Here is a 57,671-nt window from a genome sequence, read left to right as displayed (position 1 = left end):
AGTTGTAGTACGCCTTGATGGCCGAGCGCTCGGCGGTGGAGAGCCGGTTCACGTAGAACTTCGAGCCGTTGAGCCCCTGCTCCTCGTCGGTCCACCAGGCGAAGCGGACGTGCTTCGTCATGGTGGGGTTCTTCTGCGCCAGCACGAGCGCGTTCTCCAGCAGGCTCGCGGAGCCGGAGCCGTTGTCGTTGATGCCGGGTCCGGCGGAGACGCCGTCCAGGTGGGCGCCGAACATGACCGTCTGGTCCGCGGGGCCGCCGGGCCAGTCGGCGATCAGGTTGTTCGACGGGTAGGTGCAGGTGGTGCAGTTCTGCTCGGTGACGGTGTAGCCCGCCGCCTGGAGCTTGGACTTCACATAGGCCACCGACTGGGTGTGACCGGCGCTGCCGGCACGGCGGTTGCCGCCGTTCGCCGAGGCGATGGAGCCGAACTGGGAGAGGTGTGCCCGGACGTTCGCCACGTCGATGTTGGGCGGGTCGGTGCCCGGTTGGGTGCCGCCCACGTTGAGCGCGTAGTCGACGGTGTGCGACAGGCTCGCGCCCTGGCCCTTGACGACGACGGTGGCGGCACCGGGCACCGCGTTGGCCGATGCGGTCAGCGTCAGAGTGGAGGACTGCCCTGACTGCACGGTGGCGGGCGAGAACGCGGCGGTGACCCCGGACGGCAGCCCGGTGGCGCTCAGCGTGACCTGCTGGGCCTGCCCGGTGGTGGTGCCGGTGGTCACCGTGGTACTGACCGACGCACCCTGCTGGACGGTGCCCGAGGCCGGGTTGAGCGCCATCGAGAAGTCGTCGTTCTGGCCCGACGGCGTACAGGTCGGGTCACCGGTCTGCGCGGGCACGCTGATCGCGTCCCATGCGGCCTTCGTCTTCGTGAACAGACCGCATGTGGCGTCGAGCGACTTGGCCGAACTGAGCGTCGCCGTACGGTACTTCTTGTACGACATGCTGCTGGTCTTGAGCAGCATGCCCCCGTAGAAGATCTTGCCGGCCTGCTGGACACCCACGCCGGTCAGCGTGGAGCCGTTGCAGGTACTGCTGTTGGGCTTGCCGCCGCCGGGGCTGGTGCCCTCGGCGAGCAGGTAGAACCAGTGGTTGAGCGGTCCCGCCGCCGCGTGCACCTCGGTGCCGGGGATGGCGGAGCTGTAGCAGGCGGGGTCGTTGTTGACGGCCGGCGGGTTGTACATGTTGCGGATCGGACCGCGGCCCTGGAGGTTGATCATTTCACCGACGGTGTAGTCCGGTGTGTCGTACGGCGCGGGTTCGTTGACGTACGCCTCGGTGAGCGCGCCGAAGATGTCACCGGTGGCCTCGCCGAGACCGGCCTCCTGACCGCTGGTGCCGCCCGGGGTGTTGGTGTCGATGGCATGCCCGTACTCGTGGGCCACCACGTCTATGCCGGCAATCCACTCGTTCGCGGTGTTGCGGCCGATGGTGACCTGACTGCCGTCCCAGTAGGCGTTGAGTTCGCCCAGGCCGACCTTGCCGGGGAAGGAACGGCCGTTGCCGCTGACGCCGTTGCGCCCCAGCCAGGTCTTGAGCATGTCCCACTGCTTCTGCGCGGCGAACATCAGGTCCACGCAACCGGTCTCCTTGGAGGTGGGGTTGCCGGTGCCCCAGGAGTCGGAGGCCTTGGAGAAGACCTGGCCGGTGCTGTAGTCGGCGCAGCTCAGCCCGGGACGGTTCGCGTCGCGCAGCGAGTACGTGCCGCCCGACGCGGTGGTGTCGATGGAGAGCGGACCGGGGCCGTTCCACTTGCTGTTCCCGGTGCCCGCCACCACCTCGTCGTGGGTGTCGAGGACCTTGCCGGTGCGCGCGTCCACGTAAACATGCAGCTTGCTGGGAGCCTTCTCGCTGCGGCCCGTCACCACCGTCTCCCAGGCCAGCGCCTGCCGCCCGCCGGTGATCTTCACCACCAGCCGGCTGTCGACGACCTTGTCGACCCGGGCCAGTCTGGTACGGGTGACCGCCTCGGCGCGCTGGGCGCTGATCCGCGGGTCGGTGGCCACGTCCACCTGTCGCGCGGTGGCGGACTGCACGGCGCGGATCTCGCCCTTGCCGTCGGCCAGCACCACCGCGTCACCGCCGACGACGGGCAGGCCGCGGTAGCTGCGCTCGTAGGCGACCGAGTAGAGGCCCTTCAGCCAGGGGGTGACCTGGCGCCGTTCGTACTGCTCCTGCGGTGCGTTGACGAGCGAGTCGAGGCCGCTGTTGACGGCTCTGTCGGCGGCGGCGACCGCGCGGGCGGCGGGGTCGGCGGCGGCAGTGGCAGATGCGGGTGTGGCCGTGGCCGTCTGCGTCATGGCGGCGGTGAGGCCGGCGGTGAGTGCCAGGGTGGCCGTGACGGCGGTGAAGGCCGTACGTCTGGCTATGTGTTTGGTTGTGTGCCTGGCTGTGTGTGGGGGCGTGCGTCTGATGGGGTGCACGAGGTTTCACTCCAGGGGTGGGGGGCGGACAGGGCGGCCGTGCGCTGCCGAGTATGGGCGTGGACATGGCAGAAGAACCCATATCTGCTGGGCATAAGGCGCGAGTTATGGGGCGGCCGGCACCTTGATGTGTACGCTGCGGAAATGCAGCTGGAACTGAGGCATCTGCTGGCGATCCGCCGGATCGCGGAAGCAGGCAGCCTGGGTATGGCAGCGCGCCGCCTCGGCATCTCCCAGCCCGCCCTCTCGGCCCAACTCCGCCGCATTGAACGGGTCGTCGGCGGAGAGTTGTTCCTGCGCGGACCGCGCGGCATGGAACCCACCCAGCTCGGCCAGTTCGTGCTGGCCAAGGCCCGGCGGGTACTCGACGAGATGGACAGCCTGGGCGCCGAGGCACGCGGCCTGGTACCCGGCGGCCCGCTGCGCCTGGGCTGCACCCTGCTGGTCCTGGTCGATGAACTCCTGGACCGTACGGACACGGTGATGGTGGGTCAGGAACTCTCCGTGGACGTCGGATTCTCGGTGACCACACTGGTCCGCGCCCTCACGGCCGGGCAGTACGAAGCCATCCTGTACGGCGAGGTCAACGACCACCGGGTGGCCCTGCCCGACACCTCCGACGCCCGTACCGTCGTACCCTGCGAGCCGTTCTGCGTCCGGCTCTCCGCCGGCCACCCGCTGGCATCGCGGGACACCGTCGACCTGGCCGACCTGGCGGACGAGCAGTGGCTAGCCCAGGCGGAGGACGACGACGGCGGCCCCGAAGCACTCATCGCGGCCTGCGCGCAGGCGGGGTTCACACCTCGGTCACGCCACCGGACCACCGACCGCAAGATCGGCCACGAACTGGTCGCCGCCGGCCGGGCGGTCGCGCTCACCCAGCCCACAGCGGGCGCCGCACCCGGCACGGTACTGCGCCCCCTGGCCGGCACCCCGATCACCGGCCGCATCCGCCTGGCCTGGAACCGCGCCACGGTCACCCCAGCCCAGGCGAACCTCCTCCACCGGGCCGCCGCCCTGTCGTACCTGGCTCTGCTGGACACGAATCCGTTCCACCGGGAGTGGTGGGATGCGCATCCGGGGTTGCATCCGGGGGTGGATTGAGCGGGGGGAGACGACACGAAACTGAGGCAGCGAAATAAACACCCGAACCCCCGGGTCAAACGCCTTCCGCCACCACCACCGGTTCCGGCTCATCCTCCTTCACGAAGATGCCCAGAGCGTCCGTGAGATGAGCACGACCGTGGCCGCGATGGCGAGGACCACGCGGCGTTTCCGGTCTCCCGACGCGCCGCGTCAGCGACAGTCTCACGTAACGTCGCGCGTGGTGGAAGTGCGCCCGGCCCCCTCGAAGTGCGGGAGAAGCGGGGCTCGTCCCGGATGAGGGCGCGCTCACACGGTCGCACCGGCTCGGGAAGTGGGGGTGACGAGGGAGTCGGGCGCGCTTGGCGGCCACGGCTTCGGGATCGGCGGGGCGGCCGGTGCCCCTCTCGAAGTCGGCGATCAGTTCGTCCAGGTTGTCGCGCTCGGTCTGCCGCTGCGCGGCCTTCTCCAGGTAGGGGGCATGCCTCGCTTGTCGCCCCGCTCACGAATAGCCTGCAGGGTGCCGGCAGCAAAGGAGACGGAGACGCCAGTGCTGGGACCGTCGCGGGGCAGAAAGCCGGGGCCATCGTCAGCCGTCCTCCGAGTGTGGCACTCAGGGCGCTTCTGATGGATCTCCGCGGGTGAAGGAGCGGCGTTCGGTGCGAGTGCGTGCCGGGCGTCGCGACGCCGCGGAGATCCATCAGAAGCGCCCTGGTCCCGGCAGGATCAACGTGCCCTCAACGAGGCCGAACACCGCATCCTCACCACAGACGACACCGAACCCCTACACCTGCAAAGGGCTGGCGTGACGGTGGAGAGCATCAGCGCGTGGCGGCAACCCCTACGCGGGCTAGTTGCGGTTGTCCAGGATCATGTGGATCGGAGCGCATCCGCCTGTCATCGGGACCCTCCGGCCCAGAATGTAACTCGCCCGGTTGATCGGTTGTCGGCAAGACGACCGTTGAGAGGCGACCGGCCGCGCGGACATACGGGCGGCCGGACTGGTGTCGCCCACCGTCACAGGCTTAGCATCACGCACTGGTGCAGCACCGGTTCCAGGCGCAATTGAGTGTTGTCGCGGTCGAGAACCTGAAGGGCGTCGAGGCAGTCGACGATCCATCGCGCCTCGTCCTCGTCCTCGATCTGGAGTGCCACGGCGGTCACCGCGCCCTCCAGATCGAACGGGCCGTCCTTGAACTCGTCGTCGAGGGCCCGGTATCCAGCGGCAAGCAGTGGGTCCGCGTACACGCCGGTCGCCTCGGCGAAGGCGCGAGCCTCGGCCCGGTCCGTGCGGAGATCTGCGAGGCGGCGCAACACCTCGTCGGGGTCGCCCAGTTCGCTGTGCAGGCGGTGGGCCCGGTCGATCAGGAGCGGCCAGCCGCCGGTGAGATCCTGGAGACGGTCCAGACGGTCCCCCGTGTGGAACATATTGACGCGCTGGGACCAGCCGCGCAGGCTCCGCCGGTCATGGCGGCGCAGCACCACCGGGGCGGCCGAGGTGGGTTCGGTTCCGGTCAGCAAGGTGCGCCACAGGGCCAGCTGGGTGGGGTCGGTGACAAGGACGACCGCGCGGGTGACCCCCGGGGTGGCCGGGAGCAGCGTATCGGCCTGGTCGACGGCGCCCCTGCATGCCTCCGGTCGCACCGAGTCCCGGTAGTTGACGAAGTCACTGATGACGACACGCCGTTCTCGGGGCCGTCCACCAACGAGTTCCTGCTTGTAGACGCTGGGCTTGCCGACGGGCGGCAGCATCCAGCCGTCGATCGGTCCGGCGATCGTACGCAAGGTGGGGGCAACGTCCTTGACTCCGGTGGCGGGCGTACCGAGGACGACTCTGGTCCGGTTGGACCGCTCGCCCAGAAGGTCGTCGAGCTGGGTGTTGGTCAGCGGAGCCAGTCGGCCGTCGGGCAGCTCGGGGCGCCCCTCCTGCACGATGCTCTCCTGGAGTTCGCAGTCGTGTTCAGCCCTGAGCAGGCGGGCCTCCACCTCGTGGGAGGTACCGATCATGCGCAGGGCGTTGGGGCCGCGCAGGTGCCAGCCCAGGCCGTCGTGGTTGGGCGCGAGGATGCCGAGGCCGACCATCTCGGAGAGGTAGGCGCGGAAACCCTCGGTGTCGAGCTGTTCGAACCCCTTGCGCCAGTACGTCTCGCACTCGTCCCGCAGTTCGGTGTCGCTCAGCCGCACTTCCAGACCGCGGTGGCGGGCGTGGTACGCCAGCACGTTGGCGATCACGTCATAGCGGTGGTCGAGGCTCAGCGTGTCCTTGAAGGCCGCCGAGATGCTGTCCCTGAGCGCGGCGTCCGACTCCACGACCTCGATGTCGGTCACCTCCACCTTGTAGGAGGGTCCCTCGGCGCCGCGTCGCGCCCGCTTCCGATGCATCAACTCGACCAGCCGGTGCCCGAACATCTGGAGCAGGAACGGCTGGTAGGAGCAGTAGCCGAGCACCCGGTTGACGAGGTCCAGGTCCTGGAACTCGAACCCGAGCGCCCGCATCGGCTCGACCAGGAGCTCGGCTGCGGACTGTGGAGCCAGCGGGCCGATCACCTTCGGGGTCTGCGCGAGGTGGCCGAAAGGGCCGTTGCTCGCGAGCTTGGAGAAGCGCTGCACGGAGTGCAATCCGGCGAAGACGACCTTGGCGCGGTCCTTGGTGTCGGACCCGAGGCCCTTGAGCTTCTTGGTCTGGTCGAAGCGCGGGGCGTCCGCCTCGAAGAACTGGTCGCACTCATCGAGCAGGATCAGCAGACAGCGGCGCGAGTCCCCGTCCAGCCAGCTCCTGATGCCGGCGCGCACCCGGTCGGAGATCTCCTGCCGTTTCCCGCGCCCGTGCGGCCGACCGTCGAGTACTTGGGCCTCGGTCAGCTCCCTCTCCAGGACGCTCCACAGCCTCTCCGGTCCGAACGAGCTGCCCTTGCCGATGTTCTCCTGGTCGAGGTTGACGTACACCACCTGGTTGTAGCCGAGGCGTTGCTCCGTGAACCGTTCCCCGGCATCGGCGAGCAGTGCCGATTTACCCAGACCCCGGCCGCCGTAGATGACTTGGGTGCCGCGCGGGTCGCGGATGCTCTTGCCTTCGGCGTCGCGGCCGTAGAACATCTCACCGCCGATCCGACCGCGCTTCTCCCTGGTGTATGGGTTGACGCCGGAGAAGGGCAGCAGGGTCTGGGTGGCGGTGCCCACCTGGCGGTTGCCGTGGGCCGCGAGATAGGCGAGGGCCGCGTCGTCCGCGACCAGCAGCGGCTGCAACCGGCCGGAGCCGACAGCGAGTTCGACGCGGGCTTCACGGCTCATCGTGCCGAAGTAGACGACAAGGAGGCTTGCTCCGCTGGTGTCTCGCTCCGCCCAACTCATGACGACCGCGGCGGATGGCCTGCCCCAGACCATCATCACCCGCAGGTTGCCGCCCTGCTCCCTGATCTGCGAGCCGAACGCGGGCGCCTTGGCCCTGCCGTTGATCTCCACTCCGGTCGCTTCGAAGAGACGGTAATCCCGCCGGTGCTGTGACCGGTCGTCGAGCGGCCTGGCGCTCTTGGCGTCGTAACCGAGGAGCTTGAGGAGCGGTGGCAGCTGCAGTTTCGGTGCTACCTGGAGCCGGTCCTTCCGCTCGGTGGCGGCCAGCGTGAGCCAATCGTCGAGGGCATCGGCCGCGAGTGCCGCCTCGTCGGTCGAGAGGCCACCGTAGTCAAGAACGGGAAGCGTCGGATGCTTGCCGCCGGACCGGACCAGGCCGACGAGGTCGTGGTCAATGCCTCCCGGCAGACCGTCGGGCACGGCCGGGAAGAAGTCCGTCAGATGGGACTCGCCTCCCTCGATCTCCGGGACTTCCTCGCCGATCTCAAGGAAATAGACGAGGTCGGCGGCGGTCGCCAGGTCGTTCGTCTCCAGGCGTCGCAGTACCTGGGCACGCTCATCCGCGGTGGGGTCCAAGGCGTCGAGCCGGGCCCGGATCCGGTCGGCCGCCTCCCGTCGGAAGGCGGGCAGGGCGCTCTGTACCGTGTCGAGCGCTCGTCGCACGTCCAACAGGTCATGCCGGTCGGCGTCTTCGAGGTGCCGATGGGCGTCCTCCAGCAGTTCCTGAAGGCCCAGGTCCTGGTCCTCCGTCACGGCCCCGTCTGCCTGCGCGCGGTGCAGCTCGGCGACGAGTTCCCGGTGTACCGTCCGCAGCTCCGTACGCCGGAGGTCTTCCCGGTCGTCGATCAGAGTGTCCGCGGGCGGGGTGAACTCTCCGGCCTAAGCGGCGGGTAGCATGCCTCGGCGCGCCAGGCCGACGATGTCACGGGCCGCGGTGAAGGCGTCGTGGGAGAGCCGCTCGTCAAGGGCGTCGCCCCAGTCACGGTCGACAGCGGTCAGCAGCTCGTCGAGCATCGGCCGCTCGTCACGGGAGTCGCGTACCTTCAGCAGTTCCGCGTCCAGCACGAGTTCGGGGTCGTTCGGACCTCCGGAGCGCCGGGTCACGGTGTCACCGGCCAGCATCGCGAACAACTCGTCCATCGACGCACGCGCCGCCCAGGCCGTTGCTGCAGCGAGGGCGTCCGTGCGTCGCGCCGACTGCTCCAGCTCTCCCAGCGCCGCCTCCCTGGCGTCCAGAAGGGACTGGCGCAGAGAGGAGATCTCCTTGGCCGCGCGGTTGCCGTCGGAACGGTCGCCGCGACGGGTGCTGTCGACCGCCAGGGACCACTCCTTGACCAGGCCGACGGCTCGCTCCACGAGATGCACCAGATCCTGTCGCCCGGAGCCCTGGAGTGGCTTGCCGCTCGACGAGCGGTATTTGCGGTCCATGCGGTCGATCTCGTTGTTGACTTCGGCCAGTTTCGACAGCCGCTCGGCCTGCTCCCGCACCTGCTGTATCGCGCCACGGTTGTCGTCTGCGACGGTCATGAGCAGGGTTCCGAGCATCCCGTCGGCGGGGGCCAGCCAGCGCTTGGCAATCTCCGTCGCCCGTGCGAACCGCAGTCTCTGCGGCGCGAGAAGGTCACGGCTCTGCTCGCGCAGCTCCCGCAGACGGACCTCTGTCTCGGAGACGTCGGCGACTAGCGGGGAAGCCATCATCAGGGCACCGCTGAGGGCACGGTCCGCGACGGCGGCCGCCGCCTCCGCGAGCCGGTCAGGAAGTCGGGGCACCAGCACCTTGAGCTGAGCGCCTGCCGAGTGGTCGCCCGTGATCAGTGCTGTGCGCAACAGGGCGGGCAGAAGCAGGAGGAGGAGTTCGCTGCCCTCGGTGTCCTGGCCGGCGTATCCGCCGTACTCCTGGAGCAGGTCCGCCGTCAGCCGGGCGCTCTGGCTGTCCCCGGACGTGAGCATCGCGGCGGCACCGGCCAGGCGAAGCGCCGTCACCTGGGGCTCGGGGTGGCCGACGGCCCTCGCCAGATGGTGGGCGAGGCCGAAGCGCCGATCCACGACCAGCCGTGCCAACGCCCGCTCGGCCACAGCCTCGTCGGAGTCGTCACCCGCGGCCGGGGCCGGCTCGCTGACGGGCGCCTCCTCGATGGGAGAGACCGCGAGTGCGGTGGGCGCCAGGACGTGCGCAGCCGATTGTGTGAGGGGTGCCGGGTCGCTGCCGGTGGGGGGCGTGGGCTGTGGGTCTCGGGCGTGGGCCGGCTCGGACGCCGTGGGGGGTTCCGGCTCAGAGGTGCGCTGGGGCGTGGCCTCCTCGGTGACGTGGCCGGCGGTCTCCTCGGTCTGCTCGGCCGACTGTACGGCCCTGCCCTTCACGGTCGCCTCGAAACCGGCGGGTTCGCGGCAGACGTCCTCCCGCTGGTCCAAGGTCAGTTCAGGGGCGACGAGCACCGCCATGGCACACGCGGGCAGCACGTGCACGATCTGCCCCTGCAGCGTCAGGATCTCTGCCGCGGCATCCTCCTTTCGCCCCAGCCTGATGATCCGGGCCAAGGAGGCGAGCGCGGCGCTTTCCTCGCGTTGCGGTTCTTCCCACACCGGTGTTTCCAGCAGGCGGAGCGCCGCGCCGCGCACTGCCTCGGCGGCCTCAGCGGCAGAGGGGGAGCTGTCCGGGCGGCAGACGACATCGAGCAGTTCCCGCAGCAGCTTCCGTGCCTGCAGGTCACGCTTGTACGCCACCCGGTGCTCGCGTGCGGCACGCGTCATGTCCTCCAGACGGCGAGGCACCCCCTCGATCCCGGCCGCGCGCAGCACGGCGTCCACGCCGTCGAAGATGGCGCTCAGCCCGGCCAGCGGTGCCAGATCCTCGTCCTGCGGGGGACGGCCGTCCACAACCGCAACGGTCGCCCTCTCCACCGCTTGCCGAGCCTTCGCAAGATCCGACTCCAGCTGCCGACAGGCCGCCTCTGGATCCGTCCCCTGCTCGATCCGGGCACTTTCGAACGCCGTAGCGATCATTTTGGGGAAGGCACCGGGGCCCGGTACAGCGGTCTCCGGAGCGGGCTTGTTCCTGTCCGGCGGGTCGGCAGTGGCAGCGTGCCGGGGCTTTCCACCGCCCGTGAGCGGTGGCTCGTCGTCTTCCGTCGCTCCGGGATCGAAGTCCGGGTTGGCCTCCACGACCGACCGCGCCTCGGCACCGACAGCGGCGAGCCGAGCCGTCTCCTGGTCGTCGGCCTTCACCCCGAACCAGTCCTGGTCGGCCGCCCAGGCGAGGATGTGGGCGTCGGCAACGGACGCATGGCACCACGCGAACACAGTGGCCCGGACCAGCGTCGGGCCCCACCGGGCAACGGGGTCGGGAACTGTCTCACCGGCCTGGGCGAGAACGAAATTGCCCACCTGATTCATCACGGTGACCGTGAGTTCCTTGATCCGGCAGGTGCAGGTGTGCTGCCGCGAATCGCGTTGCAGCCTGGCGAGAACGTCCCGGCACAGGGCATTGCTCACCCGTCGAGGGGCCGCAATGCGGATGCCCAGACTGACGAGCAGTTCCTGCCGGTCCCTGGGCGGCAGGGAGTTGAAGGCCAGTTCCACCATGTCGGCCGTGAGGTCGTTCAGGGCGGCGACGGCTGGGGACTCCAAGGTGTTCAGCGCGGCGGCCAAGCCTTCGAGGTCCTCGGCCGAGACGCTCGGCGGGGACCACGGCTGCCCCGTGACGACCTGGTAGCGATCCTGCATGTACACGTACTCCGATTCTGTGGGCAGGGTTTTCCGAGGGCGACGAGAAGAAGGGAACGTGTCCGGAGCGTTGGCTTCGCGGAAGCCGCGAAGGGTCAGCGGCCACGCGTGTAATCGGTGACGAACGTGTAGCCGTACGGCAGTTCCCAGCCGTCCGCCTTGCCGAGTCCGCGGCAGTGCTCCCGAAAGGCAGCTCGCTGGACCTCGCTGGGCGAGCATCCCGGCCGCAGGCGTCGCAGATGGCCAGGGACGAACTGGACGCTGCGCAGTCCCCCGCCGACCGGTTCGCCATCGCCCCACGGACGTATCACCCGGGGCTGGGCGGGACGGTATCCGATGAGGGGGATCGTCCGCTGCCCGTCGCGCGGCGGGAAGTGCGGTTGGCCCCAGGCGTCTCGGCTGCCGAGGGCCGGCTCAAGAATTTGTTCCGCGAGCAGTTCCGCGACCGCTCCTTCGAGGGCGGCGGCCTGTGACCGAGCAGGCCGACGCCCGTAGACCGCACTCGGCAGGACCGATCGGTCCATCAGTGCGTGGCCGTCCAAAGTGAGCAGACCGCAGCGGCGCACGGTGCGCATCACCAGCTGACGGGGGCCGAGCCCTATAGCGCTGTCGCCGTGGCGGTCACTGCCCGGGGCATCCTCCCTGGTGAGGACACGAGGGTCGTAGCAGTGCCGGGTCTCACGGTCGCCGACCTGCACCGGTTCCTTGAGCCGCATGGTGGCCAGGTGGATCACCGTGCTGCCGCGGGGCCTACGCAGCTCAAGCATCAGGCCAGGGAAGAAGTCCCGGGGCCAGGTGATTCCGGTCAACCGACCCGGAACGTCGCCGAGTTCGGCGGTCACGTCCTGGACTGTCTCCTTTTCGTCCAACACCTGGCCGACGTGGTCGAGTTCGAGTGGCACCGTGGGGCGCACGCCGTGGGACTGGCGGAATTCCTCTCCTAAGTGCTGAGGCAGGGGGAACCAGCCGTCGATGAGGTGGGCCAGGCGCAGAGATGCTCGCCAGACGGTTTCCTTCGCGTCGTTCCGCAGGAGTTCACCGGTACCGAGGGACGCGTCGTCGGCGAGGGGGAGATCGACCGGATCCAGTTCCTCTTCCGGCTCCGACGGCGCGGGCAACGTGGATGTCCACCCGCGTCCGGCCGGGTCCAGAGGATCTCCGGGTGCTTCCGCGGCACCGGGATGATGGGAGCGCCACACGCCGCCGCCCTCGAAGGCGTCGTCGAGCGTGATCCGGGAGCCGTTCTCGAACAGTCCCTGGTCGCTGTCGCCTTGGACGACATCGGCGAGCGCCATGTTCGCCCTGCACACCGCCGCGGCGTACCCCACTCCCTTGACCAGTTCCGTGGCCCCCGGTAACCCGCGAAGCCTCGGCCCGACGGCCGTGTACACGGTGGCCGGAGCGGTGAGGCCGTAGCGCCGCCTCGCCGGGGTGGCCGCGCGTTCCACCGCTGCCGCGAGGGACCTGAGGTCATCACCGCCCAGCGGTCCGGTGTCCCGCCAGCAGTCCGCCAGCGAGGTCCGGGTCATGGCGTAGTGACCCCATGTGCGCAAGGCGGCGCTGGAGTTGAGCACGCCCCGCACCGTGTCGAGGAGGCCGAGCAGTCCCGGCCGCAGGTCGTCATCGTGCGTGCCACCCGCCAGTGCAGCGAGAGACACCGGGACGAACGGGCTGAGCAGCTGCTCCCGTGCCGTCGTCAGAAGGTGTTCCGCGTAGGCCGTCAGGTCGTCGCGCCGAGCCGCTTCCGGGGACGGATAGCAGACGTCGACGACGACATGCCCGTCTTCGTTGATCCAGCGCCGACGCGTCCGTAGGCGGTGGAGCTGAGCCGATGACAGGCTCAGAGCCGGGCCAAAGGCATGGAGATCCGGGACCAGGAGCTCCCTTCGCCGTGGCGCGGGGGTGTCTCCCGGCTTCCCGGGGCCCTCGGCGCCCGCAGGCGCCCCCGACACCCAGGCAGGCATGTCACCGAGGGAACCTGTCTCTTGGTGAGCGCCCTCCCGATAGACGATCTCGGCGAACAACGGTTCCGACCCGGTGGCGACGCACACCATTGCACCGACCGGAAGCACGGGGGCGCGTTCGCCGAAGGTGATCACGGGGAAGTCGTCGGGGCGGAGAGGGCTGCCGCCGTAGCCGTCGCCGCCGAGGTCGTACCCGAAGTACACGGCGTTGAAGGCCACGGCGGTGTGCACGGGCGCCGGGCGGGCCGCAACAACCGCTTCGAGGAAGCGTTGCAACCGATCCCGTTCTTCGTCAGGTACGGCGTCATGGCCTTTCACCATGGCAGAGGTCAACAGCGCCTCGTCACCGTAGGGATCAGGCACCTGCGCCCTGCCGCCAGACGTCAATACCGCGTCCGGCCCACCACGTTCGTCAACCGTTGCTGACACAGCTGATACATACGGGTCCCCACCCATGACACCTCCGCCGCGCTTGAGGCCGGTGCGGTCTGACGTGCGATAGTTCCCGCAGAGTATGCCGACCCGGAACATTCCGGGAGCACTTTCGTCACATTGCGATGGCAGGCAGTGGCTCACAGCGAACCCCATGCTGTCGAGGCCGACCCGAACCCTCCCGAACAGGCGAACGAGCCAACGCCTATGCAAGCCCTAATCCATCTGACGTTGCATCAGAATCAGCGTCGCGCGAGAGTCACGAATCACCAGGGACTGACGCTGGCCGCGAGCCACGGGACCCGCACTCCGCATCCCCCCTCGATAAAGCCGCGGGTCAGCACCATCGCGCAACAGGCCGGGAAGCCCAGCCCGCTACACCCCATGACGGACCGGAAACAGGTCGAACGATGCGTCGCCTCGGAGTAAGTGCAGGTCAGTGGACCTTTTCGACGGGCTCCAGAATCGCCACGCACTCCACATAATGCGTCATCGGAAAGAAGCCAGTCGGCGCGAGGCCGGGTTGCACGGGACGCATCCCTGTGCCTGCCTGCCGCCAAGGACGTCTCGCAAGCCGAGCTGGCAAAGGCGGTGCACTTGGGGAGCGGCGCGACTGGAGCGATGACCACCGGCGCCACCGACTGATCGAGAGCAGCGGCGCCGTACAGCAGACGTACGACCTTTGGCTGTACGGCGCCGCTGCCTTGTCCGTTCGGCCCGCAACCCGAGCGGCACCCGTGCGCCGCCTGCCGTCGAGTGTCATCACTCTCCGGCACCAGACACACCACCGCACCCACGGATCAACACCTGGTGATGAGTTTTCGCGCCCGCACCCGTCTCACCTACGACGGAACACGAACAGGCGGAAGGATGACGCGATGGGTGCGGACATGCGGCTGGAGGAGCTGGGCGTGAGCGGGCTGGGCGTGAGCGGGCTGGGCGACGTCGACGAGCCTGCGTTCTCGGGGCTGGCGGAGCGGCACCGGCGGGAGCTGCACGTGCACTGCTACCGGATGCTCGGCTCGTTCGAGGACGCCGAGGACACGGTGCAGGAGACGTTCCTCCGTGCATGGAGGCGGCGGGAGACCTTCGAGGGGCGGTCGACGTTCCGGGCCTGGCTGTACCGGATCGCCACCAACGCCTGCCTGGACCTGCTGGCCAAGTGCCGCCCGGAGCCTGCGACCGGCGGCGAGGTGCTGTGGCTCCAGCCCTACCCGGACCGGTTGCTCGACGAGCTGCCCGCGGGCGACGCGGACGAGCCGGAGACCGTCGCCGTCGCGCGGGAGACGATCGAGCTGGCGTACGTGGTCGCGGTCCAGCACCTCGCGCCGCGCCCGCGGGCCGTGCTGATCCTGCGGGACGTGCTGGCCTGGCCGGCCAAGGACGTCGCGGAGCTTCTCGGGGACTCCGTCAACTCCGTGAACAGCGCGTTGCAGCGGGCCCGCGCCGGCATGCGGGAGCACCTGCCCGCCGAGCGGCAGGACTGGACCGGCGGCGAACAGGACGCCGGGACGCGCGAGCTGGTACGCCGCTTCACCGACGCCAGCGTGGCCACGGACGTCGACCGGCTCGCCGCACTGCTGCGCGACGACGTCCGCTGCTCGATGCCGCCCACGCCAGGCCTGAACATCGGCCGCGACGCGGTCGTGAACGACTGGGTCGAGAGCGGCTTCCAGGGCATGAAGGGCCTGCGCGCCGTCCTGACCTCCGTGAACCGGCAACCCGCCGCCGCCTTCTATCTCTGGCGGAAGCAGGAGGGCGCGTACCTGCCGCTGACGATCGACGTCCTGCGCGTCACCGGCGGGGCGATCACCGAGATCGTCACCTTCCACGACGACCAGTTCCCGCGGCTCGGGCTGCCGGAGCGCCTGCCGGCGGACGGCGCGGAGTAGTCCTGGTACGGACGCTCGCGCTGCGCGGTGGCGCGCGGGCGGCGCCGGGTCCTGGGTCCGCAGCACCGGCCTCCGCACGTCAAGACACCCGTAAGCCAGTTGACGATTGATGGAGGAACGGCATGAACAGCATGATGAACGACACTGCGGCCGTCGCAGGCCCGGCATCGGGCCGTACCAGCCACACCCCCCGACTCCGCAGACTCGTCGGCACCGGCTTCGTCGCCACGCTCGCCGCGGTCGTGGCCACCACCCTCGCCGCCGCGCTTGCGCAGGCCCTTGGCGTCGACTTCGAGGTCCCCGATGGTGGCGAGACGATCCCGTTGTCCGGATTCGCCGTGGTGACCGGCTTCTTCTCGGTCGTGGGCATCGTCATCGCCGTCGCTCTTCGTCGCTGGAGCGCTCGCCCCGCCCATCGATTCGTATGGGCGGCGGTGCCGCTGACCGCGATCTCGTTGGTCCCGCCCTTCCTCTCCGGGGCGAACACCGCCACGGTCACCGCCCTCATCGGCCTGCACCTCGTCCCTGCGGCGGTGATGATCCCCACCCTGGCGCGGAGCCTCCGCACCCGGACCGATTGACGATCCCGCAACGGGGGAACGCGACAACGCGCGGCGAAAGGGCGTGGGTGAACGCACTTACGGGGGATCATTCAACACCCCGGGAACAGGGACGCCGATCGATACAGCGACCCACGACGACGGGCGCACTCTCCACTGCTTCCGAAGCTTCCACGCCTCACCGTTCGAAGCCTCCGTGGCCCCGGTCAGGACCATGACCACCCCGTCCGTACGACCGGCCCGGGACGGCCGGATACAGTGCGCGCGACGGCAGCCTGGTTGCTCAAGGAGGGGAAGCGTGACCGACACCGACGAAACCCGATCCGCCGACGGTGCGACGCAGGCGACCGAGCGGAGCCGACTACACCGCCTGATGCGCTACCTCCCCCTGATCGCCCCCGTCCTCCTCTGGACCGTGCCCTGCTGGCTCCTGCTGCACACCGGCCAGCACTGGCCGCTGCCTGTCACGCTCGCCGTCACCGCCCTGTTCGTCCTCGGCCTGATCGTTATGCCGCTCGCGATGGTGCGCGGCCACGGCCGACGCCAGCAGGACTGGGCGGCGATCGTCGGAGACACCCTGCTGGGCGCGAGCTGGACCCTGTTCACCTGGTCCGTCGTGCTCGGCGTCCCGCTACGGCTCGCCCTGACCGTGACCGGCGTCGGCGACGGCCAGGACCGGGCCCGGATCGCCACTTGGGCGGTCCTCGGCGCAGTCGCCGTACTGCTCACCTGGGGGTACGCCGAGGCCCGCCGGGTACCACGGGTGCGCCGCCTGGACGTGCAACTTCCGCGCCTGGGGGCCGGGTTGGACGGCACGCGCGTCGTCCTCATCACCGACACCCACTACGGCCCGCTCGACCGCGCCCGCTGGTCGGCGCGGGTCTGCGAGACGGTCAACACGCTGAATGCCGACCTGGTCTGCCACGCGGGAGACATCGCGGACGGCACGGCCGAACGCCGCCGCGCCCAGGCCACTCCCCTGGGCACCGTGCAGGCCACCCGGGCCCGGGTCTACGTCACCGGCAACCACGAGTACTACAGCGAGGCCCAGGGCTGGGTCGACCTGATGGACGAGCTGGGCTGGGAGCCGCTGCGCAACCGTCATCTGCTGGTCGAACGCGGTGGCGACGCCCTCGTGGTCGCCGGCGTGGACGACGTCACGGCCGAGTCCTCCGGCCTCGCGGGCCACGGCGCCGACCTCGCCGGAGCCCTGCACGGCGCCGACCCGGACCACCCCGTCCTGCTCCTGGCGCACCAGCCCAAGTTCATCGACCGGGCGGCGGCCGGCGGCGTCGACCTCCAGCTCTCCGGCCACACCCACGGCGGCCAGATCTGGCCCTTCCACCACCTGGTCCGCATCGACCAGCCCGCCCTCGCCGGCCTCAGCCGCCACGGCACCCGCACCCTCCTCTACACCAGCCGTGGCACCGGCTTCTGGGGCCCGCCCTTCCGCGTCTTCGCGCCGAGCGAGATCACCCTGCTCGTACTCCGCTCCCCGCAGCGGCCCCCCACGCCGTAGCGCCGGGCGGGTCGGCGGTCCCGCCCGGAGATGCCACGGTGCTCCGGCACCCCGCGTCATTCCGAAGGAATGCGGAACTCGAATGTGGGACGGTCCCACGGCACGGCGGGCGGATTCGCGCGCGCGATCCCGTTCCGCACCGCACCGACCCGGTGGTAGAAGTCCTCGGCGGGAAGATGTGACACGACCTTGACCCGGTCGACCCCGGCGGCACGGGCCTCGGACTGCATGTGCCCGACGAGCAGCCGTCCAATTCCACGCCCCTGCGCTTCGTCCGCGACGAACAACAGGTCCAGCTCCGGTGGAGCGAGGACGAGTGAGTAGAACCCGATGACCCGGCCTTCACCCTCGCCGCCACCGGCACCGACGGCCACGAAGGCACGGTGGGCTTCGATGTAATCCGGACCGACCCGGTAGCCCGCCACTGCCGCTGCGTACTTGCCCGCGTAGGCACCTGAGCCCCGCACAAGCCGCGTAAGCCGCTTGGCATCCCGCGCGACTGCCCTCCGTATCGTGATCGGCCGACTGATCGGGGAAGTACGTGAACTCATCGGAAGAGTATTTCGCACCGGGAAGTCCCTTCCTGCGACGGGTCGACTGCTCGGACGGACGTCACTGTCCGCAGCTGAAGCGCCAAATGAGCATCAACACGCCGCACAAAGCCTCATTGCAGCGTCAAGACATAGCCCGCAACACCCACACCGCACACAAGACGCACGCCCAAAACCCCAGCTCAGGCCCCCTTCGCGACCGGCTCTAAAATCGCTACGCACTCCACATGGTGCGTCATAGGAAAGGTGTCGGCTGGCGCGAGGCTGGAGAAAGATGCAGGTCGGATCAGGTTTCTCCGCCCTCTCGACAGGCTCGCGAGCGCCTTGAGCGTCAAACGAGCGTCACGGCCGCCAAAAACGCCACCTCAGACACACGTCGCCGGCTTCAGAGGGGCAGATCATCAGGGAGCACCCAAAAGACCTGGTGCCGGCCCAATGGGCGCACCGCGCGGAAGTCGCGACGGTCGAGGGTGAGGACGGCGTCAGTGTCATAGTCGGCAGCGAGAGCCACGTTCACGGCATCCGCCAGACCCAGGTCGAGGTCGAGGTAGCGAGCGCGCACGGACTGAGCGACCCCAAGTGGTCTTCCGTGATCTCGGGGACGGCGACGCGGCCACGGCGCATCCAGTTTCGAATGTCATCGACCGCACTGAGCGCCGCTTCGCGACCGAGTTCGCGAGTGGCGACGTGATCGATCTCGGCAAGCAGCAAGGGCGACATCACCAGCGGCCCAGCCGCCCAGCCGCCCAGCGGCCCAGCGGCCCAGCGGCCCAGCGGCCCAGCGGCCCAGCGGCCACGATGGCTTCGTTCGACGCCTGGTGTCCCGGGGGGCCTGGGTCTGACAGGCAGGGTGAATGCCAGAACGAGCGTCGCCAAGCCATCGACGCCCTCGGCAACGCACTCGGTGTGACCGACGACGACCCTGGCGCCCCACCCGCCACAGCCATCGTCCGCTGACGTAGCGTCAAACGTCGCAGAGCCCTCATCGGCATCACCGTCGATGAGGGCTCCGTCGCATTGCTACCAGACTTCGGTAACCCCATCTGAATTTACGGAGAAATGGTCGGAGTATTCCACCCAGCACACTCGGCTACGAATCGCGCAATCTGCCGACGCTTCGGATAATTGGAACGAATCCTAGAGAGGCGTTCCGCATAGACGTCCGCGACATCGGCACCTTCGTCGAACAACAGGCGGATATCTCCATGATGCCAGATTTCCTCGACTCCTCGAAGGGTCGTCTTAATCCCCTGAAACTCGCCCCTTGAGTATCCACCGCCGGCATGCAACAGGTCATCGCAGGAATCCCAAAAGTTTCCCACGCTTGATCTGATCCTCCACTCCCGATCGCTTGCAGGTAGCTCTTGCGACGCCACCAGAATAGCTACGCCAGCAGCTGTCGATTGAAAATAGGTCGGGGTGGACGAGTCCTCCAGAGAACCGATCTCGCTTCGCCAGCTCCTCAGCGAAGTTAGCTTCTCTGCACCTCCAGGAACCCCTGGAGCACTGCACCCGGCGACGATGTCGTCGATCTCTGCCAGGCGCGAGGCCCCAGCAACCTCAAGGATTGGCCTCATCCTGGCGAGAGACAGCCCTCCTGTAAGGCTCCACAGGTCCATCAGCGGACACCCCCTTTTGACTTCCTCGGATTCAACGTGCGCCGCTACATAAGCGGCAAACTGCTGATCTAACCGAGCGCAGCCGACCATCAGGCGGATCCGGGCCAGGCTGCGTGAGGAGTTCGTGCCCTGCGAGGCACGAAGGCCCTCGCGGTGCTGCGGACGGTCAATCCGATCGTACGCGGCTGGGCCGCCTATTACCGGACGGCGTCCCGCCCTGAACCAGGACGGGACGCTGCGTGATGGCGCCGAGGTCGCCGAGCTGTCCGGCATGGTCGACCTGGACGGCTACCCCGCCGACACTCGCATCGTCGTGCGCCGCGAACGACCGCGCCCCGGGGCCCAACTGTCTTGGTCGACCAGGACGAGGGCCTGCGGCATCAGGTGTTCCTCACCACCGCACCGAACTGTGGTGGCGGTTCCGCCCAGTTCCCCGAAGTCCGTCACCGCGGGCATGCCACCGTCGAAGACCACATCCGGTGCGGCAAGACCACCGGCTTCTACCGCTTCCCCTCCCGCGGCTTCAACATCAACGCTGTATGGCTCGAACTCAGCCTCACAGCGATCGATCTGCTGACGTGGATGCGCGTCCTGCTGCTGGAAGGCGAACTCGCGGCTACCGAGCCGAAGAAACTCCGCTACCGGGCTGCTGCACGTCGCCGCACGCCTCACCCTCGGTGACCGCCGTCTGCGATTGCGGATATCAGCGACCTGGCCTTGGAGAAACGAACTCACCACAGCATTCCACCGCCTCGCCGCACTGCCCCGTCCGGCCGACTGACCGGCAAACCCCTGACCACCACGACCCGAAGGACCCCGGCTCAGCCTGGGACCCAGAGGACTCAGGCAAGTCGGCCAACGGCGACAACGACGAACCGCCCATCCTGCGCCACCCCGCCGCTGGCCTTGCCGTCAGTTGTCTATCTCTCGGAGGGAATCTGTCGCAGCAATTCATCAGATAGAAATTGCATGAATCCCTCGAAATCTTGCGCGATCACCTGCGCCCCAGGCTCTTCCACCTCATAGACATCACCGATGAGGGATCCGCCTTCCAGTCGAACAATCTCTCCGGTCTGACGGTCGACGGCAATCAATGCGCCGCCACCGTCAGAGCCAAACACCGCGATAGTTCGGTTGGGCACGCTACGCACCTGCGTTGGCTGTGCTCCGCCAACCCCCTCAACCACGCACTCGGCCCCGTCGACAAAGAGCCCTGGACCGACATCAGGCAAGGAAATTTGAGCAACGTGCGAATAGAACTCGATCAAGTCCCTCGCGCCCGCGTCAGTCAGAACGGCTGCAAGCGCGTCGCGACCGTCGCCATAAGTGGCTCTTGACACATAATGCTCGCCTGGCGGATACCCATGCCGACTCTCGAACCCCGCGACAAACCGTGAGGCCAGGCACGACATTTCGTCGATCCAGCTATCAACGTTCGGCCCAAAAATAGTCACCGTATCTCCTATCGATCTACCCAGCGAAGTCCTCGATTTGAGCTCGCGAGGGATTCGGATTCATGTCATTAAACCATTTCCATTGGTTGGTTATTTCTTGATGGACGTTGGCTCCACGGGACTTCATTCTGCTGCCGGGCACTTCACGCATGTTCGATGGCGCATCAAAGTCAAAGTCACCAAACTCTCGGTGGTTTCGATACTCCTGCGGGATGGCATGGTGGGCGTCCCAAAGGACGCCTGGAACCTCCCTCGGTAGTTGCCGATGTCAATGGTGGGAGCTTCAGGCGCCTTACCCGTAGCACAAATGTTGCTGTTGTGTACAAGGACCGGTGTCTGCCCAGCCAGCACACAGTACGTGTGCTCGCCCGGCGGGCGCACCTGCATTTCTGCTGGTCAGCGAATTCTGGCCTGTTCGTGGGTGTGCGTGGAAGCGCCCTGGCGTACGCCCGTGTTGCCGTCAGACGGCTCCGCGCGTGAGGGCGGTGGAGTGGGCTTTGGCCGGTGTCCTGCCGGGGTTGGGGTCGGGCATGGCCAGGGGGCCGTACACTGGCCCGGCAAATCGGGCAGGTCGTGATCCTGCCCGGAATTTGAACGAGTGGCCCCCTGGCCTTGCCCGACGCGGGCCCCGGCCCGGGGAGGTGGGTAAAGCCCACGGAGCCGACCGACCCCACCTTCGGGCCCCCGCCCCGGCCAACTCCCCGCCGTTGCCTCGCCGTCGGCCTGGCGCTCGCCGTGCTGGCCCGTCCGGCTTCTCTGCGCTTCCGATCGTCCGCTGTGCTGCCTTTGCGCGGCCTGGTCGCTGGCCGGCCCGCGGTGGCGGAGCCGAGAGCGGGCCGGGTGGGCGGCCGTGCCGCGCGCGACCCGCGTCAGCGGGTCGCCTTGAACACGCCGTCCGCGAAGACGAGCTGCCCCGCAACGTCGCCCGGAACGTCAAGACCACCACGCACCAGCCCAGGCGCTTCCGGCCCATCACCGCGGCCGAGGCCCGCCAGTTCCTCGACGCCGCCCACACCGACCGGCTCCACGCACTCTACGAACTCGCCCTCCGCACCGGCCTCCGCAAAGGCGAACTCCTCGGCCTCCACTGGGAAGAACTCGACCTCACCACCGGAACGGCCAGCGTCCGGCGCTCGCTCCAGCGCACCCGCACCGGCGGCCTCACGCACCTGCCCACCAAGACCCGCGCGTCCGAACGCCGCATCGCCCTCCCCACCGAATGCCTCCGCTCCCTCAAGAAGCACCAGGAACGCCAGCACAAAGAGCGAGAGACAGCAGGATCAGCCTGGACAGACAGCGGCCTCGTCTTCACCACACCGACCGGACGGCCTCTCGACCCGGCCAACCTCACACGCCGCTTCCGCAGCTTCCTCAACCGGGCCGGACTCCGCCGCATCCGCTTCCATGACCTCCGCCACTCGACCGCCACCCTGCTCCTGGAACAGGGAGTCGACCTCGTCGTGATCAAGGAACTCCTCGGCCACGCCCACATCGGCGTCACCGCCGGCGTCTACGCCCACGTACGCCTCCGCCTCCATCGCCACGCCATCGACACGCTCGGCACCGCCCTCAGCCAGGGCGACGACGACCCGACGACCCACCCACCGCAGCCGTCGTCCGCTGACGTTGCCGTCAGCGTTTGCCGTCAAACACACAAGGCCCCCTCCGCATTGCGCCTGCGAAGGGGGCCTTCAAATGCCAACTGGGTCATTCAGTTGATTCCCGTGAATCAACTGAACGATTCCTGCTTAACAAGTCGCTCCAAGAAATCCTGAAACGAATCTGCGACTCGCCTGGGAATACGATCCTCATCGATGTATGCCACAGACGGTTCACCCGAAGGGCCACACTCTGAATAGTCGAGCATCACAGTGTCGTGACCAGCGGAAGGTGTATCGCAAATCACCACCCCGATAGGCGGATACTCCCACTCTGAAATCAGGTACGAGCTACCCCTGCCAGACAATGAGTCAATTCCCCAGGATCCACCGATCCCTCGGATCCCGCTGATCTCGAAGTGATCGTCGGCCCACGACGTCGGAAAAGTCGTAGGGCAGCAGCGCCGCCTCGGGGTCCCGCCGTTTCGGTGGAGCAACACCTCAACGTAGCTGCTGGGCAGATGCACGCCAAGATCTTCCTCGGCTCGGCGGATCATGTTTTCGTCGAGGGGAGGTCCAGTGTAGTAGTCACTATCCTCGAATAGCTCCGCCATCAGAAACCTCCCGTATGCCCAGTGTCGGCATGGATCTGCCTGTCAATGAGCTGCATGAGCCCACGATCTTGATGATGGTGCCATGTATAGCCAGCTGGAGTTTCACTCAACCCAGCCGCCTGATTGGCTAGTCTGAAGTCTCTAGGGCGACTGCCGGTGAGCTGAATCCGTACGTCCGGAACCTGCGGGTGACGCCATGCGGAGAAGTCAGGGAAACCATCTCCATCGAATGGAACACCCGTCTTGGGATGAACGTCTCCCGCGAGCTTTCCATTTCGTACCTTCGGCACTCCTCCGTTGGCGCAATCGCAACTTCCCGGATGTCCGGGAACGGCTCCGCCGCAATTGTGGACGAGTACCGGCGTGGCGCCTGCCAGCACATAGTACGTGTGAAGGTCAGCGACGGTGAGATTGTGGACAGTGGCGTCCTCGGCCGTCCGGCGCTCGATCGCGGTGATCTGGACCTTGGTGCCGGCGCTGGTCTTGAGCCACTGGCCGGCCTTGAGGTCGGTGGCGTCGATCCATTCGCCCAGCTCGGGGACCCAGAAGGGGTGGCCGTCTGTTGCGGTGATGGTTGCCGTACCGGTGCCTTCGTCGCCGTCGATGTCGACCGTGATCTTTACCAGACGCTTGGATCCCTCGCCCTTGATCTCGGCGGTGACGGTCTTTACAGCCGTCTCACCGGTCTCCGGGTCGGTTGCCAGGACCTGGTCGCCGTTCTTCACTTCCTCGATCGGCTTGGTGCTGCCGTCCGCCATCAGCACTCGCGTTCCGGGTACGAAGCTGTTGGGGGAACACGATTTTCCACGCATGCCCTTGGCTACGAGGCGTAGCTTGCTCAACCCCGGACCCAGAGCACCCAGCGCCCGCCAGGTCGCCTCATCCCAGTCCCCCTCGGAGGCTGCATGGATTCCGATGATCGAATCGGAGACCGGGGTGATTTCCGGAAGGATGAATGCAACCGCATCCAGAATTTCAGTCCAGTGCTGCTCCCGCGGTGTCAGATCGACCATCTTCCCGCAGCTGAGGCAGGAGCGGGTGTACCAGCGTCTTCCGTCGTTGCCTTCGACGTACCTCTGCCAGTACCAGCCGTCGCGCTGTCGGCTCCAGGACTCGTTGTGGGTAACAGGGACGCCGGACTTCGAGTAGCTCGGTACGCATCGGTCGGTGTTGCCGCCGCAGACTCCGTCCGGCCGAAGGCCGGTGGGATCGGACAGGGTGACGGGGTTGTTGTTGGCGTAGGTGTATCCGTGGCTCTGCTGGGGATCGGTCAGATCCATGATCGGGTCGACACTGATGAACCGACCGATGGACGGGTCGTATTCACGGGCGCCGAGGTGGGTGAGACCGGTTGACGTGGTGTCGTCGGTGCCGCCGACAAAACCCTTCGTGCCAGGCCAGTCGGTCGGCTCGGTGCCGCGGGTGCCACCGAAGACCATGGAGCGGCGTTGAGAGAGCTTCTGGGTGGCGGCCTCGATGGCGAGTTGGGCCGTGCCGTGGTGGTCGGCGAGAGTGATCGAGACACTGCCGTCGTCCTTCTGGACGGCCTGGTGGCCGCCGCCGAGGTCGAAGTAGCGGGTGGCCTTGGGAGTGGTTGAACCCTTGGCCAGGGTGACTTCGGTGCTGCCGAGGTACAGGGTGGTCGCAGTGGGCGTGCGGCCGATGAGACGGTTGCCCTCGGTGTCGTACAGGTACTCGGTGACCTTGTCGGACCCACCCTCGACGGGTTGAGTCACCTTGGCGAGACGGCCCTCGGCGTCCCAGAGGAGTGACTGGGTGTCACCGCCGAGCGTGCGGGTGGTGGTGTTGCCGGTCTCGTCGTAGCCGTAGCTGTCCTGCGCCGTGCCCGTCGGGCCGGTGGTGGTCACCGTGGACAGGGTGTGTGGCTGGGGTGCACCCGGGTCCGGATAGTCGTAGGAACGCTTGATGTCCTGGGCTGTGTCGCCGACGGTGTTGTGGAGGGTTTCGGTGAGGCGGTTGCCGACCGCGTCGTAGCTGTAGGAGTTCCAGTACGGAGCAGGTCCGCCCAGAGCGCTGCTGCTCGGGGCGGTGGCACACCCGGTGGTGTTCTGGGTCCATGCTTCGGTCAGGCGGCGCAGGTAGTCGTAGGTGAAGCACTGGTTGTCGGTGCCGGAGCGGGAGACGTCGGCCACCGACAGGACGTTGCCCGCCTCGTCGTAGCGGTAGGTGTTGCTCTGGTCGACGCCGGCGATTTCCTGGCGGTCGACGCGCGAGGTGGCCAGTCGCTGGGTGCCCCACTCGTAGGAGTTGGTGGCCCAGGTCTTCTTGCTACCGCTGTTTTCCAATTCGTACTGGAGCGGCTTGCCGGTGAGGCTGTAGCTGGTGGTGGCCTTGAGTCCCTGGCTGCCGTCGAGAATTGTGGGACGCAGCGTGGCGTCGTCGTAAGTGAAGACCGCGGTCGCGGCGGACAGGGCACCCGCGTTCGTGTAGCCGATGCCTTGTACGAGTCCGGACACGTTGTACGACATCGTCGTCAGATACGTGCCCTGGAGAGCACCCTCGGCGGACGGAATCGTGACGGACGTGCGCAGCGGCCGGTACTGCCGGTCGTACGCGACGACCTTGGACGTGTAGGCGTTGCCGCCTTCGTAGCGGCTCGACTCGGCCAGTTGCCCCTTCGCGCCGTTGATCGTGTCGTACACCCACTTCGAGCGCAGGGTGCCGGTGGACGAGCCTTCCCGTATCTCGGTTTTGCGGCCGAGGTTGTCGTAGCCGTACCAGAGCGCCGGGGTCTTCGCTCGGGAGTCCTTGGTGGACGTCAACTGACCTCGGTCGTCGTACTCGTTGTCCGTTCTGCCTCTGTCCGGATCGGTGACAACCTTCTTGCGTCCGAGAAGGTCGTACTCATACGTCCAGACGCTCTTGTCCGGGCCAGTGACCTTCTTCAATTCGCCACGCGGCGTGTAGTCGTAGAGTGTCGCGTCGAACGCGGCGCCCACAGTGCGCTGGTGGTGCTGGCGCAGTTCAGTCGTCTGATCGCGTGCGTCGGTCAGCGTGGTGGTGGCGGTGCCACCGACGGGCGGGATGACGGTGGTGCGGTCACCGCCGTAGATCGTCCTGGTGGTGGACAGCACGGGTCCGCCGTCGCCATTGCCGGCGATCTGCCGGGCCTCCGTCTGGCGTCCGAGACCGTCATGGGTGTAGTGGTTCTGCGTCTCGACACCGAGGGCGTCTTTCGGTTCGGACAGGACGGTGGCGGGGGCCCCCGCCGCGTGGTAGGTCACGAACTCTTTCGCGGTGAGGCCGCGTTCATCGTAAAAGGTGTCGGAGAGCAACCGTCCACCGTTAGGACCGGGTTCCTGGGTTTGGCGAGGGCGCTGGAAGCCGTCGTAGAGGGCATACGAGGTGCGCTGCACTCCCCGGTTGCCAAGGGTCTTGGTGCCCACCGCGACCGGTTCGTTGTCGGTGACGGAGTAAGTGAACTCGTAGGTGGGTGTCTGGCCGGTCAGCCGGTTGGCGAGCCAGATCTTGGACGAACGCCCCAACGCGTCGTAGCTGAAGGATATGACCTTGTCGTTGGTGTCGGTCTGTGTCAGCGGCAGGCCACGGAGGCCGTCGTGGGCAGTGCTGGAAGTCTGTGCCGTGGTCGCGTCGCCCGCCTTCGCCGGCGGAGTGGTGACCTTGGTAGTGGTGGGGAAGCCGGTGACGGGAGTGCGCACAGTCGTCGTCGTGCGGCCGTCGCCGCGTACTGCGCGCGTCGCCGTTCCGGTGGCAGAGACCGTCAGGTCGGCTGTGAGGTCGGTCTTCGTCAGTTCACGGCCATAGGCGTCGTAGGTGGCACCCGACTCCAGATAGACCGCCGAGGTGCCCTTGTACTCCTTCAGCACCGCACTCCCGGTCACATCCCCCTTTGTCGGGGTCGCGTCGTAGGCGCCGCCGTCGTAGGCCGTGCGCTCATCCGAGATCACGTCGTCGGGCCGGCTGACCGTGGCGTCACAGGACTTGGCGACGGCCTCGACGCGGGACGGCAGGGTGAGGATCGTGTCCGTGGCGGTGGCGGCGTACGTGGTGCGTGTGCACTGGTTGTCGGCGGAAGTGGAGTTGTCGCCGTAGTCGTCGACCTGGGTGATCCGCCCGGCCACCGTGTCGTGGGTGGTGGAGGCGGACGTGATGCGCCACTTGGCGCCGGCACCGTCGTCCAGGGAGGTGAACGTCTTGGTGTGTGCCGTGCCCGTGAAGTTGGCCGTTACCGCACCCCAGTCACGGTCCTTCTTCGCCGTCTGGTGATACCACGGTCGGTTGACTGTTTTGGACAGGACCTTCCCGTCCGGGCCGGAATAGCCGACGGTCTTGTAGGCGAAGCCGGCCGCCGCCTCGGCGTCGGTGATCGGGTCGCCCTCGCCCTCGCCCAGAGTGACCGTGACGCTCTTGGTTCCGCCGGTGGTGTCCTTGCGGTCGCCGTTCATGCCACGCAGGAAGTAGGTGTCCGCCTGCGACTTCATCGCCGAAGCGCCGCCCTGGCCGCCGGTCTGGACGCGCACCTGTCCGTACCCGCGCCACTGGGACCAGGTCTTGAACTTCTCCTTCGTCAGCCCGTCGTCATCATCGAAGTGCCATGCCGCGTCGCCCTTGTAGTCGTACGAGGTGACCTGGTCGGGTGCCCCGCCCGTTCGGTCGGTCGCAGTCACGGACTTGACGACGTACTTGTTGAACCAATGCAGTTCACGGTCGTCCGACGAGTTGATTCCGGTGTACTGAGGGAAGCAGCGGGTGGTGTTCGTCTGCGGAGTCGGGAGCGCGTTCCAGTCACAGGCCGCGGCCGAGTAGTTGACGTCGATCTGGCCACCCGATTCGTCGGCGACCGTGGACAGGCGGTCCTTGATGAAGGGGGCGTAGCCGTCGCCGGTCTTGTCCAGCCGGTTGGCGAGCTGGGTGTAGGCGAAGGTGGTCTTCGGCAGAGAGATGGCCGGGGTGGCGGTGGGCCCGGTGTGTCCGGTGCGCTGGACGGATTCGAGGAGGAGTTGGTAGTCGGTGTCGGCCATGCCCCAGCGGTGGGTCAGCTTCCACGAGTCGACGTCCTTGTACGCACTGCCGTTGTAGACCTGTGTGGTGACCTGGGTCAGCCGCTTGCGGGTGAAGAACGACGGCGAGAGACGTCCCTTGTCGCAGTCCTTGCCCGCATCGCAGTTCAGGTCCCACGGGGTGTCGTACCAGTAGGCCGCGTCCGTGGTGATGGACGAGCAGGTGGTCGAAGCGTTGGGCAGGCAGCGCTCACCGTTGGTGAAGTTGACCTTGCCCAGGGCCTTGGTGTCGTACATGGAGGAGGACTTCAGGCCGTACTCGATCCGGTCGAGCGTGCCGCCGCGGACATAGGAGGTGTTGTCCTTGGCCTCCAGATTGCGGCCGTAGGAGTTGGTCTCCTTGTCGTAGTAGTAGGCGATGGCGTTGCCGTGGACGTCGACGGCGTAGTCGAGGTTCCACCGCCATGCCTGCTGGCACCAGGAGGTGGCGAACGTGGCCTTGTTGCAGGGTTCGCCGGAGTTGTTGCCGTAGACGGGGACGGTCCACGTCGAGTCGGTGGTCTCCTTGCCGTCCGCCCAACCGGGCAGGCGGTTGTAGCCGAAGTAGTAGCGGGTGCCGCTCGGGTCGGTCAACCGCCAGTACTCGCCGTCGTCATCGCCGTTACCGCGGTCGGCCGACTTCAGACGGTCGATCTTGGTGCCGTCGTCCTTCTTGAGCTTCCAGGAGTTGGCGCCGTCGGGGACGAGTTCGCCGCCCTTGCCGTTGAAGGTGATGACCGCGTTGTCGTAGGCCCAGCACTGATCACCGGGTTTGTTCCCGTCCGCGTTCTTCACACCGTCGTCGGCGCACGGCTTGTAGCGGCGTTCGATGAAGCCGGGCCATAGGTTGAAGCCGTCACCCGCCCAGGACGCCTGATTGTTGGTACTTCCCGTACGCCCGTCGACCGAGCCCGACGAGTACGACAGCCCCACGCTCGGCTTCATACTCCCGGGCACATCGGGCACCGGCATGTCGTAGGACCAGGTGAAGTCACCTGTGTTGAGGCTGGTGTTCCACGCCGCCGACGCCGAAAGTGACGTGGCTGTGTAGTCCCCCTTGTCGCTCTCCGCTGCCGCGACTGCCGCCAGCACGGTGGGCGCGCCAGTCCTCAGAGCCACGCTCGGGATGGTCAGGGCCTGCTTCTCGGTGTCGTTGACACTCTCCACCGGCTTGCCGGTACGGCACTGTTGCCTCTCCGGTGTGGTGAGCGCGCATGCCGGCAGCTCCACCACCGTCAGACGGGAGGCATAGCCGCCTCCATACGCGCCTGCGAAGTCGGCGTAGTCAAGGTGAGCGCGCACGCGGCCGGCGCTGCTGACGGCCGCCTGGCCGTCCCGCGTCTTGGACCGAAGGGTAAGCAACAGGCCGTCGACGCCGGCCTTCTTCGCGGCCTTCTGGCCGAGGACACGAGCCTCGACGGCACCGCTCGCCGCCTTGGTACTGGCCTTCACACGAGTGTCGAGAGTAACGGGCACGCCTTCTGAACTGGCGGAGACGGCACCGCTCTTCGCACCGGCAGAGGGCAACTCCACCACCGAGGTCGCCGCCTTCGGCCATGCCGCTTCAGGAGCTGCCTTCGGGGTCCTTGGCCCCTTCATCAGCGTGCGCGGCTTGACCTTGGCGTCCACGCTCGGCACCGACTTCTCCGAACTGGGAAGGTCAGGACGGCCCTTCCCGTCGTCAGCCGCCACGGCCGACGGCGTCATGGCTTGGAGGAGCGTGCCGACCATCACGGCGGCCGAGGCCAGCGCGACACGTCGCCGCAGCGTCCTGAACCGCTTGCTCGATCTGCCGTTCATCCTGTCCTTCGTCCTTCGCTGAGTACGCCGACCGGCACGACCGGTTCGGAGCGGGGCGGAAGTTGAGTTGGCACACGCTGTGCGCTGTGACGGGCCCGCATTCCGGCCCCACACACCGGGAGAGTTAGTCGCCGCTGGGAACGTCTGTGGCCATGCCCGGCCTGCCGACCGCGAGTTCCGCGACCTGGGCAGCCGTCAATGCACCCTGGAACGCCCACACATCCGACACGGCACCCGGCCAGTACTCACCCCAGGTCCCGTCGGTCCTGGCGCGACCAAGGACCATCGAGCCCGGCGCCTTGAAGGCCAGCACGTCATCTGCCCAGGACAAGCGGTCCGTGCAGGCCGTGTCGTCGGACTCGCCGTCACCGTCGGCGTCCGCGCAGGCGACTTCTTCCAGCTCTCCGTTCACATAGAGGGAAAGCTGTTTCGCGAAGCCGTCGTAGACCAGTGCCAGATGGGTCCATTCGGCCGCACTGTAGAACTGACCGTTCTCCACCTGTCTGACCGTGGCATTTGCGCTGTCCGCACCGGCCATGGCGATCTGCCAGCGGCCGGGATCAGTGTCGGGGGTGGCACTTGGTACATAGCGGACCGCGAACGCGTTGTTCACCGCACCCGAAGCGCTGAGCAGCGCCACACCGGCCTTGGGTACCGCAGCCGCCTGAGCCCACGCCGTGACCGTGAAACTTGCGCCCGTGTCCACAGGTGGCACGGATGTCATCCCATAGTCGTCGACGCCGTCGAGCGTCACTCCTCCGTCGACCCACCCGGATCCGACCTCAGGTCCGCCGTACAGCGTCATGCCATTCCCGGCGGCCGACGCGTCCGGGGTCACGGGCGGTGTCCCCGAAGCGCCCTCGAACTTCCAGCGTCCCTTGACCAGCGCACGCTGCTTGAACAACTGCTGCACTTCAGCAGCCGACACCGGCCGGTCGAAGAGCCGGACGTCGTCGATCGATCCGGGAAAGTAGTTGGCGAGCTGCCCGTTGTACGAGCCGACGCCCAGATACATGGCCTGGTCCGCGTAGAACGCACCTGCCAGCTCCGTCCTGCCCGCCTCAGCACCATTCACGTACAGCGTCAGCATGTTGGTGACCGGGTCATGAACACCGACCAGATGCACCCACTCACCCACGTACGCCTTGGCCCCGTCAGGTTGCATGGCCCGCACCGGTTTCGCGTCCACGGCATCAGCGGAGTACTGATTGAACGCCCACCGGTCGTAAACCTGGGAGTAGTACAACTCGAAGCCGGGCGCGTACTGCCCCGCCTGCGCGGTGATGATCGCCGCACCGCCCGGCTTCTTGTCCAGCTTGGCCCACGCGGAGATGGTGAAACTGCGTGATGTGTTGACGTGAGGGGCTCGCAGCCGGCCAATCTTCCCGTAGGCGTCGGTGCCGTTGAACCGGGCGGCCTTGCCCGCTATACCGGGCACGCCCGTGGTCACGCCGCCGGAGTAGGTCGCCGCGACCACGCCGCCGTGGCCCACGATCTCGGTGGCACCGGCAGCCTCGTCCAGAGGGAACACGGCGACGGCAGGGCGGCCAGGGTCACCGACCGTCTGCTTGGCGTACAGCGTTCCGACCTCGCCCTGGACAAGCGGCTTATCGAACAGCTGCACCTCGTCGATGGCTCCGGGCAGGAAGTCCTTCAACGCACCGCTCGTGGAACCGGCCCCGATCTGCAGGCCACGACGCGCGTTCCAGCTGATGTTCTGTGTCGCCTCGCCCGCCAGTTGACCATTTACGAACAGTTGAAGCTTCTTGGTCACACCGTCGTAGGCGCCGGCCAGATGCGTCCATGCACCGGCCTGAACACCGCCTGGGGTACTGGCCATCGCCCGCACAATGGTCGCGCCGGGCTGGTCGTCGGCAAAGGTGTTGAACACCCAGCGGTCGTACGACGCCGAGTAGTACAGCTCGAAGCCCGCCGTGTGATTGCCGATCTGCGAGGCCACCATCGCCGCATGGTCAGGCTTCGAGTCCAGCTTGACCCAGGCGGAGACCGAGAAACCGCGCGTGGTGTCCACCACGGATAGATCAGTCGACGCATAGGCATCTGTACCGTTCAGCGAAAGCGCCTTCCCCAGCGTGCCGTCCACCCCGCTGGTCGCACCACCCTGCAGCGCAAGGGTGCGAGGCGGAGTCGAACCCTCCGCCTGGGCGGCGCCCGTCCCTTCGTCCAACTGCCATGTGGCACGCGCCGGCTGGCCCGTCTTCACCCGGAACTGGTACGTCCGCACCTCCGAGCCATTACCCGCCGCGTCGAAGGCTTGCGCCGTGACGAAGTTCAGCCCCGGCTTCGCCGGAAGAACCTTCACTGTCTTGGCCGCACCGCCCGACGTCGACACCTGATTCGCCGAAATCGGATCGCCGTTGAACCCCCAGCGATAGCGATTCACGTCCGTCGATGTCGACTTGAGCTCGAACGAACCGTAGATGCCCACGCCGTCGTACCACGGGTCATTCGGATCTTCTGGTGCCGAGGCCGGGTACTCACCGGACCCGATCGTCGGTGCCTTGGGAACCGACGTGTCGTAGACGAAGTAGCAGCCCGTCGGATCGCCCGCGTAGGACCACGGCGAGTACTGCGCTCCGTCGTACGAACGGGCATACCAGTGCACCGTCTTGTTGGCGGGGACAGAGGTGGGCAAGGAGATCGAGAACGTCGAGCCCGACTTCTTGGATGACGTCAGCGCCGGCTTCCACCGTGCGATGAGCCCCTTGCCGTCTCCGGCATCCCACTTGGCCTGGAACTGCACCGAGACGGTATCGCCGTCAGGGTCGGTGACACTGTTCGCGTAGATCTTGCCGAGGGTACGCACCCGTGCGGTGTCGGCGGGCTTCTTGCAGACGCCGCCGTACTCCATGGTCAACTGTGACATCTTGATCTGCGACGGCGGACGGTTGTACGTCACCCGCAGATACGCGTCGTCCGAGAACCGCTTCCACCCATAGGCGTCCGACTCGCTCGACGCCTGCATGCCGAACGTCATCGTGGACCATTTCTTGTCGGCGGCCTGCTGAACCGCCGACTTCACATTGAACTCCGCGTCCTTCGACGAGCAACCGTCGTAGCCGTACGCGAACGACTCCGTCTTCAGATGGTCGATCCAGAACCCGGACGCGTTCTGCGAGTTCCACGTCGTCGACGACGAGATGTCCTTCGTACGCCACAGTTGTACGCCCCTCGCGTCGCACGAAGCCGACCAGGTGTTACGCACCACGAACTCCGCCGACAGCACGGACTTCCCCGCGAACCTCGACACCGGGATCCGGTAGAACAGCCGCTTGGTGTCATTCGGCTTGCAGTACGACCAGTTGCAGTACCCCATGCCGGAATCCGGGTCGCCGTTGAACTTCCACTGCGGTGAAGTCGCCCAGTACTTCGACGCCATCGTCCACGCCGACGCCTTCGGCGAGTACCACTGCGGGTCGATGAACACCGGGTACACGGTGTCGTCGCCCTTCAGCACATCCGCGTCCGGCTTCAGGACCAACTCGTCCTGCCCGGCCGGCACGGTCACGGCGACGGGCGCCAGCTTCCCCGACTCCCCCGCACCCGGCTCTCCACCGCCGTCAGCAACGGCGGCTGCCGCAGCGGTCCGGGCGGACAACGTTTTCGCCTGCTCCGTGGACGTTCCCGGGCTGGAGTCCCACATCATCGGCTGCGGCGCCTCGAACACCGCACCGCCGGCACCCTTGTCGACGGCCTCCAGACCACCGGTGCTCGTCTTCAGCACATCCATGCCACCGGCGTCCAACTTCAGCCGCAGCTCGGCCAGCTCCTGGCTCGCAGCGGCCTCGGCCGACTTCACGACGAGCAACTGCGTGAACCCGTCTTCCTGCGCGCCCAGCCGAAGGTCGACGCCCGGGAGGACGTCCGGGTACGTCGCGGTGTCACCCTGCAACTGCGGCGCGGGAAGCCGGCCCGGCCAGGTCAGCGCCAGCTGCCTCCCCGCCTTCGTCATCCGCACCAGCGGCACGTCCCCACCGCCCGAGAACTCCAGGTCAACGGCCGTCACTTTCGGCGCGACCATGCCCGCTCCGGCCTTCGCCAGGCCGGTGTCGATCGCTTTCCACGCACCGTCCACACGCGCCCGCACGGGCCGCAGATGCTCCCTGGCCTCCAGATTCCCGTCCGGCGTCGCGAAGACTTCGCTGCTCTCCCCACGCAGGGAAGCGATCTCAACAGGCTCGCCCTCGCGCTTCGCCTGAGCCAGAGCCTCGGCTTCAGTCACCGCATCCGGGGCATCCGCACTGCCGGCGGTCGACGCCGCGGCGGGCGCTGCCTCACGAGGAGCAGCGGCCAAAGCGTCGCCCGGCATGAGCACGCTCAGCGTCACCACGGCGGACAACCCCAACCCGGCAACACGCAGACGTCTGCCCCCAGGCATGACACACCCTCCCCGCAGAGCCTCCCCAGACCCTGCCCCATCGTTACTGATCCTCTACAGATCGTGAACGAGACATTAAGCGGAGGTTCACGCGAAGGTCCAGGCCACCACAAACAGACATCACGGAACGTAAGAACGGAAACACCACAGAGGGCTTAGTGACATGCGCCACACGTAAATGGAGTTTGATGCTGGAATGCGAACGATTCCAGCCGTGCCGACCGAAATCGAAAGCACGCCTCCACTGAGGATCTGACACAACTCGCCACGATTTGCCGAATATGCGAGAAACGAGAGGCGCTGAACGCGCCGCAGGACGAGATATTCAGATCACGCCGACAACAGGCAGAGTCTCATCAGGAAACGACTCGACCTTGGGCCTGTGGACGCTCGCTTCAGCCAACGCGGGGTGTTTTAAAGTGAACTGACGGAGAATCAGACAACGCCTTTTAATCCGTGGGGAGCATCAGGCGCGTCGCAGATGCCGAGTGACAAAGGCTCCGAAAGCAGACTGTCCAATCCGCCAGGCCACTGCGGCAGTCGCTGCCAAGCCCGCCGCGCTCAGGAGGTCGAACAACACTGCCTGGATCCTTCCGTAGCGCGGACTGATCGAGCGAAGTTGGCGCGGGAGCGGGCGTGTCACGTTGATGACATGGGGCGGCCGCTACTCCCTCAGGCACGGCAGACACGGCAGGGAGACCCGGGCGGAGGAGGGGAAGAGCTGGGCCAGGGCTGGTGTTCACCCGGCTGTTGTGGCTGTTCAGGCGCCCAGCCCGGGAACTGCGCCGGTCGAGCCCAAGTTCGCACCGCTGTCACCTGCACGATCGCCCGTACCGTGCACCGATTGCGCTCCGCACGAGGACGCACACCAGGGACACACGCCCGGCCCACGCTCCAACCAGCCTCCGCGCCAGGGTCTTTGGCTACATGTCACCAATCGACCCACATCCCATGGAGTTTGCTACTTGGGATGTCATGGGCATTCTGTATGGGTCTGATCGTCGGCGTGGGTGCAGCCTTGGGGGGCCGATGGCAAGAGGGGACGCCTGGGCGCGGAAGGGCTCGACCGGACCGGTCGCGGATCTCGTCGCCCGGTTCGGCGAGGAGGTCCGGGCCAAGCTGCAAGGTCCCGCAGGGGCGGTCAGCAGTAGGGAGGACACCCTCACAGCGCCAGTGGAACAACTGCTGCGCGATATGGCCTCCAGGCAACGCCTCAAACTCATCGTCCACGGTCAGAGCCGTGTCAAAGAACTCGGGATCCGACCCGACTTCGCCATCGCCTGCGGCGGCAGGACCATAGGGCACGTCGAGCTGAAGCAGCCTGGCTCAGGGGCCGATCCGGAGAAGTGGTCGATCAAGACCCACGACCGAAAGCAGTGGGAGAAGATCAAGGCCCTCCACAACGTGCTGTACACCGACGGATACCAGTGGGCGGTCTACCGTTTCGGCGTACAGGTGGGTCCGACCGGAATCCTGGTCGGAGACCTTGATTCGGGTAGCCGGCAACTCGTCGTCGCGGACACCGGGTTCGAGCGTGCCCTCACGCACTTCTTCCTGCCGGCGCCCATCGTCCACGACAGCATCAACGAACTGGTCAAGCGCATCGCGGGAATCTGCGCCCTGCTGCGTGATGAGGTCACCGAACGCCTGATCTGCGAGGAGCACGGGGAGGCTGACGCTGCGTTCTCGATCCTGGCCGACAACTGGAAGGACCTGCTCTTCCCCGACGCTCGTCCGGAGGAGTTCGCGGACCAATACAGTCAGACGCTGACGTTTGCCATGCTGCTGGCTCGTCTTGAGCACATTGATCTGGGCAGGCTCACGCTCCCCGAGGTCGCGATCCGACTGGGCAAACGGCATTCCTTGATGGGCAAGGCGCTCGCGGTGCTGACGGACGACGCCCTCGACGATCTGCGGGGCATCATCGACCCGCTGATCGACGTCCTGTCGGCCGTCGATCCCGAGATGTTCAAGGACGAGACCGGAGACGCCTACCTCCACCTGTACGAGGGCTTTCTGAGCGCCTACGACCCGGCACTGCGACGGCGGACGGGTACGTACTACACAGCCGGCGAGGTCGTCCGCTTCATGATCGGCTTCACCGACGAGGTGCTGCGCGACCGGCTCGGCCAAGAGGACGGGTACGGAAGCGAGGACGTCACCGTCGTCGATCCGGCCATGGGCACCGGAACCTTCCTCATCAACATCATCGACCACGTCGCCAAGTCCCTGTCACTGAAGTACGGCAGGACGCTCAAGTCCGGACTTCTCCGGGAACTCTCGGGCCGACTGGTCGGGCTGGAGAAACAGACCGGACCGTACGCCGTCGCCGAACTCCGTGTACACCACGCCTTCCGGTCCCACGACGCCGACATCACGCGCCGCCCGCCGAGGCTTCTGGTGGCCGACACGCTCGACGATCCTGCCGTCGAGCACCACCTGGGCTTCATGTACGAGGCGATCGCCCGCCACCGCCGAATGGCGAACAAGATCAAGGCGGACGAGAAGGTCATGGTGGTCATCGGCAATCCGCCCTACCTGCGGGGTGCGAGACAGTCGGGCGTCGGACGCTGGGTCACCGAGGGCAACCCGAACGGCCAGGGCCCGATCCTCGCCCGCTTCCACCCAGAGGACAACGGACGCGTCGGATACGCCCTCGACAACCTCTACGTCTACTTCTGGGCGTGGTCCACCTGGAAGGTCTTCGACCAGTTGACCGCCTCGGGAGCGCCGAAGGCCCCCAGCGGGATCGTCGCCCTCATCACCAACTCTGGATACCTGGACAGCGAAGGCTCGGCCGGCATGCGCCACTACCTGCGCGAGGCCGCCGACGAGGGCTGGGTCATTGGTCTCTCCCCCGAGGGCGCCTACTCCGACACGCGCACCCGTGTCTTCCAGGATGTCAAGCGGGAGATCTGCATCGCCGTCTTCGTCCGCCATGGCGCCCCGGACGCGGGTACACCGGCGCGGGTCTGGCGACTCGACGTCCCCGCGGGCACACGCGAGGAGAAGTTCGACTGGCTGGAAGGGCTTGGCCTCGACGGCCATCGCGGAGGGACCTCCTGGCAGCTCTGCCCCACGCAGTGGACCGCGCCCTTTCACATCACGTCCGACTCCGAGTGGTCGGCAATGCCACCGGTGGACGCCCTGCTGCCCTGGACGAGCTCCGGCAACAAGAACAACCGCAACTGGCCCGTCTCACCCAGCCGGGACGTTCTGGAGAGGCGCTGGCACAGACTCGTCCAGGCTCCGGCAGACGCCAAAGCGGAGCTGATGAAGAGCACAGGAGACCGCCGTCCGGACAAGCTGGAACCACCACTGCCCGGCCAGCAGGAGACGGGCAGTCTTGCCGCAGAAAAAGAGAGGGTTCCGGTCATCGTCAAGTACGGACGGATGACGTTCGACCGGCAGTACATCATCGCGGACCGAAGAGTGATCGACCGACCGCGGCCGGCCTTGTGGTTCGCCCACAACGACCAGCGTCAGATCTACCTGTCCGAACTCCACACGGAATCAGGCCGTCCGGGGCCAGCGGTGAGTTTCACCGCCCTTCTGCCCGACATTCATCACTTCAAAGGCACCGAAGGCGGCCGCGTCGCCCCTCTTTACCGCCACCCCCACCAGGCTGAACCAAACGTCACCCCTGGCCTGCTGCGGCTGCTCACCAAGACGCACGGCGTGACGGTCACCGCCGAGGACCTCTTCGCGTACATCGCGGGAACAGCCGGCCACAGCGGCTACACCCGCCGCTTCGCCGCGAACCTCGCCGAGCGCGGTGCCCGTATCCCTATAACACGCGACCCGGCTCTATGGGCGGAACTCGTAAAAGTAGGCAGGCGCACGGTGTGGATCCACACGTACGGCCAGCGCTTCGCCTCCCACCACGACAGTTCACCTGGCTCGTCCCCGAGGCTTCCCCCGGAGGAACAACCGGAATGCGTCGTCGTGATCGGGGAGGGCGACGGGTTGCCTGAGGACATCTCCTACGACGCGTCCACGCGAACCCTCACGGTGGGCACGGGCTGCATACGTCCGGTGGCACCGGAAGTCTGGAACTATCGGATCGGCGGGGTACAGGTGATCCGCAAGTGGTTCAGCTTCCGCAAGCGCAAGCCAGACGTGGAGCGGCAGACCCCGTTGAACGACATCCTGCCCCCGACCTGGCCTTCCCGGTGGACCGTCGACCTGCTGGATCTCATCAACGCACTCGGGCTCCTCGTAGCCCTCGAACCCCGACAGGCTCGGCTGCTGGACGCCGTGAGCAGCGGCCCGCTCATCACCACGGACGACCTACGGGGCGAGGGCATCCTGCCCGTACCCGGCTACGCGACCAAGGAGCCGAAGCCGCCGCGGACGTCTCGACGCACCCCTGGCCCCGGTCAGGAGAGCCTCGACTTCTCGGACTGACACCCGCCCGGCCTGAGTGCCTGACACCCGCGACATCAACGGAGCAGATCGGGAGCGCGAAGCAGCCGAAACGCCACCCCTACAAGTCAGCGACCCGCGACCGCCCATTGCGGCAGGTCACCGCGTCCGCTGGTCTCCCCCGGGATACGTGAGCAGTGGGACTCTGTGGCTCTCTACTCAGGCACCCTTCCCTGCACGCTCCAGGATCGCCACGCACTCCAAGTGATGCGTCATAGGAAAAAGATCGAACGCGCGAAGCGTCCGCACCCGGTACCCCCCGCCGCGGAAATATCCCAAATCCCGTGAAAGCGCCGCCGGATCGCAGGCCACATACGCGATGCGGCGGGCGCCCAGCGCGGTGAGGTGGGTTACCGTTGCGCGGCCCGCGCCCGCTCGGGGCGGGTCGAGGACGATCAGGTCGGCCTCGGTGATCCCGGTGCGCGGGAGCACCGATTCGACCTTGCCCTGTTCGATCCGGACCCGGTCGAAGCCGGCCAGGTTGTGGCGGGCGTCCTCGACGGCCCGTTTGCCGGACTCGATCCCGAGCACCGCCCCCGTCTCGCCGACCCGGTCGGCCAGCGCGCCCGCGAACAGGCCGACGCCGCAGTACAGATCGAGTGCCGTTTCGCCCTTGCGCGGCATCAGCCCCTGCATGACCGCCGTGACCAGCGTGTCGGCCGCCTTCGGGTGGACCTGCCAGAAGCCGCCGCTGCCGACCCGGTACGTACGGTCGTCGGCCCGCTCGCGCACGAAGGGGCGGCCGTGCACGCGATGGACTCCGCCGTCCTTCTCGTCCACCCGCATCACGGACACCGGACGGTCGAGTTCCACGAGGGGCAGCCGGGCGCCGGGGCGCGGCGTGAGGATCACCTGACGGTCCTGGGAGCCGGTCGCGGCGATGGCCTCGACGGTGTCCATGCCCGGCCAGTCCCGCCGCTCGACGCCGAGTTCGCTGACGCCCTCGGCCGCGATCAGACAGTGGTCGACGGGCTCGACCTCGTGCGAGCGGTGCCTGCGCAGTCCGGCCCTGCCCTGGTCGTCGACCACGTACTGGACCCGGGTGCGCCACGCCGGCACCTCGCCCGGGGGCAGTTTGTCGCCGTCGGCGGGCATCACCGTGCCGTCCCAGCCGGCCTCCTCGGGCGTGAGGCCCGCGAGCCGCTGGAGCTGTTCGGTGAGGACCTCGCCCTTGAGGCGGCGCTGGGCGCCCGGCTTGGCGTGCTGCCAGTCGCAGCCGCCGCAGCGGCCGGGGCCCGCGTAGGGGCAGGGGGCCTCGACGCGGTCCTTGGACGGGTCCAGGACCGTCACGGCGTCGGCCCGCAGGAAGCGGGAGTCCTCCTCGCCCTCGGTCACCCGTGCGATCACGCGCTCCCCCGGCAGGGTGTGCCGTACGAAGAGGACCTGACCCTCGTCGGTACGGGCGACGCAGTGGCCGCCGTGGGCGACGGGGCCGATCTCGACCTCGTACTCCTGACCCACCAGCGACTTCTTCGGTTCTGCCTGCATGGCGGGGTGACTCCACAACGTGAGAGGTGAGCGGCCGGGCACCGCCCGGCAGGACAACAGCCCACCAGTCTACGTGCGCCCCGGCAACCCGCTCGCCACAGAGCCGTAAAGGGCGGACCGGTCAGCCCTTCTTCGTCGGCGCCTTGCCCGACCCGTTCGAGCCGCCGGACCCGTTCGAGCTGCTCGCACTGGCCCGCTTCTCCACGGGCCCCCGCCGCACCGCGCCCGGCGCACTCCACTCCTGCCGCCTCCGCGCCCGCTTCTTGGCCGCCTCCGAGGACTCCAGCTGGTACGGGATCGACGTCACCATCACCCCGGGCGTGAACAGCAGCCTGCCCTTGAGGCGCAGCGCGCTCTGGTTGTGCAGCAGATGCTCGTACCAGTGGCCCACCACGTACTCGGGAATGATCACGCTGACCGCCTCGCGCGGCGACTCGCGGCGCAGCCCGCGCACGTACTCGATGACGGGCCGTGTGACCTCCCGGTACGGCGAGTCGAGGACCTTCAGGGGTACGTCTATGCCGCGCCGGTCCCACTCCTCCTTGAGCGCCTTGGTGTCGGCCGGGTCGACATTGACGCTCAGCGCCTCCAGGGTGTCCGAGCGCATCAGCTTGGCGTACGCGAGGGCGCGCAGGGTCGGCCGGTGGAGCTTGGAGACGAGGACGATGGAGTGGACGCGGGAGGGGCGGATCACGTCGTCGGTGGGGGTCTCCGGGGCGGAGATCTCGTCGGCGACGCGGTCGTAGTGGCGGCGGATCGCGGTCATCGTCGCGTAGAAGATGCACATGCCGAGGAGGGCGACCCAGGCGCCGTGCGTGAACTTGGTGACCAGGACGACGACGAGCACCAGACCGGTGAAGAAGGCGCCGAAGGTGTTGATCGCGCGGGAGCGCTTCATGTGGCGGCGCTTGGCGGGGTCCCGCTCGGTCCGCAGATGCCGGTTCCAGTGCCGGACCATGCCGGTCTGGCTGAGGGTGAAGGAGACGAACACACCCACGATGTAGAGCTGGATCAGCCGGGTCGAGTCCGCGCCGTAGATGACCACGAGGAGGGTGGCGGCGCCCGCGAGCACCACGATGCCGTTCGAGAAGGCGAGCCGGTCGCCGCGTGTGTGGAGCTGGCGCGGCAGGTAGCGGTCCTGCGCGAGGATCGAGCCGAGCAGCGGGAAGCCGTTGTACGCGGTGTTCGCGGCGAGGAACAGCACGAGGGCCGTCGCGGCGGCGAGGATCACGAAGAAGAAGGTGCCGTCGCCGAAGACGGCCGCGGCGACCTGGGAGATCACCGGGTCCTGTACGAAGCCGCTGCCGACCGGGGTGCCGTCGCTCAGCAGGTCCTTGCCGGGGTTCTCGGCCATCCGGACGTTGGTCGCCATGGCCAGGCCGATGATGCCGCAGAACATGGTGACGGCGAGCAGGCCCATCGCGGCGAGGGTGGTCGCCGCGTTCTTGGACTTGGGCTTACGGAAGGCCGGGACGCCGTTGCTGATGGCTTCGACGCCGGTCAGCGCGGCGCAGCCCGACGAGAAGGCGCGCAGCAGCAGGAAGACCAGCGCGAAACCGGCCAGCCCCTGATGTTCGGCCTTGATCTCCAGCCCTGAGGTGGGCGCCCGCATGGTGTCGTTCAGGACGAGCCCGCGGAACGCACCCCAGGCGATCATGAGGAAGACGCCGGCGACGAAGACATACGTGGGGATGGCGAAGAGCTTGCCGGACTCCTTCACTCCGCGCAGGTTCATCAGGGTCAGCAGCACGATGATGACGACGGCGCACAGCACCTTGTGCTCGACGACGAACGGGATCGCGGAGCCCAGGTTCTCGACGCCCGACGCGATGGACACGGCCACCGTCAGGACGTAGTCGACGAGGAGCGCGCTGGCGACGGTGAGGCCCGCCTTGGGGCCGAGGTTGGTCGTGGCGACCTCGTAGTCACCGCCGCCGCTGGGGTACGCGTGGACGTTCTGCCGGTACGAGGCGACGACGGTGAACATGAGGACGACGACGGCGAGGGCGATCCAGGGACTGAAGTGGTAGGCCGACACACCCGCGATCGAGAGGACCAGCAACACCTCGCCCGGCGCGTAGGCCACGGAGGACAGCGGGTCGGAGGCGAAAACGGGTAGGGCGATGCGCTTCGGCAGGAGCGTTTCTCCGAGCCGATCACTGCGCAGGGCGCGCCCGATCAGGATCCGTTTGGGCACGTCGGTCAGTTTGGACACGGAGAGGATCGTAAGCGCTCGAACGGGGGGTCGCCCACCCACCACCCCACAACGCCCGCAGATGATCACACCGGACGTGTCGGGCACCACCCCGCGACCCATCACGCGTCACCCCCGCGACCCATCACGCGTCACCCGCGACCCGCCGCGCTCCCCCGCGCCACCTCGCGGCATCCGATTCCAGCCACCCGAGCACCGGACCCATGTCCGGCCATCTCCGCGTTTATCCGATCCGACGCCCGCGGAGATCCCGGGGCGGCCCCGGAGGGTGGCATTCCACTGTGGCCGCGGGCGCGGCGGCTTTGGCATATTGCGTGCAGCGTCCGGCGCCCGTGCTCCGGACCGGTCGCGGGTCCGGCCCGCGGATCCGACGTTCCCGGGGAGAGCAGTGCGCAAAGCGAGGGAGATGCGTCGCCTCATCGACCGCCTGGACGGCGGCCTCGGTGTGCCCGTCCGCACGGAACCCGCCGCGCTGTTCGCCGCGCTGCTCGCCGATCTGAGCGGGATCAGGGGCCGTGAGGTCACCCTCGTCAAGGAGGAGTTCCCGCACCGGACCGCGAGCGGGCTCTGGCTCGACCTGCCGAGCCACGACCTGATCGTGGTCGACCGGCGGGCGACCCCGCTGCACCAGTTGGCGATCTTCTTCCACGAGGTCTGGCACATGGTGAAGGGCGACTGCGGCGGGCACGCCGTGGGCAAGGCGGTGGCGGCCCGGATGCTCGCGCCCCGGGCCGACCGTCCCGACCTCCCCGGGCTCCCCGACCTCCCCGGACTCCCCGACCTCCCCGACCTCCAGAACGCAGTGCTGAAGGTGGCCGCCCGCACCGAATTCGAGCGGGCCGAGGAAGCGGACGCGGAGCGGTTCGGGCTGCTCGCGGTCGCCCGGTTCCGGGTCCGGCTGGAGGGCGAACCCGACGGCGTGCCCACGGACCGCGGCCGGATCGCGGGACGCATCGGGGCGTCCCTGGGACACCGCCGCCCGCGGGTCTGAGCCGGACCCCCGCCATGGACTCGTCCGACTACTACATTCCGGCCGTCGCCCTGTGGATCGGCCTCGCCGTCAAGCTGCCCGGTCTGGTACGGGGGTGGCGCGACCCGCTCGTACGAACCGTCGGCCTCGTCATCGCCGTCGGCGGTGCCGGCTTCTTCTTCGCCGCCCCGCCCACGATCGCCGCCGTGAACAGGGCCAGTGGCGTGGCGAACTTCTCCAGCCCGCTCGTGTACAGCATCATCAGCGGATTCAGCGCCTCCTGTCTGCTGCTGATCGTCCACTGGCGCGGGGGCCCGCCGGCGCACGTGGCCCGTGTCTCGCGCCGATGGCAGGCCGCGTACCTCCTGGTCACCGCCGCGCTGGTCGCCCTGTTCGCGCTCGGCGACGCCCCGGTGGACCGCCTCACCGACTTCGACACGTACTACGCGACGACGCCGTTCATCGGCGAGATGATCGTGCTGTATCTGCTCGCCCATATGACCGCCGCCCTCGTCACCACGGTGATGTGCTGGCGCTGGGCCCTGCACGTACAGGGGTGGCTGCGCGCGGGACTGTGGATCCTCGTGGTCGGCTGGCTGCTGAACCTGGCGTTCAGCGGCCTCAAACTCGTCGCGGTGGTGGCCCGTTGGACCGGCCGCGACTGGAGCGCCCTCAGTACGGACCTGGCCCCGCTCCTCTCCGCCCTGTCCGCCCCCTGCGCCACGGTCGGCTTCCTGCTGCCGCTGGTCGGGCCCTGGCTGGTGTCGACCCGGCGGGCGATGCGCACGTACCGGCGGCTCGGTCCCCTCTGGCGCGAACTCGGCGCCGCCTCACCGCGGCTGCCGCTCGCCGCCCCCATCCCGTGGCACTCACCGCCGTACGTCCGCCTCACGCGCCGCGAAGCGGGCATCCAGGACGGGTTGAGCCTGGTGGGCCCGTGCCTCGACGACGCCGTCCGCACGCGCGCGCGAGACGCGGCCGAGGCCACCGGCCACACCGCCGCCGAAGCCGGTCACATCGGCCACGCGGCGATGATCACCGCCGCCGTCGCGGCGACACGCGGCGGTACGACGCCCCGGCCCGCCACCGTCCCCGGGCACGCGCGGATCGAGGCGCTACGAGGCACCCTGCCGGCCGTGTCCGACGCGCTGCGTACGTCGGCAATCGTGGCGGCGGTACGGGAGGCCACGGCGGGGGCCGCCACGGAGGCCGCCACGGAGGCCGCCGCGGAGGCCACTCCGAAGTCCCCGACGGCGCCCTCGACGACGCCCACGTCGGCGCCCACGGCAGAGCCCACGTCGGACCGCGACCCCCGCTCGCCCCAGGGCTCCCCCGGGTCCGCCAAGAGGGCCGCGCCCCCGGCGCGCCACGCCTCGCGCACCGCCCCTTCGGCCTCGCCCCGCCACGCCTCGTCGGTGACCCCCGCGTCCCCGGCGAACCACACCTCCCGGACACCCCCCACGTCCCCGGTCGAAGATGGCGAGAAATCCTCCACATGAGCCGACCCCTTCGGACCGCCGCCACCATCGCCGCCGCCCTCCCGACCGCCGTCGCCGTCCCCGCCCCCGTAGCCACCAGGGTCGCCCCGGCGGCCCCGGAGAACCCGTGACGCCATGGACATCGTCTTCTACGTCCCCGGCGTGGTCCTTCTGTTCACGGCGGTCCTCAAACTCTCGACGGCGAAGGAATCGTGGCGTGATCCGCTGCTCGCCGCGAGCTGTGCGCTGCTGCTCGTCGGCTCCTTCGTCTGTCTCCTGTCCGCACCGGCCACGATCGGCGTCGTCAACGGCCTGACGGGAATCGCCAACTTCTCCGCCGCGCTCGTGTATTCGGGCATGACGGCGCTCAGCGCCTGCTACCTCGTCCTGATGATCATCTGGCGCGGCGGTCCCGCCGACCGGATCGGCCGCGCCTGCCTGCTGGTCACCGGCGTCTCCGTGCTGGTCGTCATCGGCATCGTCGTCCTCTTCGCGCTGGCCGACGTGCCCGTCGAGCGGACCCGGGACCTGGACACGTACTACGCCACGACCCCGTACATGCGCGAGATGATCATGCTGTACCTGGTCTTCCACACCGCGGCGACCGTCGCTCTGGCGAGCATGGGCCTCTGCTGGCTGCGGGAGGTGCGCGATCTGACCCGTACCGGACTGACCCTGATCGTCGTGGGCGCGCTGTTCGACCTGTCGTACCAGATCGCCAAGTACACGGCTCTCGCCGCCCGTTGGCTGGGCCACGACTGGGACGTCCTGTCCACGAGCGTGTCGCCTCCCCTGGTGTCGGCGGCCGGCCTCACCATGGCGGCGGGTTTCGCGCTGCCCCGGGTCGGCCCGTCGGTCGCGGACAACGTCCGTGCCCTTAGACGCCGTCGGCTCCTCAAACCCCTCTGGCTGGAAATGCGCGCGCTGCGCACCTCGGACGCGGACGCCCACTGGTGGGACCCGCCCGTGGTGCGTCTGGCCCGCCAGGAAATCGCGATCCTGGACGGCGTCCTGCTGTGTGCCCCGTACCTGGACGACGAGGTGAGGAGGACGGCGTACGCGGCGGCACACGCGCGGGACGAACCCGCGCCACCGGACCTCGCGACACCACCGGCCCTCGCCACACCGGCGAACCCCTCCTCACCGCTCCCCGCCCCACCGCACCCCGCGGACATCGTGGCCGAAGCCGCCATGCTCGCCGCGGCCCGGGTACGGATGGCGGCCGACCGGCGCGTCGAGTTTCCGGTGGACATGGGCCTGCTGCGGTCCGTCAACGAGCCGCGTCTGATGGTGTGCCTCGCCGAGGCCCTGTCGTCCTCACCGATCGTCGCCGAGGCCCGGCGGCGCGCGGTCGGGGCGGCGCGTGCCACTGAGCCCCGCCCGTCGTAATGTGGGGAGGCTTTCACTCTTTCGAGTGAATGTCACGGACGCCTGGAACAAGGGAAGTTGGCGCATTCCCGCTCCCACAGGCGCACCGGGGCCCGTGTCGACGCAGGTCAACGGAGAGAGCCGCCCATGCCTGACAGAACCTCCGCCCGTGGGGGCACCGCGATCGTCATCGGAGGGGGCATGACCGGCATGCTCGCCGCCGCCGTCCTCGCCGAGCACATGGACGTCACCGTCATCGAGCGGGACGTCCTGCCCGACGGGCCCGCTCCCCGCAAGGGGCTGCCGCAGGCCCGTCACGCGCATCTGCTGTGGTCCGGCGGGGCGAAGGCGATCGAGCACCTGCTGCCCGGAACCCTCGACCGGCTCGTGGAACGCGGTGCCCGCCGCGTTCCCATCATGAGCGGGATGGTCTCCAAAGCCCCCTCGGGCCAGTGGTTCCGCAGGTTCAACCACAGCCATCACGTCAATGTCGTCTGCAGCCGCGACCTCCTGGACGACACGATCCGAGCCGAGGTTCTGCACCGCAAGGGCGTCACCGTACGGGAGCGGACCGAGCTGGTCGCCCTGGCGGGCACCGCCGAGCGCGTCACCGGAGTCCGCGTCCGGACGACAGGCGGCGACCAGGAACCGGAACCGGAACCAAACGGCACGCGCGTGGAAGAGACCCTCACCGCCGACCTGGTCATCGACGCGAGTGGCCGCGGCAGCCGCGCCACCCACTGGCTCAGGACCCTCGGCCACCCACCGGTCCGCGAACGCGTCGTGGACGCCGGCTTCCGCTACGCCAGCCGGATCTACGAGGCACCCGCGTCCGCCGGAACGGACTTCCCGATCATCAATGTCCAGGCCGACCCCCGGCAGCCGCCCGGCCGTGGCGGTGTCATCTTCCCGATCGAGAACGCCCCCTCCGGAACCCGGCGCTGGCTGGTCACGCTCGCCGGTACCAGCGGCGGCGAACCCACCGGCGACAACGACGCCTTCGTCCCGTTCACCCGCGCGCTCCCCCACCCCGTCATCGCGGACCTGCTGGCCGACGCGCGCCCCCTCACCGACGTGGTGACCAGCCGCAGCACCGCCAACATCCGCCGCTACTACGAGAAGGCGCCCGCCTGGCCGGCCGGATTCGCCGTACTCGGTGACGCGATCGCCGGATACAACCCGGTCTACGGGCACGGCCTGAGCGCCGCCGCGCAGAGCGCCGTGGCCCTTCAGGACGTGCTGCGCGACCACGCCCCGGGCGCACCGGGGACGGCCCGGCTGATCCAGCGCGCCGCGGCGCGACCGGTGGGCCGCGCCTGGGACCTCGCGGTGGGCCAGGACATCTTCTACCCCGGCGCCGGCGAGCAGCCCCCGACCGGGCTGGAGAAGGCGTTCGCCGCGTTCATCGACCGCGCCGTCGACACCGGCGCCCGGAACCCGCACGCCCTGCGCGCCCTGCTCGACGTGATGAGCATGGAGCGCCCGCCGACCCGGCTGCTGCGGCCCGACATGGTGCTGCGCGTCTTCTTCGGCCGGAAGCTGCCCCTCCTCGACGGTCCCCCGCTGACCGAGGCCGAGCGGACCTCGCTCCCCGCCTGATCAGCCCGGATCAGCCCTGACCAGCCCCGATCAGTGACGGGCGACCAGCCACCGGTGACCGCCGAAGCCGGGGCCCGCACCGATGAGGGCAAGACCGCGGTTACGGCATAAGCTCGTTTCCTGCAACGCCGCATGCTGTTGCCCCGTTGTTGCCCGGCAGACCGAGAGAAAGAAGTGAGCAGGGTGTTTTCGCAGGTCAGCGTGTTGTCCAGGACGACGGGGCAGGACTAGGTGCACATCGTCATCATGGGCTGCGGCAGAGTGGGTTCCGCTCTCGCGCAGACCCTGGAGCAACAGGGTCACACGGTCGCCGTGATCGACCAGGACCCCACCGCCTTCCGGCGCCTCGGCTCCGGTTTCGGCGGCCGTCGGGTCACCGGTGTCGGCTTCGACCAGGACACCCTGCGTGAGGCCGGGATCGAGGAGGCGGGCGCGTTCGCCGCCGTCTCCAGCGGCGACAACTCGAACATCATCGCCGCGCGCGTGGCCCGCGAGATGTTCGGCATCGAGAATGTCGCGGCCCGGATCTACGACCCCCGCCGCGCCGAGGTCTACCAGCGCCTGGGCATCCCCACCGTCGCCACGGTCCGCTGGACCGCCGACCAGATGCTGCGCCGGCTGCTGCCGTCCGGCGCCGAGCCGCTGTGGCGGGACCCGACCGGAGGGGTGCAGCTCGCCGAGGTGCACGCGTCGACGGCATGGGTCGGCCACAAGATCAGCCAGCTCCAGGAGGAGACCGGCGTACGGGTCGCGTTCCTCACCCGGCTGGGCGAGGCGATCCTGCCGTCCTCGCAGACCGTCCTCCAGGAGGGCGACCTGGTCCACGTGATGATGCGGACGGACGACGTCGAGAAGGTCGAGGCGGCCTTCGCCGAAGGCCCCGAGGAGGGCGGTCACTGATGAGGGTCGCCATTGCCGGAGCGGGCGCGGTGGGCCGCTCCATCGCCGGTGAGCTGCTGGAGAACGGGCACGAGGTCCTGCTGATCGACAAGGCGCCGACCGCCATCTCGGTCGAGCGCGTCCCGCAGGCCGAGTGGCTGCTCGCCGACGCCTGCGAGATCACGTCGCTCGACGAGGCCGCGCTCCAGCGCTGCAACGTCGTCATCGCCGCTACGGGTGACGACAAGGTCAACCTGGTCGTGTCGCTGCTCGCGAAGACGGAGTACGGGGTCCCGCGGGTCGTCGCCCGCGTCAACAACCCCAAGAACGAGTGGCTGTTCAACGAGTCGTGGGGCGTCGACGTCGCCGTCTCGACCCCGCGCCTGATGTCGGCGCTGGTCGAGGAGGCGGTGAGCGTCGGCGACCTGGTACGCCTGCTGCGCTTCAGCCACGGCGACGCCAACCTCGTGGAGCTGACCCTGCCGCCCGAGTCGGCCCTCGCCGGTACGCAGGTGGGCGACGTCCAGTGGCCCGAGGACACGTCCCTGGTCACGATCATCCGCGGCACCCGCGTCATGGCCCCCACCCAGGAGGACTCCCTGGAGGCGGGCGACGAACTCCTCTTCGTAGCGGCCCAGGCCCGCGAGGAACAGCTGGAGGACCTGCTGTCGGTCCGCAAGGAGATGACGGACTGAGAGGTCGGTACGGGGATGGGGGCGCCGGAAAATTCCGGCGCCCCCATCCCCGTACCGGAGCAATGGCCCCGCAGGGCTTCGTCGCGGGTCAGGCGTCCGCGGAACGCTGCGCGGCCTCCGCGGCCTTGGCAGCTTCCTCTTCCGCCTCCATCTCCGCGAACACATCGATGGGCGCGGGCGCCTTCGCCAGGAACACCCAGGTGAGCCAGACCGCGAGCAGGAACGGCGGGATCTTCAGCGCGACGAGGACCCAGCCGAGCTGGGCGGTGTCGGCCCACCAGTACAGCGGGAAGAGGATCGCGCACTTGGCGAGCAGGATGAGCCCCCACGCCCAACTCGCCTTCGCGTACGCCTTCTTGCGGCCCGGGTTCCTGGTCCGCCAGGACAGGTTCTCCTTGAAGACCGGGCCGAGGATCAGACCGATCAGCGGGACGCCCGCGAGGGTCGTGATGATGTAGGCGAGGGCGAGGCCGAGCGTGTAGATCATGCCCGGCAGATAGAAGTCCTTGGCGTTGCCGGTCATCATCGCGAAGACGACACCGAAGGCGACCCCGAAGACGCCGCTGAAGGCATGCTTGACGGTGTCCCGCATCACCAGGCGTACGACGACGAGCAGCAGCGAAACGGCGAGTGCGGCGATCGCCGACACATGCAGGTTCTTGTTGATCGTGAAGACGGTGACGAAGAGCAGTCCGGGGACCACGGTCTCCACCATGCCCCGTACCCCGCCGAACGCCTCGAAGAGGGCGGCCTCGGTCACGGCTCTGGAGTCGGCGGACCCGGTGTCCTGCGCGGCTGCGGTGTCCCGCGCGGTGCTCCGGTGGTCGGTCGGCTTGTCGAGGGACGTCACCGGCTACTCCCGTCCGAGGGGTCTGAGTTCGTACTTGGGGTTGAACAGCACCCGGCGGCCGTGGCTCAGCGAGATCCGCCCGGACGCGATCAGTTTGCGCCCCGGCTCGATCCCGACGATGGAGCGCCTGCCGAGCCAGACGACGTCCAGCGCGGCCGAGCCGTCGAACAGCTCCGCCTCCAGGGCGGGCACTCCGGCCCGTGGGCGCAGAGTGACCGTGCGCAAGGTACCAGTTACGGTGACTATCTGGCGGTCGCGGCAGTCACCGATGCGGGTGCAGCCGGTGGTCTCGGAGTCCTCGCGCAGCTCCTCCGACTCCAGGTCCTCCTGGGACGCCGAGATGTCGGCGAGCCGGTCGAGCAGGCGCCGGAACCGGCCCGTCGGCTTGTCGGGTCGGGGAGCAGTACTCATACGGGAAGCGTACCTATCGCTCGAAGCGGTAGCCCATGCCAGGTTCGGTGATGAAGTGCCGGGGGTGCGAGGGGTCCGCCTCCAGTTTCCGGCGCAGCTGGGCCATGTAGACGCGGAGGTAGTTGGTCTCGGTGCCGTAGGACGGGCCCCAGACCTCCTGGAGCAGCTGTTTCTGGCTGACCAGGCGGCCGGTGTTGCGTACCAGGACCTCCAGGAGATGCCACTCGGTCGGGGTGAGGCGCACGTCACGTCCGGCCCGGTTGACGCGTTTCGCGGCCAGGTCGACCGTGAACTCCCCGGTGTCGACGATCACGTCGTCCTCGCCGCCTCCGGTGGGCTCCGCGCGGCGGACGGCGGCGCGCAGCCTGGCGAGGAGTTCGTCCATGCCGAACGGCTTGGTGACGTAGTCGTCGGCGCCCGCGTCGAGCGCCTCGACCTTCTCGTCGGAGCTGTGCCGGGCGGACAGGACGAGGATCGGCACCCGGGTCCAGCCGCGCAGCCCCTTGATCACCTCGACGCCGTCCATGTCGGGCAGGCCGAGGTCGAGGACCACGACATCGGGGTGGCGGGCGGCGGCGAGCTGGAGCGCGCCGGCGCCGTCGGCCGCGGCGTCCACCTCGTACTTGCGTGCCTTGAGGTTGATCACGAGCGCGCGGACGATCTGCGGTTCGTCGTCGACCACGAGCACCCGGGTCATGGGCGCCTGCCTTTCTGGTGGTCCGGGTTCCGATGTGACTGCTGGTCCGGGTTCGGGTGCGACCGGGACGGAGGCGGGGGCGGGGATCATGTCACGGCCTCGGCGGGCCGGGCGTCCGGCAGCGGCCTGGGCCGGCCCGCCGCGGCCTTGAGCGTGAGGACCATGGTGAGGCCGCCGCCGGGGGTGTCCTCGGCGGCGAGGGTGCCGCCCATCGCCTCGACGAAGCCGCGGGCGACGGCGAGGCCGAGGCCGACGCCCGCGCCGCGCGGGGCGTCGCCGTGCCGCTGGAAGGGCTCGAAGATGCGTTCCTTGGCGTCGTCAGGCACTCCGGGGCCGCGGTCGACCACGCGGACCTCCACACGGTCGCCGAGGGCGCTGGCGGCGACCAGGACGTGCCGGCCCTCGGGGCTGTACTTGACGGCGTTCTCGACGATGTTCGCGACGGCCCGTTCCAGGAGGCCCGGGTCGACGCCGACCATGGGCAGGGTCTCCGGGATCTCCAGCTCCACGCTGTCCTCGGGTACGCCGCCCAGGGCCATCGGTACGACCTCGTCCAGGTCGATCTCCCGGATCAGGGGTTCGACGGTGCCGGTCTGGAGGCGGGACATGTCGAGGAGGTTGCCCACCAGGTGGTCGAGGCGGTCGGCGCCCTCCTCGATGGCGGCGAGCAGTTCGGCCTGGTCCTCCTCGGACCAGGCCACGTCGTCGGACCTGAGCGAGGACACGGCGGCCTTGATGGCGGCGAGCGGGGTGCGCAGATCGTGGCTGACGGCGGCGAGGAGCGCGGTGCGGATGCGGTTGCCCTCGGCGAGGGTGCGGGCCTGGTCGGCCTCCTGCTTGAGGCGCTGGCGGTCGACCACGACGGCGGCCTGGGCGGCGAACGCGGCGAGGACACGGCGGTCCTCGGCGGGCAGCACCCGGCCGGAGAGCGCGAGCGCCATGTGGTCGCCCACGGGCATGTCCACATCGGCGTCCTCGGGCCGGTCGGAGGGGTGGGGCCCGACGCTGCCCGCGCAGGTCCAGGGCGTGACGTCGCTCTCGCGCTCCAGCAGGGCCACCGACTCCATCCCGAAGGTCTCGCGCACCCGTTCCAGGAGGGCGTCGAGGGTCGTCTCGCCGCGCAGGACGCTGCCGGCGAGGAAGGAAAGGATCTCGGCCTCGGCGCGCAGCCGGGCGGCCTGATGGGTGCGCCGCGCGGCGAGGTCCACCACGGACGCGACGGACACGGCGACGCCCACGAAGATCACGATGGCGACGATGTTCTTGGGGTCGGCGATGGTGACGCGGTGCAGGGGCGGGGTGAAGAACCAGTTGAGCAGGAACGATCCGAAGGCGGCCGACGCGAGGGCGGGCAGCAGTCCGCCGAGGAGGGCGGCGGCGACCGTCAGCGCGAGGAACAGCAGCATGTCGTTGGCGAGCCCGAGCTGAGAGTCGACGTTGTTGAGGACCGTCGCGAGGAGTATCGGTCCCGCCACGCCGACGAGCCAGCCCCAGATGATCCGGGGCCTGCCGAGCCGGGCGCCCCGGGCGACGGGCAGGCCGCGGCCCTTGGCGACCTCCTCGTGCGTGACGATGTGCACGTCGAGGTCGGGGCCCGACTCACGGGCGACGGTGGTGCCGACGCCGGGCCCGAACACGTACTGCCATGCCTTGCGGCGCGAGGAGCCCAGGATGATCTGCGTGGCGTTGACACCGCGGGCGAACTCCAGGAGCGCGGTGGGGATGTCGTCGCCGATGACGTGGTGGAAGGTGCCGCCGAGGTCTTCGACCAGGGTGCGCTGGACGGCGAGTTCCTTCGGTGACGCGGCGGTCAGGCCGTCGCTGCGCGCGATGTAGACGGCGAGAACTTCGCCGCCCGCGCCCTTCTCGGCGAGGCGGGCGGCCCGGCGGATCAGGGTGCTTCCCTCGGGCCCGCCGGTGATGCCGACGACGATGCGTTCGCGGGCCTGCCAGGTGGTGCGGATGTTGTGCTCGCCCCGGTACGCCTGAAGGTATTCGTCGACCCGGTCGGCGACCCAGAGCAGCGCCAGCTCGCGCAGGGCGGTGAGGTTGCCGGGCCGGAAGTAGTTGGACAGGGCCGCGTCGACCTTGTCGGACTGGTAGATGTTGCCGTGCGCCATGCGGCGGCGCAGCGCCTGGGGCGACATGTCGACCAGCTCTATCTGGTCGGCCCGCCGCACGACCTCGTCCGGTACGGTCTCGCGCTGCCGTACGCCGGTGATCGACTCGACCACGTCGCCGAGGGACTCCAGGTGCTGGATGTTGACGGTCGAGATGACGTCGATGCCGGCGGCGAGGAGTTCCTCGACGTCCTGCCAGCGCTTGGCGTTGCGGGAGCCGGGGACATTGGTGTGGGCGAGTTCGTCCACGAGGGCGACGGCGGGGTGCCGGGCCAGGACCGCGTCGACGTCCATCTCCGTGAACGCCGTGCCGCGGTACTCCAGGTTCTTGCGCGCCACCTGTTCCAGGCCGTGCAGCATGACCTCGGTGCGCGGCCGGTCGTGGTGCTCCACAAAGGCGACGACGCAGTCAGTGCCCCGTTCGACGCGCCGGTGCGCCTCGGAGAGCATGGCGTAGGTCTTGCCGACGCCCGGTGCCGCACCGAGGTAGATCCGTAGCTTGCCGCGTCCCATGGCCCCATTGTCTTCCACTGACGGCCGCACGCTGCGTGGCCGCGGTCAGACGCTACAGCCAGGAACTCCGACAATTCGGACAGGTGCGCGGGCCGGGGGCGTCCTTGACGCAACTCTGATACCGGCATACGGCCGTCAGGCGTACGTCCGTCGGACACGCGCCGTGCGTCACTCGTGCTCGACGATCTCGCCGTCGCGCAGTTCGAGCACCCGGTCCGCGAGGTCGAGCAGGGCCGCGTCGTGCGTGGCGACCAGCGCGGTGACGCCCTCGCTGCGGACGACGGCCCGCAGCAGCTCCATGACGGCGTGCCCGGTCTCGGCGTCGAGCTGGCCGGTGGGCTCGTCGGCGATGACGAGCGACGGCTTGTTGGCGAGGGCGCGGGCGATGGCCACGCGCTGCTGCTGGCCGCCGGACAGTTCGCCGGGCCGCTGGAGGGCGTGGTCCGCGAGCCCGACCAGGGAGAGCATCAGCGCGACCCGCTCCTCGCGCTCGCGCGGGTCGACCTTGCGCAGCCGCAGCGGCACGCCGACGTTCTCGGCGGCGCTGAGGATCGGGATCAGCCCGAAGGACTGGAAGATGAAGCCGATGCGGTCGCGGCGCAGCTCCAGAAGGCCGTTCTCACCCAGTTCGGCGAGGTCGAGCCCGTCGACGTGCAGGGTGCCCCCATCGGGGGTGTCGAGCCCGCCGACGAGGTTGAGGAGCGTGGTCTTGCCGGAGCCGGAACGTCCCTTCAGGGCGACGAGTTCCCCGCGCGGAACGGTGAAGGAGACCCCGCGCAGGGCGTGCACAGCGGCTGCCCCGGTGCCGTAGGACCGGTGCAGGTTCTCGACGCGCACCATGGGTCCGTCCGCGCGCTCCGCCACGGCGGTGGTGCCGGTCTGCCCGCTGGTGTTCTGTGTCATGTGCGCTCCCCCGCGTGTGTCATGTGCGCTGCCCCGTGACGGTCGTGGCCGAGCGCCAGTATGGTCACCGGCGCCCGGTCACAGCAATGCCGGGGTCCCCTCGGGGGCGCGGGGGGTCAGTTGGGCTGGTCGCCGTGCGTCAGGGTCTCCCACGCCACGAACAGGTTGTTGGAGCCGGCCGGGCGGTTCCGGGTGGTGAGGGTCTGGGTGTTGGTCATGGCGAAGCCGAGGCGGTTGTGCATGGCGTTGTAGCCGACTTCGGTGACCGGTCCGAGCCCGCGGTTGAGGGCGCCGCCGCACAGCCAGCTCGGCGCCGCCTCGCCCAGTTCGTACTTGGCCTGGAAGCCGAGCGCCTGCCGCAGCCGCTCGCCGACGTCGGTGCCGTAGAGGTCCTGGCCCTGGATCCGGCTGGTCTCCGCGATGTGCGAGATCGCGGAGATCCCGTACCCGGTGTGCGTGAAGTCGCGGCAGGTCTCCTGGGTGAGCCCGGTGACGAAGGTGCCCTGTCCCTGCCAGTAGTTGACGATCTTGTCGCGCGTGTCGAGGTTCTGGCTCGGCACGGTCTTCGGCAGCGCGCCGTCCGACGCCAGATAGACGTACGCGGCCGTGCGGGTACGGAACTTGGACAGCGCCTTGTCGTACGAGGTCTTGTCCTCCAGGAAGACGGAGATGCCGACGGCGGCCTCCATCATCGACAGCTCCCAGTTGCCGTTGGAGTTCGAGCCGTTGATCACCTTGGGCAGGTACACGTCCCGCAGCATCGTCGAGAAGCGCCCGGAGTTGGCCCAGCCGCCGGTGTACGTGTACTTGATGATCTCGGCCGCCTTGGGCCACGAGGAGCCCGCCCAGCCGGTCTGGAGCGGTGCGTTGCTGTTGGTGTGGTCCTTGATCGTCGCGGACCAGGCGTCCATCAGCTCGATGGCCTTCTTCGCGTAGCGGTCGTCGCGCGTGATGTACCAGGCGAGCGCGTCGGTGTACGCGGCGATCGCGTCCTCGCGCTCGTCGGTGCAGCCGTAGTTGGGGTTGGAGTAGGAGCCGCACTCGACGATCGCGCGGGGTGCCGGGGTGCGTGAGAGGGACGCGTACTTGCTCGCGATCATCTGGTCGAACGCCGATTTCCAGGGCTGGGCGCCTGCGTTGACCTTGTCGCGGACGAAGTCGAGCTGTCCGCGCGAGACGGTGACGCCGGGGTGCGCGAAGGCCGCGGGCGCGGCTTGTGCGGCGGGCGTCGCGGTGGGCCAGACGAGGAGGCCGGCGACAAGGGCGACGACGACCGAGGACGCGGAGGTGGGGGTGCCTGCCATACGGGGGGCCATCCGTTCTCGTACGTGAACGATGCATGGATTCATGAACAGACGCGCTGGCCGGGACCATAGGTACGGACCAGACTTCCGTCAAGAGGTGAAGGAAGAGTGGCTGCTCAATTGCCGTTCAGATACAAGAACTTGGGTACGCCGAAGGGCCGTACCCGGATGAGGTACGGCCCTTCGGTCGTGCTGCGCTGTTCGGGGATGTGGCCCGGCGCGGGCCGACCCTGGTGCGGTCGGCCGACGCGTGCCCTGTACGTCTCAGCGGACCTCGGTGATCTCCGGCCCACGGGCGAGCTGGCCCATGCCTCCGGAGAAGCGGGAGCCCTCCTGGTCCTCCTGCGTGACCCCTTCGGCCACCATCTGCGCGTCGTCCGGCAGCTTGAGGACGATCGGGTCGCGGGGCGCCATCGGGCCCTCGCCGCGGACCACCACGGTGTCCCGGAAGATCTGCTCCAGGAGCCCGGCCGCCTGCGGCTGCACGGCACCCTGCCCGGAGATCACTCCGCGCAGGAACCAGCGCGGACCGTCCACGCCGATGAACCGCACGACCTGGAAACCGCCCGTGCCGTCCGGCAACTGCACCGGTACCTGCGCCCGCAGCTCCCAGCCGAGCGGCCCCTCGACCTCGTCGATGACACCGCCCTGCTGCGTGATGCCGCTGGCGATCTCCTCGCGGACCTCGCCCCAGATGCCCTCACGCTTGGGGGCCGCGAAGCCCTGTAGCTGAATGGCGCTGTCCTGGAGGACGACCGTGGCCGCGACGATGGCGTCGCCGGCGACCTCCACCCGCAGCTCCATGCCCTCGACCCCGGGCACGAGCAGTCCGCCGAGGTCGACGCGGCCCTCACCGGGCTCGCTCACCTCGCTGCTGTCCCACGGTCCGTCGGGGCGCGGTTCCGGTTCGAGCCGCGCGCGCTCCGCCGGGGCCTCGTCCGCCGCGTCACTGTCGACGCCGTCGACGACCTGCTCGGCCTCGCTCGCCGCGTCCGCCGCGTCCTCAGCGGAACTCATCTTCTTGCGACGTCCGAACACGTCACTGTCCTTCCCGGTCGGATACGACCGAAGCGTATCGATTCCCACCCACGAGCCCATCGTTGCCGCCCACTGCGGCATGACCGCCGGTGGACCCGAAGCCCCCCTCGGCCCGCGCCGATGCGGGAAGCTCCGCCACCTCCTGGAAGCGGACCTTCTCCACCTGCTGGACGACCAGTTGGGCAATCCGGTCGAAGCGCTCGAACCGCACGGACTCGCGCGGGTCGAGATTCACCACGATCACCTTGATCTCCCCACGGTACCCGGCATCAATCGTCCCTGGGGCATTCACCATGGCGACACCGCAGCGGGCGGCCAGTCCGGATCGCGGGTGCACGAAGGCGGCGTACCCCTCCGGCAGGGCGATCGACACCCCGGTCGGCAGCACGGCGCGCTCACCGGGCGCCAGCTCGCACGGCTCGGTGGTCCGCAGATCGGCCCCCGCGTCCCCTGGCCGCGCATACGCAGGAAGAGGAACTTCCGGGTCCACGCGGCGGATCAGTACGGGGAGGTCGTCACGCGCGGTGGCGGGCGCGTGACGGGGCTGGGGGGTAAGGCTCACGGATTCACCTCGAAGGCACGGGCCCTGCGGACCTGGTCGGGGTCGCTCATGGCCGCGCGGATCTCCTCCGGGCGGCCGTTGTCGATGAAGTGGTCGACCTTCACCTCGATGAAGAGGGCCTGCGCGCGGACCGCGACGGGACCCTCGGGCC

The 57,671-nt window shown here is 68.5% G+C and carries 30 protein-coding genes and 3 pseudogenes (2 of these 33 running past the window's edge); 13 read left to right on the top strand and 20 right to left on the bottom strand.

All coding sequences use genetic code 11. The annotated features are described in order from the left end of the window. Window positions 1-2,302, bottom strand: the 5' portion of a protein-coding gene (locus ACIQNU_RS24990; RefSeq protein ID WP_401370359.1) for a M28 family peptidase. 1,133 nt of this gene lie to the left of the window's left edge; the window shows 2,302 of its 3,435 coding nt (coding positions 1-2,302); it begins with the start codon at window positions 2,300-2,302; its stop codon lies beyond the left edge, outside the window. Window positions 2,303-2,569: 267 nt separating this feature from the next. Here ACIQNU_RS24990 and ACIQNU_RS24985 point away from each other — a divergent pair, with 267 nt between their 5' ends. Then, window positions 2,570-3,529 (top strand): LysR substrate-binding domain-containing protein, encoded by a 960-nt coding sequence (locus ACIQNU_RS24985; protein ID WP_401370356.1) that lies wholly within the window; start codon window positions 2,570-2,572, stop codon window positions 3,527-3,529. Between the two features lie 996 nt (window positions 3,530-4,525). On the opposite strand, the pseudogene ACIQNU_RS24980 reads toward ACIQNU_RS24985, so the two are convergent. Both ACIQNU_RS24980 and ACIQNU_RS24975 read right to left on the bottom strand, forming a co-directional pair. Further along, a pseudogene (locus tag ACIQNU_RS24980) lies at window positions 4,526-10,582 on the bottom strand (hypothetical protein). A 95-nt stretch (window positions 10,583-10,677) separates the two neighbouring features. Beyond that, a complete protein-coding gene (locus ACIQNU_RS24975; protein WP_401370354.1) occupies window positions 10,678-12,867 on the bottom strand; it encodes a hypothetical protein in 2,190 nt (729 codons plus the stop codon). 989 nt (window positions 12,868-13,856) lie between these two features. Between ACIQNU_RS24975 and ACIQNU_RS24970 the strand changes: the two genes are divergently transcribed. The 3 genes from ACIQNU_RS24970 to ACIQNU_RS24960 all read left to right on the top strand — a co-directional run bounded on the left by ACIQNU_RS24970 (window position 13,857) and on the right by ACIQNU_RS24960 (window position 16,949). Next, window positions 13,857-14,870, top strand: a complete 1,014-nt coding sequence (locus tag ACIQNU_RS24970; protein ID WP_401370351.1) for an RNA polymerase subunit sigma-70 — start codon at window positions 13,857-13,859, stop codon at window positions 14,868-14,870. A gap of 122 nt (window positions 14,871-14,992) precedes the next feature. After that, complete coding sequence (locus ACIQNU_RS24965; protein WP_401370349.1) at window positions 14,993-15,451, top strand: DUF6069 family protein; 459 nt, start codon at window positions 14,993-14,995, stop codon at window positions 15,449-15,451. 277 nt (window positions 15,452-15,728) lie between these two features. Next, window positions 15,729-16,949, top strand: a complete 1,221-nt coding sequence (locus tag ACIQNU_RS24960) for a metallophosphoesterase (protein WP_401370347.1) — start codon at window positions 15,729-15,731, stop codon at window positions 16,947-16,949. 56 nt (window positions 16,950-17,005) lie between these two features. On the opposite strand, the gene ACIQNU_RS24955 is transcribed toward ACIQNU_RS24960, so the two are convergent. Next, window positions 17,006-17,500, bottom strand: a complete 495-nt coding sequence (locus ACIQNU_RS24955; protein WP_401370344.1) for a GNAT family N-acetyltransferase — start codon at window positions 17,498-17,500, stop codon at window positions 17,006-17,008. A gap of 385 nt (window positions 17,501-17,885) precedes the next feature. After that, window positions 17,886-18,220: pseudogene (locus ACIQNU_RS24950) on the bottom strand (PIN domain-containing protein). Window positions 18,221-19,318: 1,098 nt separating this feature from the next. On the opposite strand from ACIQNU_RS24950, the pseudogene ACIQNU_RS24945 reads away from it, so the two are divergent. Continuing rightward, a pseudogene (locus ACIQNU_RS24945) lies at window positions 19,319-19,900 on the top strand (transposase); the annotation flags it as partial. Between the two features lie 139 nt (window positions 19,901-20,039). Here the strand turns inward: ACIQNU_RS24945 and ACIQNU_RS24940 are convergent. Then, a complete protein-coding gene (locus ACIQNU_RS24940) occupies window positions 20,040-20,573 on the bottom strand; it encodes a hypothetical protein (protein ID WP_401370343.1) in 534 nt (177 codons plus the stop codon). Window positions 20,574-21,103: 530 nt separating this feature from the next. Here ACIQNU_RS24940 and ACIQNU_RS24935 point away from each other — a divergent pair. Beyond that, window positions 21,104-22,348, top strand: a complete 1,245-nt coding sequence (locus ACIQNU_RS24935) for a tyrosine-type recombinase/integrase (protein WP_401370544.1) — start codon at window positions 21,104-21,106, stop codon at window positions 22,346-22,348. Here the strand turns inward: ACIQNU_RS24935 and ACIQNU_RS24930 are convergent. From ACIQNU_RS24930 to ACIQNU_RS24920, 3 genes are all read right to left on the bottom strand, one after another. After that, window positions 22,303-22,785, bottom strand: coding sequence for an SMI1/KNR4 family protein (locus ACIQNU_RS24930; protein WP_401370340.1), 483 nt, complete (start codon window positions 22,783-22,785; stop codon window positions 22,303-22,305). The genes ACIQNU_RS24935 and ACIQNU_RS24930 overlap by 46 nt on opposite strands. After that, a complete protein-coding gene (locus tag ACIQNU_RS24925) occupies window positions 22,785-29,606 on the bottom strand; it encodes a polymorphic toxin-type HINT domain-containing protein (protein WP_401370337.1) in 6,822 nt (2,273 codons plus the stop codon). Before ACIQNU_RS24925 ends, ACIQNU_RS24930 begins: the two co-directional genes overlap by 1 nt. 124 nt (window positions 29,607-29,730) lie before the next feature. Further along, window positions 29,731-33,936 carry a LamG-like jellyroll fold domain-containing protein gene (locus ACIQNU_RS24920; RefSeq protein WP_401370542.1) on the bottom strand — a complete coding sequence of 1,402 codons (4,206 nt, stop codon included), beginning with the start codon at window positions 33,934-33,936 and terminating at the stop codon, window positions 29,731-29,733. 1,098 nt (window positions 33,937-35,034) lie between these two features. Here ACIQNU_RS24920 and ACIQNU_RS24915 point away from each other — a divergent pair. Beyond that, window positions 35,035-38,412, top strand: coding sequence for a type ISP restriction/modification enzyme (locus ACIQNU_RS24915; RefSeq protein ID WP_401370336.1), 3,378 nt, complete (start codon window positions 35,035-35,037; stop codon window positions 38,410-38,412). Window positions 38,413-38,589: 177 nt separating this feature from the next. Here ACIQNU_RS24915 and ACIQNU_RS24910 read toward each other — a convergent pair whose 3' ends face one another. Both ACIQNU_RS24910 and ACIQNU_RS24905 read right to left on the bottom strand, forming a co-directional pair. Beyond that, window positions 38,590-39,918: a class I SAM-dependent RNA methyltransferase gene (locus ACIQNU_RS24910; protein ID WP_401370334.1), complete on the bottom strand. Its 1,329-nt coding sequence runs from the start codon at window positions 39,916-39,918 to the stop codon at window positions 38,590-38,592. A 121-nt stretch (window positions 39,919-40,039) separates the two neighbouring features. Further along, entirely contained in the window at window positions 40,040-42,133 is a 2,094-nt protein-coding gene (locus tag ACIQNU_RS24905) for an APC family permease (RefSeq protein WP_401370333.1), read from the bottom strand. Window positions 42,134-42,539: 406 nt separating this feature from the next. Between ACIQNU_RS24905 and ACIQNU_RS24900 the strand changes: the two genes are divergently transcribed. The 6 genes from ACIQNU_RS24900 (at window position 42,540) to ACIQNU_RS24875 (ending at window position 49,122) form a co-directional block, all read left to right on the top strand. Next, a complete protein-coding gene (locus tag ACIQNU_RS24900; protein ID WP_401370330.1) occupies window positions 42,540-43,124 on the top strand; it encodes a toxin-antitoxin system, toxin component in 585 nt (194 codons plus the stop codon). Between the two features lie 14 nt (window positions 43,125-43,138). Further along, on the top strand, window positions 43,139-44,602 hold the full coding sequence (locus ACIQNU_RS24895; RefSeq protein WP_401370329.1) for an MAB_1171c family putative transporter: 1,464 nt from the start codon (window positions 43,139-43,141) through the stop codon (window positions 44,600-44,602). A 114-nt stretch (window positions 44,603-44,716) separates the two neighbouring features. Beyond that, window positions 44,717-45,970, top strand: coding sequence for a hypothetical protein (locus ACIQNU_RS24890; RefSeq protein WP_401370326.1), 1,254 nt, complete (start codon window positions 44,717-44,719; stop codon window positions 45,968-45,970). A 126-nt stretch (window positions 45,971-46,096) separates the two neighbouring features. Beyond that, a complete protein-coding gene (locus ACIQNU_RS24885) occupies window positions 46,097-47,548 on the top strand; it encodes an FAD-dependent oxidoreductase (RefSeq protein WP_401370324.1) in 1,452 nt (483 codons plus the stop codon). Between the two features lie 231 nt (window positions 47,549-47,779). Continuing rightward, window positions 47,780-48,448 carry a potassium channel family protein gene (locus ACIQNU_RS24880; RefSeq protein WP_389889044.1) on the top strand — a complete coding sequence of 223 codons (669 nt, stop codon included), beginning with the start codon at window positions 47,780-47,782 and terminating at the stop codon, window positions 48,446-48,448. Continuing rightward, window positions 48,448-49,122 (top strand): potassium channel family protein, encoded by a 675-nt coding sequence (locus ACIQNU_RS24875; RefSeq protein WP_401370321.1) that lies wholly within the window; start codon window positions 48,448-48,450, stop codon window positions 49,120-49,122. The genes ACIQNU_RS24880 and ACIQNU_RS24875 overlap by 1 nt, the downstream gene beginning before the upstream one ends. A gap of 88 nt (window positions 49,123-49,210) precedes the next feature. Here ACIQNU_RS24875 and ACIQNU_RS24870 read toward each other — a convergent pair whose 3' ends face one another. The 9 genes from ACIQNU_RS24870 to ACIQNU_RS24830 all read right to left on the bottom strand — a co-directional run. Beyond that, on the bottom strand, window positions 49,211-49,972 hold the full coding sequence (locus ACIQNU_RS24870; protein ID WP_401370319.1) for a DUF3159 domain-containing protein: 762 nt from the start codon (window positions 49,970-49,972) through the stop codon (window positions 49,211-49,213). A 3-nt stretch (window positions 49,973-49,975) separates the two neighbouring features. After that, on the bottom strand, window positions 49,976-50,383 hold the full coding sequence (locus tag ACIQNU_RS24865) for an OB-fold nucleic acid binding domain-containing protein (RefSeq protein ID WP_401370317.1): 408 nt from the start codon (window positions 50,381-50,383) through the stop codon (window positions 49,976-49,978). Window positions 50,384-50,396: 13 nt separating this feature from the next. Then, complete coding sequence (locus tag ACIQNU_RS24860) at window positions 50,397-51,080, bottom strand: response regulator (protein WP_401370314.1); 684 nt, start codon at window positions 51,078-51,080, stop codon at window positions 50,397-50,399. An 86-nt stretch (window positions 51,081-51,166) separates the two neighbouring features. Next, window positions 51,167-53,713, bottom strand: a complete 2,547-nt coding sequence (locus ACIQNU_RS24855; RefSeq protein WP_401370311.1) for an ATP-binding protein — start codon at window positions 53,711-53,713, stop codon at window positions 51,167-51,169. A gap of 168 nt (window positions 53,714-53,881) precedes the next feature. Continuing rightward, window positions 53,882-54,616: an ABC transporter ATP-binding protein gene (locus ACIQNU_RS24850; RefSeq protein WP_401370308.1), complete on the bottom strand. Its 735-nt coding sequence runs from the start codon at window positions 54,614-54,616 to the stop codon at window positions 53,882-53,884. Window positions 54,617-54,732: 116 nt separating this feature from the next. Further along, complete coding sequence (locus ACIQNU_RS24845; RefSeq protein WP_401370306.1) at window positions 54,733-55,920, bottom strand: alginate lyase family protein; 1,188 nt, start codon at window positions 55,918-55,920, stop codon at window positions 54,733-54,735. Between the two features lie 264 nt (window positions 55,921-56,184). Further along, entirely contained in the window at window positions 56,185-56,958 is a 774-nt protein-coding gene (locus ACIQNU_RS24840) for a DUF3710 domain-containing protein (protein WP_401370303.1), read from the bottom strand. 1 nt (window position 56,959) lies between these two features. Continuing rightward, window positions 56,960-57,520 (bottom strand): dUTP diphosphatase, encoded by a 561-nt coding sequence (gene dut / locus ACIQNU_RS24835; RefSeq protein WP_401370300.1) that lies wholly within the window; start codon window positions 57,518-57,520, stop codon window positions 56,960-56,962. Beyond that, window positions 57,517-57,671, bottom strand: partial view of a PaaI family thioesterase gene (locus tag ACIQNU_RS24830; protein ID WP_401370298.1) — the 3' end only. Its footprint extends 430 nt past the window's final position; 155 of the gene's 585 nt are visible here — the last part of the coding sequence; its start codon lies beyond the right edge, outside the window; its stop codon occupies window positions 57,517-57,519. The genes dut and ACIQNU_RS24830 overlap by 4 nt, the downstream gene beginning before the upstream one ends.

The organism is Streptomyces sp. NPDC091292, from assembly GCF_044757265.1.
In the GTDB taxonomy this organism is placed as follows: Bacteria; Actinomycetota; Actinomycetes; order Streptomycetales; family Streptomycetaceae; genus Streptomyces.
Note: the sequence above shows the minus strand (reverse complement) of the source record. Positions and strands in the feature narration are given on the sequence as shown.

Excerpts from the sequence above, each read along its gene's own strand:
- ACIQNU_RS24925 (WP_401370337.1), bottom strand. The coding sequence starts at position 29,606 with ATGAACGGCAGATCGAGCAAGCGGTTCAGGACGCTGCGGCGACGTGTC.
- ACIQNU_RS24900 (WP_401370330.1), top strand. The coding sequence starts at position 42,540 with ATGCGTCGCCTCATCGACCGCCTGGACGGCGGCCTCGGTGTGCCCGTC.
- ACIQNU_RS24970 (WP_401370351.1), top strand. The coding sequence starts at position 13,857 with ATGGGTGCGGACATGCGGCTGGAGGAGCTGGGCGTGAGCGGGCTGGGC.
- ACIQNU_RS24955 (WP_401370344.1), bottom strand. The coding sequence starts at position 17,500 with ATGAGTTCACGTACTTCCCCGATCAGTCGGCCGATCACGATACGGAGG.
- ACIQNU_RS24915 (WP_401370336.1), top strand. The coding sequence starts at position 35,035 with ATGGCAAGAGGGGACGCCTGGGCGCGGAAGGGCTCGACCGGACCGGTC.
- ACIQNU_RS24985 (WP_401370356.1), top strand. The coding sequence starts at position 2,570 with ATGCAGCTGGAACTGAGGCATCTGCTGGCGATCCGCCGGATCGCGGAA.
- ACIQNU_RS24845 (WP_401370306.1), bottom strand. The coding sequence starts at position 55,920 with ATGGCAGGCACCCCCACCTCCGCGTCCTCGGTCGTCGTCGCCCTTGTC.
- ACIQNU_RS24910 (WP_401370334.1), bottom strand. The coding sequence starts at position 39,918 with ATGCAGGCAGAACCGAAGAAGTCGCTGGTGGGTCAGGAGTACGAGGTC.
- ACIQNU_RS24895 (WP_401370329.1), top strand. The coding sequence starts at position 43,139 with ATGGACTCGTCCGACTACTACATTCCGGCCGTCGCCCTGTGGATCGGC.
- ACIQNU_RS24850 (WP_401370308.1), bottom strand. The coding sequence starts at position 54,616 with ATGACACAGAACACCAGCGGGCAGACCGGCACCACCGCCGTGGCGGAG.
- ACIQNU_RS24860 (WP_401370314.1), bottom strand. The coding sequence starts at position 51,080 with ATGACCCGGGTGCTCGTGGTCGACGACGAACCGCAGATCGTCCGCGCG.
- ACIQNU_RS24875 (WP_401370321.1), top strand. The coding sequence starts at position 48,448 with ATGAGGGTCGCCATTGCCGGAGCGGGCGCGGTGGGCCGCTCCATCGCC.
- ACIQNU_RS24920 (WP_401370542.1), bottom strand. The coding sequence starts at position 33,936 with ATGCCGGGCGACGCTTTGGCCGCTGCTCCTCGTGAGGCAGCGCCCGCC.
- ACIQNU_RS24890 (WP_401370326.1), top strand. The coding sequence starts at position 44,717 with ATGGACATCGTCTTCTACGTCCCCGGCGTGGTCCTTCTGTTCACGGCG.
- ACIQNU_RS24855 (WP_401370311.1), bottom strand. The coding sequence starts at position 53,713 with ATGGGACGCGGCAAGCTACGGATCTACCTCGGTGCGGCACCGGGCGTC.
- ACIQNU_RS24865 (WP_401370317.1), bottom strand. The coding sequence starts at position 50,383 with ATGAGTACTGCTCCCCGACCCGACAAGCCGACGGGCCGGTTCCGGCGC.
- ACIQNU_RS24930 (WP_401370340.1), bottom strand. The coding sequence starts at position 22,785 with ATGGCGGAGCTATTCGAGGATAGTGACTACTACACTGGACCTCCCCTC.
- ACIQNU_RS24935 (WP_401370544.1), top strand. The coding sequence starts at position 21,104 with ATGGCCAGGGGGCCGTACACTGGCCCGGCAAATCGGGCAGGTCGTGAT.
- ACIQNU_RS24885 (WP_401370324.1), top strand. The coding sequence starts at position 46,097 with ATGCCTGACAGAACCTCCGCCCGTGGGGGCACCGCGATCGTCATCGGA.
- ACIQNU_RS24975 (WP_401370354.1), bottom strand. The coding sequence starts at position 12,867 with ATGGTGAAAGGCCATGACGCCGTACCTGACGAAGAACGGGATCGGTTG.
- ACIQNU_RS24965 (WP_401370349.1), top strand. The coding sequence starts at position 14,993 with ATGAACAGCATGATGAACGACACTGCGGCCGTCGCAGGCCCGGCATCG.